The 57,671-nt window shown below is 31.6% G+C and carries 60 protein-coding genes (2 of these 60 cut by a window edge); 15 read left to right on the top strand and 45 right to left on the bottom strand.

The window, feature by feature from the left end; translation table 11 throughout:
• From R6X41_RS09530 to trhO, 6 genes are all read right to left on the bottom strand, one after another.
• On the bottom strand, nucleotides 1-513 hold the start of the coding sequence (locus R6X41_RS09530; protein ID WP_318499653.1) for a penicillin-binding protein 1A. 1,812 nt of this gene lie to the left of the window's left edge; the window shows 513 of its 2,325 coding nt (coding positions 1-513); its start codon is at nucleotides 511-513; the stop codon falls past the left edge of the window.
• Between the two features lie 4 nt (nucleotides 514-517).
• Nucleotides 518-1,012 carry a gliding motility lipoprotein GldH gene (locus R6X41_RS09525; RefSeq protein WP_318499651.1) on the bottom strand — a complete coding sequence of 165 codons (495 nt, stop codon included), beginning with the start codon at nucleotides 1,010-1,012 and terminating at the stop codon, nucleotides 518-520.
• Nucleotides 999-2,450: a PSP1 domain-containing protein gene (locus R6X41_RS09520; RefSeq protein WP_318499649.1), complete on the bottom strand. Its 1,452-nt coding sequence runs from the start codon at nucleotides 2,448-2,450 to the stop codon at nucleotides 999-1,001. Before R6X41_RS09520 ends, R6X41_RS09525 begins: the two co-directional genes overlap by 14 nt.
• Before the next feature lie 201 nt (nucleotides 2,451-2,651).
• The gene (locus R6X41_RS09515; RefSeq protein ID WP_318499648.1) at nucleotides 2,652-2,882 is read right to left on the bottom strand and encodes a ferredoxin; all 231 of its coding nucleotides are present in this window, start codon (nucleotides 2,880-2,882) and stop codon (nucleotides 2,652-2,654) included.
• A complete protein-coding gene (locus R6X41_RS09510) occupies nucleotides 2,882-4,126 on the bottom strand; it encodes a peptidase U32 family protein (RefSeq protein WP_318499646.1) in 1,245 nt (414 codons plus the stop codon). The genes R6X41_RS09515 and R6X41_RS09510 overlap by 1 nt, the downstream gene beginning before the upstream one ends.
• A gap of 3 nt (nucleotides 4,127-4,129) precedes the next feature.
• On the bottom strand, nucleotides 4,130-5,209 hold the full coding sequence (gene trhO, locus R6X41_RS09505; protein WP_318499644.1) for an oxygen-dependent tRNA uridine(34) hydroxylase TrhO: 1,080 nt from the start codon (nucleotides 5,207-5,209) through the stop codon (nucleotides 4,130-4,132).
• Between the two features lie 282 nt (nucleotides 5,210-5,491).
• On the opposite strand from trhO, the gene recA reads away from it, so the two are divergent.
• The 5 genes from recA (at nucleotide 5,492) to R6X41_RS09480 (ending at nucleotide 9,731) form a co-directional block, all read left to right on the top strand.
• On the top strand, nucleotides 5,492-6,499 hold the full coding sequence (recA, locus tag R6X41_RS09500; RefSeq protein ID WP_318499642.1) for a recombinase RecA: 1,008 nt from the start codon (nucleotides 5,492-5,494) through the stop codon (nucleotides 6,497-6,499).
• Nucleotides 6,500-6,623: 124 nt separating this feature from the next.
• Entirely contained in the window at nucleotides 6,624-7,094 is a 471-nt protein-coding gene (locus R6X41_RS09495; RefSeq protein WP_318499640.1) for a hypothetical protein, read from the top strand.
• Between the two features lie 151 nt (nucleotides 7,095-7,245).
• The gene (locus R6X41_RS09490) at nucleotides 7,246-7,701 is read left to right on the top strand and encodes a hypothetical protein (protein ID WP_318499639.1); all 456 of its coding nucleotides are present in this window, start codon (nucleotides 7,246-7,248) and stop codon (nucleotides 7,699-7,701) included.
• 21 nt (nucleotides 7,702-7,722) lie between these two features.
• A complete protein-coding gene (locus tag R6X41_RS09485; protein ID WP_318499637.1) occupies nucleotides 7,723-8,265 on the top strand; it encodes an RNA polymerase sigma factor in 543 nt (180 codons plus the stop codon).
• Entirely contained in the window at nucleotides 8,265-9,731 is a 1,467-nt protein-coding gene (locus R6X41_RS09480) for a hypothetical protein (RefSeq protein WP_318499635.1), read from the top strand. Before R6X41_RS09485 ends, R6X41_RS09480 begins: the two co-directional genes overlap by 1 nt.
• Before the next feature lie 15 nt (nucleotides 9,732-9,746).
• Here the strand turns inward: R6X41_RS09480 and R6X41_RS09475 are convergent, their stop codons facing one another.
• Entirely contained in the window at nucleotides 9,747-10,508 is a 762-nt protein-coding gene (locus R6X41_RS09475) for a lysophospholipid acyltransferase family protein (protein ID WP_318499633.1), read from the bottom strand.
• Between the two features lie 77 nt (nucleotides 10,509-10,585).
• Here R6X41_RS09475 and trpS point away from each other — a divergent pair, with 77 nt between their 5' ends.
• Nucleotides 10,586-11,554 carry a tryptophan--tRNA ligase gene (trpS, locus tag R6X41_RS09470; RefSeq protein WP_318499631.1) on the top strand — a complete coding sequence of 323 codons (969 nt, stop codon included), beginning with the start codon at nucleotides 10,586-10,588 and terminating at the stop codon, nucleotides 11,552-11,554.
• 55 nt (nucleotides 11,555-11,609) lie between these two features.
• Nucleotides 11,610-13,067, top strand: coding sequence for a hypothetical protein (locus R6X41_RS09465; RefSeq protein WP_318499629.1), 1,458 nt, complete (start codon nucleotides 11,610-11,612; stop codon nucleotides 13,065-13,067).
• Between the two features lie 4 nt (nucleotides 13,068-13,071).
• On the opposite strand, the gene dprA is transcribed toward R6X41_RS09465, so the two are convergent.
• A complete protein-coding gene (gene dprA, locus R6X41_RS09460) occupies nucleotides 13,072-14,172 on the bottom strand; it encodes a DNA-processing protein DprA (RefSeq protein ID WP_318499627.1) in 1,101 nt (366 codons plus the stop codon).
• Between the two features lie 159 nt (nucleotides 14,173-14,331).
• Between dprA and R6X41_RS09455 the strand changes: the two genes are divergently transcribed.
• Complete coding sequence (locus tag R6X41_RS09455) at nucleotides 14,332-15,270, top strand: HU domain-containing protein (RefSeq protein WP_318499625.1); 939 nt, start codon at nucleotides 14,332-14,334, stop codon at nucleotides 15,268-15,270.
• Between the two features lie 124 nt (nucleotides 15,271-15,394).
• Nucleotides 15,395-15,913, top strand: coding sequence for an acyl-CoA thioesterase (locus R6X41_RS09450; protein WP_318499623.1), 519 nt, complete (start codon nucleotides 15,395-15,397; stop codon nucleotides 15,911-15,913).
• Between the two features lie 6 nt (nucleotides 15,914-15,919).
• Here R6X41_RS09450 and R6X41_RS09445 read toward each other — a convergent pair whose 3' ends face one another.
• The 21 genes from R6X41_RS09445 to R6X41_RS09345 all read right to left on the bottom strand — a co-directional run bounded on the left by R6X41_RS09445 (nucleotide 15,920) and on the right by R6X41_RS09345 (nucleotide 35,213).
• Nucleotides 15,920-17,149: a murein hydrolase activator EnvC family protein gene (locus tag R6X41_RS09445; protein WP_318499621.1), complete on the bottom strand. Its 1,230-nt coding sequence runs from the start codon at nucleotides 17,147-17,149 to the stop codon at nucleotides 15,920-15,922.
• On the bottom strand, nucleotides 17,146-17,916 hold the full coding sequence (gene lolB1, locus R6X41_RS09440) for a lipoprotein insertase outer membrane protein LolB1 (protein WP_318499619.1): 771 nt from the start codon (nucleotides 17,914-17,916) through the stop codon (nucleotides 17,146-17,148). Before lolB1 ends, R6X41_RS09445 begins: the two co-directional genes overlap by 4 nt.
• A complete protein-coding gene (locus tag R6X41_RS09435) occupies nucleotides 17,916-19,277 on the bottom strand; it encodes a tetratricopeptide repeat protein (RefSeq protein ID WP_318499617.1) in 1,362 nt (453 codons plus the stop codon). Before R6X41_RS09435 ends, lolB1 begins: the two co-directional genes overlap by 1 nt.
• Before the next feature lie 18 nt (nucleotides 19,278-19,295).
• Complete coding sequence (locus R6X41_RS09430) at nucleotides 19,296-20,315, bottom strand: sugar phosphate nucleotidyltransferase (protein ID WP_318499615.1); 1,020 nt, start codon at nucleotides 20,313-20,315, stop codon at nucleotides 19,296-19,298.
• Nucleotides 20,316-20,414: 99 nt separating this feature from the next.
• Complete coding sequence (gene dut, locus R6X41_RS09425) at nucleotides 20,415-20,849, bottom strand: dUTP diphosphatase (protein WP_318499613.1); 435 nt, start codon at nucleotides 20,847-20,849, stop codon at nucleotides 20,415-20,417.
• A 1-nt stretch (nucleotide 20,850) separates the two neighbouring features.
• The gene (locus R6X41_RS09420; protein WP_318499611.1) at nucleotides 20,851-22,311 is read right to left on the bottom strand and encodes a lipopolysaccharide biosynthesis protein; all 1,461 of its coding nucleotides are present in this window, start codon (nucleotides 22,309-22,311) and stop codon (nucleotides 20,851-20,853) included.
• A gap of 68 nt (nucleotides 22,312-22,379) precedes the next feature.
• The gene (locus R6X41_RS09415; RefSeq protein WP_318499609.1) at nucleotides 22,380-22,877 is read right to left on the bottom strand and encodes a hypothetical protein; all 498 of its coding nucleotides are present in this window, start codon (nucleotides 22,875-22,877) and stop codon (nucleotides 22,380-22,382) included.
• 152 nt (nucleotides 22,878-23,029) lie between these two features.
• On the bottom strand, nucleotides 23,030-23,890 hold the full coding sequence (atpG, locus tag R6X41_RS09410; RefSeq protein ID WP_318499607.1) for an ATP synthase F1 subunit gamma: 861 nt from the start codon (nucleotides 23,888-23,890) through the stop codon (nucleotides 23,030-23,032).
• A gap of 99 nt (nucleotides 23,891-23,989) precedes the next feature.
• Nucleotides 23,990-25,570: a F0F1 ATP synthase subunit alpha gene (gene atpA / locus R6X41_RS09405; RefSeq protein WP_318499605.1), complete on the bottom strand. Its 1,581-nt coding sequence runs from the start codon at nucleotides 25,568-25,570 to the stop codon at nucleotides 23,990-23,992.
• A gap of 55 nt (nucleotides 25,571-25,625) precedes the next feature.
• A complete protein-coding gene (gene atpH / locus R6X41_RS09400) occupies nucleotides 25,626-26,162 on the bottom strand; it encodes an ATP synthase F1 subunit delta (protein WP_318499604.1) in 537 nt (178 codons plus the stop codon).
• 5 nt (nucleotides 26,163-26,167) lie between these two features.
• Nucleotides 26,168-26,668 (bottom strand): F0F1 ATP synthase subunit B, encoded by a 501-nt coding sequence (locus R6X41_RS09395; protein ID WP_318499602.1) that lies wholly within the window; start codon nucleotides 26,666-26,668, stop codon nucleotides 26,168-26,170.
• A 104-nt stretch (nucleotides 26,669-26,772) separates the two neighbouring features.
• On the bottom strand, nucleotides 26,773-26,961 hold the full coding sequence (gene atpE / locus R6X41_RS09390; protein WP_057782517.1) for an ATP synthase F0 subunit C: 189 nt from the start codon (nucleotides 26,959-26,961) through the stop codon (nucleotides 26,773-26,775).
• Nucleotides 26,962-27,000: 39 nt separating this feature from the next.
• Complete coding sequence (gene atpB, locus R6X41_RS09385; RefSeq protein WP_318499597.1) at nucleotides 27,001-28,125, bottom strand: F0F1 ATP synthase subunit A; 1,125 nt, start codon at nucleotides 28,123-28,125, stop codon at nucleotides 27,001-27,003.
• A gap of 135 nt (nucleotides 28,126-28,260) precedes the next feature.
• On the bottom strand, nucleotides 28,261-28,632 hold the full coding sequence (locus R6X41_RS09380; protein ID WP_318499595.1) for a DUF6168 family protein: 372 nt from the start codon (nucleotides 28,630-28,632) through the stop codon (nucleotides 28,261-28,263).
• Nucleotides 28,625-28,858 (bottom strand): AtpZ/AtpI family protein, encoded by a 234-nt coding sequence (locus tag R6X41_RS09375; protein ID WP_318499594.1) that lies wholly within the window; start codon nucleotides 28,856-28,858, stop codon nucleotides 28,625-28,627. Before R6X41_RS09375 ends, R6X41_RS09380 begins: the two co-directional genes overlap by 8 nt.
• Nucleotides 28,830-29,237: a bactofilin family protein gene (locus R6X41_RS09370; protein ID WP_318499593.1), complete on the bottom strand. Its 408-nt coding sequence runs from the start codon at nucleotides 29,235-29,237 to the stop codon at nucleotides 28,830-28,832. Before R6X41_RS09370 ends, R6X41_RS09375 begins: the two co-directional genes overlap by 29 nt.
• Nucleotides 29,238-29,260: 23 nt before the next feature.
• Entirely contained in the window at nucleotides 29,261-31,828 is a 2,568-nt protein-coding gene (gene porW, locus R6X41_RS09365) for a type IX secretion system periplasmic lipoprotein PorW/SprE (protein ID WP_318499591.1), read from the bottom strand.
• Between the two features lie 106 nt (nucleotides 31,829-31,934).
• Nucleotides 31,935-32,642, bottom strand: a complete 708-nt coding sequence (locus tag R6X41_RS09360) for an ABC transporter ATP-binding protein (RefSeq protein WP_318499589.1) — start codon at nucleotides 32,640-32,642, stop codon at nucleotides 31,935-31,937.
• Nucleotides 32,643-32,662: 20 nt separating this feature from the next.
• On the bottom strand, nucleotides 32,663-34,135 hold the full coding sequence (locus tag R6X41_RS09355) for a DUF5687 family protein (protein WP_318499588.1): 1,473 nt from the start codon (nucleotides 34,133-34,135) through the stop codon (nucleotides 32,663-32,665).
• Between the two features lie 50 nt (nucleotides 34,136-34,185).
• Entirely contained in the window at nucleotides 34,186-34,878 is a 693-nt protein-coding gene (locus R6X41_RS09350; RefSeq protein ID WP_318499587.1) for a hypothetical protein, read from the bottom strand.
• Nucleotides 34,879-34,880: 2 nt separating this feature from the next.
• On the bottom strand, nucleotides 34,881-35,213 hold the full coding sequence (locus R6X41_RS09345) for a PadR family transcriptional regulator (RefSeq protein WP_318499585.1): 333 nt from the start codon (nucleotides 35,211-35,213) through the stop codon (nucleotides 34,881-34,883).
• A 117-nt stretch (nucleotides 35,214-35,330) separates the two neighbouring features.
• Here R6X41_RS09345 and R6X41_RS09340 point away from each other — a divergent pair, with 117 nt between their 5' ends.
• Nucleotides 35,331-36,389, top strand: a complete 1,059-nt coding sequence (locus R6X41_RS09340; protein ID WP_318499583.1) for a 2Fe-2S iron-sulfur cluster-binding protein — start codon at nucleotides 35,331-35,333, stop codon at nucleotides 36,387-36,389.
• A gap of 67 nt (nucleotides 36,390-36,456) precedes the next feature.
• Here the strand turns inward: R6X41_RS09340 and R6X41_RS09335 are convergent, their stop codons facing one another.
• Together R6X41_RS09335 and R6X41_RS09330 are read right to left on the bottom strand one after the other, a co-directional pair.
• Nucleotides 36,457-37,476 (bottom strand): glycosyltransferase family 9 protein, encoded by a 1,020-nt coding sequence (locus R6X41_RS09335; protein ID WP_318499581.1) that lies wholly within the window; start codon nucleotides 37,474-37,476, stop codon nucleotides 36,457-36,459.
• A gap of 20 nt (nucleotides 37,477-37,496) precedes the next feature.
• The gene (locus R6X41_RS09330; protein ID WP_318499580.1) at nucleotides 37,497-38,105 is read right to left on the bottom strand and encodes a DUF4254 domain-containing protein; all 609 of its coding nucleotides are present in this window, start codon (nucleotides 38,103-38,105) and stop codon (nucleotides 37,497-37,499) included.
• 157 nt (nucleotides 38,106-38,262) lie between these two features.
• Between R6X41_RS09330 and upp the strand changes: the two genes are divergently transcribed.
• Nucleotides 38,263-38,922: a uracil phosphoribosyltransferase gene (gene upp / locus R6X41_RS09325; RefSeq protein ID WP_318499579.1), complete on the top strand. Its 660-nt coding sequence runs from the start codon at nucleotides 38,263-38,265 to the stop codon at nucleotides 38,920-38,922.
• On the opposite strand, the gene R6X41_RS09320 is transcribed toward upp, so the two are convergent.
• A complete protein-coding gene (locus R6X41_RS09320) occupies nucleotides 38,911-39,834 on the bottom strand; it encodes a DUF6427 family protein (protein ID WP_318499576.1) in 924 nt (307 codons plus the stop codon). The genes upp and R6X41_RS09320 overlap by 12 nt on opposite strands.
• A gap of 40 nt (nucleotides 39,835-39,874) precedes the next feature.
• On the opposite strand from R6X41_RS09320, the gene R6X41_RS09315 reads away from it, so the two are divergent.
• Nucleotides 39,875-40,102, top strand: coding sequence for a DUF6341 family protein (locus tag R6X41_RS09315; protein ID WP_318499573.1), 228 nt, complete (start codon nucleotides 39,875-39,877; stop codon nucleotides 40,100-40,102).
• 8 nt (nucleotides 40,103-40,110) lie between these two features.
• On the opposite strand, the gene purD is transcribed toward R6X41_RS09315, so the two are convergent.
• The gene (gene purD / locus R6X41_RS09310; RefSeq protein ID WP_318499571.1) at nucleotides 40,111-41,382 is read right to left on the bottom strand and encodes a phosphoribosylamine--glycine ligase; all 1,272 of its coding nucleotides are present in this window, start codon (nucleotides 41,380-41,382) and stop codon (nucleotides 40,111-40,113) included.
• Between the two features lie 82 nt (nucleotides 41,383-41,464).
• Between purD and R6X41_RS09305 the strand changes: the two genes are divergently transcribed.
• From R6X41_RS09305 to R6X41_RS09295, 3 genes are read left to right on the top strand one after another with little or no spacing between them, the layout of a single operon-like run.
• Entirely contained in the window at nucleotides 41,465-42,778 is a 1,314-nt protein-coding gene (locus R6X41_RS09305) for a phenylacetate--CoA ligase family protein (RefSeq protein ID WP_318499569.1), read from the top strand.
• Between the two features lie 5 nt (nucleotides 42,779-42,783).
• Complete coding sequence (gene wecB, locus R6X41_RS09300) at nucleotides 42,784-43,869, top strand: non-hydrolyzing UDP-N-acetylglucosamine 2-epimerase (protein WP_318499568.1); 1,086 nt, start codon at nucleotides 42,784-42,786, stop codon at nucleotides 43,867-43,869.
• Nucleotides 43,870-43,876: 7 nt separating this feature from the next.
• Complete coding sequence (locus R6X41_RS09295) at nucleotides 43,877-45,046, top strand: glycosyltransferase family 4 protein (protein ID WP_318499566.1); 1,170 nt, start codon at nucleotides 43,877-43,879, stop codon at nucleotides 45,044-45,046.
• On the opposite strand, the gene R6X41_RS09290 is transcribed toward R6X41_RS09295, so the two are convergent.
• From R6X41_RS09290 to R6X41_RS09235, 12 genes are all read right to left on the bottom strand, one after another.
• Entirely contained in the window at nucleotides 45,043-46,401 is a 1,359-nt protein-coding gene (locus R6X41_RS09290; RefSeq protein ID WP_318499564.1) for an undecaprenyl-phosphate glucose phosphotransferase, read from the bottom strand. The genes R6X41_RS09295 and R6X41_RS09290 overlap by 4 nt on opposite strands.
• A gap of 157 nt (nucleotides 46,402-46,558) precedes the next feature.
• Nucleotides 46,559-47,131, bottom strand: coding sequence for a hypothetical protein (locus tag R6X41_RS09285; protein WP_318499562.1), 573 nt, complete (start codon nucleotides 47,129-47,131; stop codon nucleotides 46,559-46,561).
• A gap of 621 nt (nucleotides 47,132-47,752) precedes the next feature.
• Nucleotides 47,753-48,526, bottom strand: a complete 774-nt coding sequence (locus R6X41_RS09280; protein ID WP_318499560.1) for a glycosyltransferase family 2 protein — start codon at nucleotides 48,524-48,526, stop codon at nucleotides 47,753-47,755.
• Nucleotides 48,504-49,568 (bottom strand): glycosyltransferase, encoded by a 1,065-nt coding sequence (locus R6X41_RS09275; RefSeq protein ID WP_318499558.1) that lies wholly within the window; start codon nucleotides 49,566-49,568, stop codon nucleotides 48,504-48,506. The genes R6X41_RS09280 and R6X41_RS09275 overlap by 23 nt, the downstream gene beginning before the upstream one ends.
• A 190-nt stretch (nucleotides 49,569-49,758) precedes the next feature.
• Nucleotides 49,759-50,997 (bottom strand): hypothetical protein, encoded by a 1,239-nt coding sequence (locus tag R6X41_RS09270; RefSeq protein WP_318499556.1) that lies wholly within the window; start codon nucleotides 50,995-50,997, stop codon nucleotides 49,759-49,761.
• A gap of 16 nt (nucleotides 50,998-51,013) precedes the next feature.
• Nucleotides 51,014-52,183 (bottom strand): O-antigen ligase family protein, encoded by a 1,170-nt coding sequence (locus tag R6X41_RS09265; RefSeq protein WP_318499554.1) that lies wholly within the window; start codon nucleotides 52,181-52,183, stop codon nucleotides 51,014-51,016.
• A gap of 89 nt (nucleotides 52,184-52,272) precedes the next feature.
• Complete coding sequence (locus R6X41_RS09260; protein WP_318499552.1) at nucleotides 52,273-53,058, bottom strand: hypothetical protein; 786 nt, start codon at nucleotides 53,056-53,058, stop codon at nucleotides 52,273-52,275.
• Nucleotides 53,059-53,570: 512 nt separating this feature from the next.
• Entirely contained in the window at nucleotides 53,571-54,554 is a 984-nt protein-coding gene (locus R6X41_RS09255) for a hypothetical protein (RefSeq protein ID WP_318499550.1), read from the bottom strand.
• Entirely contained in the window at nucleotides 54,551-55,963 is a 1,413-nt protein-coding gene (locus R6X41_RS09250) for a lipopolysaccharide biosynthesis protein (protein ID WP_318499548.1), read from the bottom strand. The genes R6X41_RS09255 and R6X41_RS09250 overlap by 4 nt, the downstream gene beginning before the upstream one ends.
• Before the next feature lie 7 nt (nucleotides 55,964-55,970).
• Nucleotides 55,971-56,588, bottom strand: coding sequence for an HAD family hydrolase (locus R6X41_RS09245; protein WP_318499547.1), 618 nt, complete (start codon nucleotides 56,586-56,588; stop codon nucleotides 55,971-55,973).
• The gene (locus R6X41_RS09240) at nucleotides 56,585-57,265 is read right to left on the bottom strand and encodes an acylneuraminate cytidylyltransferase family protein (protein ID WP_318499545.1); all 681 of its coding nucleotides are present in this window, start codon (nucleotides 57,263-57,265) and stop codon (nucleotides 56,585-56,587) included. The genes R6X41_RS09245 and R6X41_RS09240 overlap by 4 nt, the downstream gene beginning before the upstream one ends.
• Nucleotides 57,265-57,671, bottom strand: the end of a protein-coding gene (locus tag R6X41_RS09235; protein ID WP_318499543.1) for an aldolase catalytic domain-containing protein. Its footprint extends 1,144 nt past the window's final position; only the last 407 of its 1,551 coding nucleotides appear in the window; its start codon lies beyond the right edge, outside the window — the gene reads right to left on this strand; its stop codon occupies nucleotides 57,265-57,267. Before R6X41_RS09235 ends, R6X41_RS09240 begins: the two co-directional genes overlap by 1 nt.

Genomic DNA, 57,671 nt, shown 5'->3' with positions numbered 1-57,671 from the left:
TTCTTCTTTAGTATATTGGCGCTCTAAACGGATGGCAATAATCCATTCTTTTATTTTTTGCCCAATACGTTCCACAATGTTTCTAGAACCTTCACCATGAAATAATTTTTTGGCTAATTGTTGAGAAATGGTACTACCACCACCACTTTGCCCCATATTTACCACAGCTCTTAGTGTCCCACGAGCATCGATACCTGAATGTTCAAAAAATCGAGCATCCTCGGTAGCTATTAAGGCATCGACCAAGTGCTGAGGCAATGCTTCATAAGCAACAGGCGTACGGTTGTCATTAAAATAAAATTTACCTAAAGTCTTCCCGTCTGAAGAAATAATTTCTGTTGCCAGATTTGTTTTAGGGTTTTCTAACACCGTGTGATCGGGTAAATCCCCAAATACTGAAGCTGATAAAAACAGCAAAACAACAGCGATAACGCCTGTAAGGAAAAGAACCCAAAACCAACGAATATATGTACCGTAGCTTTGCTTTTTAACCGGTTGTTTCTTTTTTGCCATAGTTTTAATGTGTTGATGGTTTTTCTATTCTGAATCCAACATCTGTAATGCCGTCTAGGTTTGTTACACCATTTACTTTGCCACTTTCTCTCATGGCCTGTTGTATATTAACAGTATAATTTCCAGATTCATTTAAAATGAAACCTTCTTTATACCACAATTTATTTTCTTTTATACTACCGAATCCTTCACCTAAAAATTCACCATTAGGTTGAGCCATTTTATACTCTAAAGTATCGGTTACTGTTTTCCCATGCGGAAATTCCACATCTACTATTAAAAATAAATTGCTGTATTTATAAGCCTCGTTATTTCTAATATTTAAGAATAAATTATAAGCGTTTGTAGTATCTGGAGGGGTAAAATTAAACTGAACCACATCCTCTTTATTCCAAGCACCAGGAACCGATTTATAAGCATCGAATACCTGGTTAGAATCGCAAGCGGAGAACACCAAAAACATACTTAAAAAAAATAAAATCGAACTATTTTTGGGCATCTGTATCCGGTTTTGGTTTCTGATTAGGATTCTGGTTTGGATTTGGCTTAGCGTTCGGATTTTGATTCTGTTTATTTTGAGGTTTTCTCTTACTTCTGTTTCGGTTATTTCTATTGCTTTTTGGCTTTACTTCTCCCTCTGCAGCATTTGGATTTGGTTTTGGTTTTGCATTAGGGTTAGGATTCGGTTTTGCCTTCGCGTTTGGGTTTTGATTCGGGTTTGCTGGTTTTCTTCTAACAGGTCTTTTTGTTGTAGGCTTAGTTACAACAGCGGTGTCGCTAGTATTAGTATCAGCGTTAGTATTGGTGATATTTGTGTTTTTATTAGTTCTTTTTCTCTTAGACTTTTTAGGCTGATCGAAACGTGTTAAACTATCTTGCCCTACAACGTTCTCGAACTCTACTTTAGTATCTTCTAATAAATCTACTGCATACTCTTCTAAACTCGCAACAGGTTCATTTTTCTTATTTAATGCAATAATTTCTTTGGCTTGTTCTATAGTAATTTTGTGCCAATTCATCCATTCACCTTCGTAAGCATACCACATATGACCTTTAAAAATATCTGTTTTCTGACAAACAGCAGTACCTTTTTCAGTCTTAAGTTTAACTTCGGTTTTAGGAAATTCTTTTAACGCATCTAAATATGTGTCTAGTTCGTAATTTAAACAACATTTTAGCTTCCCACATTGTCCTGCTAATTTCTGTGGATTTAATGATAATTGCTGATATCTGGCAGCAGATGTACTTACCGATCTAAAATCTGTTAACCATGTAGAACAACACAACTCACGCCCACAAGATCCTATACCTCCTAAACGAGATGCTTCCTGACGGAAACCAACTTGTTTCATTTCGATACGGGTTCTAAATTCGCGTGCAAAAACTTTAATTAATTCTCTGAAATCTACACGTTCTTCGGCAGTATAATAAAAGGTGGCTTTACTAGCATCTCCTTGGTATTCGATATCCGAAATCTTCATATGAAGTTTTAAATCGATTGCGAATTGTCGCGCTCTAACTTTCATAGGCTCTTCTTTATCTCGAGCTTCAGACCAAATATCTATATCGCGTTGCGATGCTTTTCTGTATATTTTTAAAATCTCTCCATCTTGAGGGATTTTTTTTCGTTTCATTTGTACTCTCACCAATTCTCCGGTAAGGGTAACCATACCAATATCGTGGCCATTTGCTGCTTGAGTAGCGACAATATCACCAATACTTAGCGTTAAATTTTCGATATTTTTATAGTATTCTTTTCGTCCGTTTTTAAAACGCACTTCAATCCAATCAAAAGGCGCTTCACCATTTGGAAGCGACATATTGGCTAGCCAATCGAATACCGTTAGTTTATTACAACTATCCGTTCCGCATGTTCCATTACTCTTGCAGCCTTTAGGTTGGCCGTCTTTCCCTGTTGAACAACTTTCACAAGCCATAAATTTATGTATATATAGATTCTGATAATCAAGGATTAACAGAAGAAAATTAGTAAAATGAAGTTTCAATTTTTAAAACCTCAACCAAAGGCAAGAAGGATAAACCTAACACTCACTTTGGATTGTAAAGATATGATTATTCTAAAGACTTGAAAAAAAGAAATTTTAATTCAATTTAACTTCATAATTTAATCTACTTTATCAATTATTTTTAACATTTATAATGTTTACCGGACATGCTTTTGAAGCATTTTCACAGGCCTCTAAAATTGAGTAATCATTACTTTTTAATGTAAAAAAACCTTTCTTTTCCTGACCGTGTAACAACACCGTTTTTCCGTCTTTTTTAGACATCTGGAATTGCAGAGGCGCCATTTCTACACAATAATTACAACCAATGCATTTATTGCGTTGCAACGAGATTATAACCATTATGCTTCGACTTTATTTTCAACAATTTTATATAACTTATCGGATGGTCGAATTCTAAATTTTAAAGGCATGGTTACCAGATCTCCTTTGGTTCCTTTATCAGATTTTAAATCATTCACCATAAGGTCTTCCACTTGCATTTCTTGAGCTCCAGTTGTTGGACCTGTAATTAAAATGGTATCACCTACAGCAACATCGAAGGCTTCAATTTTAAATTCACCTATTTGTGCTTGCGGATAAAAATGTGTGCCTTTTCCTAAATACACTTTCTTTTGTGTAGCGTGCGAACCAGAACCTGTACTCCATTCTCCTAACTTCTGACCTAAATAATACCCACTCCAGAATCCGCGATTATAAACTTTTTCAAGCTCTTGCATCCAACCAATCACTTTTTCCTTATCGTAAGTGCCTTCTGAAATACTATCGATAGCATCGCGATAACATTTTATAACTTTCGCAACATATTCTGGCGCTCTACCACGACCTTCAATTTTTAAAACTTTGATTCCTGCATCTACAATTTCATCTAAGAAATCTATAGTACATAAATCTTTCGGAGACATGATGTATTCGTTATCCAATTCCATTTCGAAACCAGTTTCCTGATCTACAACCGTATATTTTTTTCTGCAATTTTGTTTACAAGCACCACGATTGGCCGAAGAGTTCGCCGAATGTAAACTCAAATAACATTTTCCAGAAACGGCCATACAAAGTGCACCATGACCAAAAATTTCAACCTCAACTAAATTCCCAGAAGGGCCTTTAATTTGTTCCTTCTTAATAGCTTCTGTAATGTTCTTAACCTGACGTAAACTCAGCTCGCGACTTAACACCATAGTATCTGCAAACAATGCATAAAATTTAACCGTCTCTATATTAGTGACGTTAATTTGAGTAGAAATATGAACTTCAATCTCCAACTCTCTCGCCATAGCTATAACGGCCTGATCCATAGCAATAACTGCAGTTATATTTGCAGCTTTAGCTTGTTTTAGAAGTGTTTTTACTATAGATAAATCGTGATCGTAAATAATGGTATTTAACGTTAAATACGTTCTTACGTTTTTAGATTCGCAACGTTTCGCTATTTCAGGAAGATCGTCTAGCGTAAAATTCACCGTAGCACGCGCTCTCATATTTAATTGTTCTACACCAAAATACACCGAGTTTGCACCATTGTCTAATGCGGCCTGAAGGGATTCGAAATTTCCCGCCGGAGCCATTAATTCTATATGTTGCATCGGTTAATCTTTTGTAGAATCCGTGTTGAAGTTTTCGGTAATATTTCTGAGATCTTTTTTAAACGGCAAATGATCTGCACGTCCTTTTTTAAAGATATCGTTACTATTTCCTTGTCCTTTACGTAATGCTTTTTGTTCTTCGAAAGGCAAACTATGGATCTCTTTACAGGTTGTTGAACAACAGTTGTCCATTTCTATCTTACATTTTTCACATTGAATGAATAACAAATGACACGCATCGTTCGCACAATTCTCATGCATATCTGCGGGTTCTCCACATTGGTGACAACATGCTATAACATCATCTGTAATACGTTCTGAACGCCGTTCGTCGAATACGAAATTTTTTCCTATGAATTTATTTTCAAGTTGGCCATCATTCACCTGTCTGGTGTATTCAATAATACCGCCTTCTAACTGAAACACATTTTTAAAGCCTTTGTGTTTAAAGTAAGCACTTGCTTTTTCACATCGAATTCCACCAGTACAATACATCACCAGTTTTTTATCGTCTTTAAAATCTTTTAAATCATGCTCTATTATAGGTAACGATTCTCTAAAGGTATCTACATCTGGACGACGTGCATTTTTAAAATGCCCAATTTCACTCTCGTAATGATTTCTCATATCTACAAGAATGGTGTTTTCGTCGTCTATTAATTCATTGAATTGAATAGCATCTACGTGCATCCCTTTATTGGTAACATCAAAAGTATCGTCGTTTAAACCATCGGCAACAATTTTATCACGTACTTTAACTTTCAATTTTAAAAACGACATATTATCTTGCTCTACAGCAATATTTAGTCGGATATCTTTTAAAAATGAAATAGTATCTAAATGGGTTTTGAACGCATTAAAGCGATCTGCTGGCAAGGACAGTTGTCCGTTTATACCTTCGTGAGCCACGTAAGTTCTACCTAAAACGTCTAAGTCGTTCCAGGCAATAAATAATTGGTCTCTAAATGTTTGAGGATTTTCAATTTTTGCGTACTGATAGAATGAAAGTGTTAATCGATCTTTTCCTGCTTTTTCGATTAACTCCGCACGTTCTTTAGCACTTAATTTATTGTACAGTTGCATGCTATACTAATGTTTTAAGGTTAAAAAATATTTTTGCAAAGGTACTGATTTTAGATAAAACACTACTTTTTAAACAAAAAAAAGCACATTGTAATTCCTTTAGATCTAAATTACCGAAATCTACTATTACTTTTTAACTTAAACTTCTCTTTTAATTTTCAATAATTTTGCTTACTTTATTAGTAGATAGAAAAACTAAAAAAAGGTTAGGTGATAAAATTGTTAGATGACCAAAGAAATAGTATTTTAGCAACTCTTATTTCAGTAAAAAAACACAATTAAATGAGCAAGGAAAAGGAAGCAAAATTAAAAGCACTACAACTAACTTTAGATAAATTAGACAAGACTTACGGTAAAGGTACCGTAATGAGATTGAGTGATAAAGCAGTGGTAGATATTGAAGCTATATCAAGCGGATCTTTAGGTTTAGATTTAGCTTTAGGCGTTGGAGGATACCCAAGAGGACGTGTTATAGAAATATACGGACCAGAATCTTCTGGTAAAACCACATTAACATTGCATGCGATTGCCGAGGCACAAAAAGCTGGAGGTATTGCTGCGTTTATTGATGCAGAGCATGCATTCGATAGATTTTATGCCGCTAAATTAGGTGTAGACATAGATAATTTAATTATTTCTCAACCAGACCACGGTGAACAAGCATTAGAAATTGCAGAAAACTTAGTACGTTCTGGAGCTATAGACATTGTAGTTATTGACTCGGTTGCTGCATTAACGCCAAAAAGTGAAATTGAAGGCGAAATGGGAGATTCTAAAATGGGTTTACACGCCCGTTTAATGTCCCAAGCTCTTCGTAAACTTACAGGTACAATTAGCAAGACCAACTGTACAATGTTTTTCATTAACCAATTACGTGAAAAAATTGGAGTAATGTTTGGAAACCCAGAAACAACAACTGGTGGTAATGCTCTAAAATTCTACGCTTCTGTGCGTTTAGACATTCGTAGATCTACTCAAATTAAAGATTCGGATGGAAATGTAATGGGTAACAAAACCAAAGTAAAAGTGGTTAAAAACAAAGTTGCTCCACCATTTAAAATAGCAGAATTCGACATTATGTACGGACAAGGAATTTCTAAAGTTGGGGAAATTTTAGATTTAGCTGTAGAATTAGAAATTGTTAAGAAAAGCGGATCTTGGTTTAGCTATCAAGATACTAAATTGGGACAAGGTCGTGATGCTGTAAAAATCATTATAAAAGATAATCCAGAATTATTTGAAGAGCTTGAACTTAAAATAAAAGCTGCTATTAAAGAAATGAAAGAATAAGTTATAACATTTATATTTCAACTTAAAATCAAATAATCCCGAATTTAATCGGGATTATTTGATTTCCCACGCAACCTTTCTAAAACTTTTACATCTAAAAAGAAATACTTATACTCATAAACTCATGAAAAAATTACTTTTATTATTCGTAGCAGCATTAACTTTAGCATCTTGCGATAATGACGACGACAACCTTAGTTACACTGACCAGTTTTTACCAACAGCATCGGCAATCGTTCCTGCAGAAATAAAGTTTGACACAAAAACCTTAATAACTATAACATACGAAGAGCCATCATCTTGTTATACTTATGATAGTCTTTCTTTTCTTAAAAGCACTGAAGTCATAGATAATGAAAATGGTGAGCCTATTTTAACTCAAATTAGAACAATTTCTGTAATTAACAGAGTGAACCAAGATAATGAATGTGCTGACTATGAAAGTGAAAATTACCCAAAACTAACAACTGCAGAATTCAATTTTTCTGAAACTGAATCAGGTCCATATCTTTTTAAATTCTGGGCTGGATTTGACGAAAACGGTAAGGATACATATTTAGAATACGAAACAATAGTTTTAGCAGAAGGAGAATAAGTTTTAACTTATTTATTCTTAGGTATACCTCAAAACTAAGGCTTTGAGAAAAAATAACACAAGTTAAAATCCCGATTTATTTCGGGATTTTTCGTTTTTAGACGCAACCTTTTGAAACGATCTGCATCTATAAATAAAAACATAGATACTCATGAAACAATTTCTTTTATTATTTGTAGCCGTATTAACACTTACTTCTTGTATTAATGACGACGATTACTCAAATTATGTATACGAATTTTTACCTACCGTATCAGCAGATGTTCCGGAACAAGTAGTTCTTGGAGAAACCTACAGAATAACAATAGATTATATTAAACCAACATCTTGTTATATTTTTGACGACATTTATTATGTTGCAACCAATGAAGATATAGATGACGTAGATGGTGAACCTATTTCAACTGAAATTAGAACAGTTGCTGTAATTAACGTTGTAAACGAAGATATTGACTGTACTGATCTTAGTGATGAAGAAGGACAAGCTACAGCACAATTTAATTTTGCGCCACAAAAAGTAGGTCCTTATCTTTTTAAATTTTGGATTGGTGAAGACGAAGACGGAGAGGATCTGTTTATAGAATACGAAACATTAGTTGTAGAATAATAATTCAAAATTAAAACTCCTTTGAGTTTAGAACAACTCATATATAATTGTAAACGAAATAAACTAAAAGCACAAAGTGAATTATATACGCTGTATGCAAGCAAATTATATTCGGTGTCTTTAAAATATTCTCGTAATACTGCAGAAGCCGAGGACAATCTGCAAGATGCCTTTATGACTATATTTAGCAAAATTTCTCAATATAAAAATAAAGGCTCTTTTGAAGGTTGGCTAAAACGAATTACAGTAAATACAGCATTGCAACGCTATCGCGAAAAAGGAGTTTTTGATATTATTAATGAAGATATTATAGATGAAACAGTAGAAGTTAACGACCAAGAAGATATCTCTTTAGATTATCTTTTAAAGTTAATTCAAACCTTACCAAATAGGTATCGCTTGGTCTTTAACCTTTATGTTTTAGATGGCTATTCTCATAAAGACATTGCAGATATGTTAGAAATTTCTGTAGGAACATCGAAATCCAATTTAGCACGTGCTAGATTATTCTTACAGGAGAAAATCGAAAAAGACAACTCAAATCTTGAATCACAATCTATTTAATGAGTGATAAAAAACACATAGACCGATTATTTCAAGAACGATTAAAAGATCTTGATGTAACACCAAACCCGAGAGTTTGGAGTGGTATTGAGACGAAATTAAAAGAACAAAAGAAAACTAAACGTGTAATCCCTATTTGGTGGCGCGCATCTGGTATAGCCGCATTATTACTGTTATTCTTAGCTTTAGGTAATTTCGTTTTTAACGAAACAATTACGCAGTATAATATACCAAATACTATTGTAGATACACCTAGTTCTGAGAGTACAAATCCTAAATCCGAAACTACTATCGGTTCAACTAAAAATACGGATACAACTGTTTCAGAAACACAATATCAAAAAGAAGACAGTACACATATAATTACTAAAAATGAAACACAAATTGCAAATCAGACAAAAAAAGAATCTGTTTCTAATCCAAGTAAAAAAGCAACTCAGTATAATGTGAATGACTCAGGATTAGTATCCAACAAAACAAATAAATCATCTAAAACAGAAGCAACATTACCTTATAATACTGTTGCGGCAAAAGAACATGAAACTTCAGAAACGCCTCAAAAAGCAAAGTCTTCTGAAATCCTTTTAAATGAATCTGAATTTCTTCAGAAGAACTCTAGAAGCGCTTCAAACGACAAGGAGAAATCAACAGGAGTTATACCAAACAAAAATTCGCCTTTAGATTCGTTAAGCATTGAAGCGGCCATAGCAGCTACTAAAGTGGTTCCTAAAACAGATCAGAAAACAAAAAAATGGGCTGTTCAACCAAATATTGCGCCTGTTTATTACAGTAGTACGGGTAAAGGCTCGCATTTAGACGACCAATTTGTAAATAACTCCAAATCTGGAGAGATTAACACAAGTTATGGTGTTGCCGTTGGGTATGCTCTTAACAATAAATTTAAAATAAGATCTGGTGTAAATAACTTAAAATTAAGCTTTAACACCAACGACGTTATTCTATTGGAAACGTTAGGATACGCAAACACAGGTATGCCAAGTTTAAAAAATATAGCAGCTACAAATCAGACCGAAAATTTATCTTTTTTTAGCTCTAGTAAAGTAGAGAATTTACAAAGTAGTTCCTTCATAAATTCTAACGAGAATAGTAGCGATATTAATCAGAATATAAGTTATTTTGAAGTGCCTTTAGAACTGGAATACTCCATTTTAAACAAGCGTATTGGTATTAATTTAATTGGTGGATTTAGTACTTTTATTTTAGAAGGCAACCGTATTTATTCTGAAGGGAATAACAGCAGAACGTATATTGGTGAAGCTACAAATATAAACGATGTAAGCTTTAGTACCAATTTTGGAATTGGTTTCGATTACAACTTTTCAGATCGGTTTAACATCAATTTAGAGCCTACTTTTAAATATCAGTTAAATGCATTCAACAATATCTCAGGAAGCTTTAATCCTTATATTATTGGTGTTTACACAGGTTTTAGCTATAAATTTTAGATTGTTCGCCTAAGATTATCTTGCGACTTGTATTTCTCTTTTTTCTTGAAATTGATACAATTGATTCAACATAATTTCTCGTGATTCTAATTTTAAGGCTTTAACATCCTTAAGAATTAAGCCTTTTGTAGGCAAGAATTCATGAACATGAGCACGCATTATCCCTGGACTTCCGCTAAAAAAATCGAACGAAAAACGGGCTTTATTATCGGCAAATGTAATAGGCACGATAGGAATTTGATGATTAATCGCTAAACGAAAAGCACCATCTTTAAATTGATCTAAAAGGATATCTTCATCGGAGACTCCTCCTTCTGGAAAAATACAAATACTTAAACCGGATTGTAATCGTTTTTCTGCACTTTGAAACACGGCATGTCTGCTTCGTAAATTATCACGATCGACTAAAATACATGTGCGTTTATAAAAAAAACCGAATAAGGGAATTTTGGCCAATTCCTTTTTTCCGACAAACACAAATGGATTTTTTATGGTAACCAACATCATCATAATATCTGTCATAGAAGTATGGTTGGCAATAAACATATAACTTTTGTTTTTTTTAGGCGCTTCTTCGCGTTCAATTTTCCAACGAAAACCCATTCCTATTAAAATAAACTTAGACCACAATCTGGCCATTTTATAATAGTATGGATACCAAGACTCCTTAGAAATAGAGATCAAGAGAAAAGGAAAGAGTATAAGTATAGGAATAGCAACCAAAATATAGAACCATATTCGATACAAAACCCAAAATATATATTTAAAAATTGTCATACACTTCAAAAATACACAATTGTATTGAGCTATTTTACTAAAAAAATTACCTTTGTCATTTAATAAGCACAATTATCATGGCAAGAATTTTAACGGGTGTTCAAAGCACTGGAACACCACATTTAGGAAATATATTAGGAGCAATTATTCCTGCAATAGAAATGTCTCAAGTAAAAACTAACGATTCGTATTTATTTATTGCAGATATGCACTCGTTAACTCAAATTAAAGATGCGGAAACCCTTAGACACAACACCTATTGCGTTGCAGCAACTTGGCTTGCCTTTGGTTTAGATGTTGAAAAAGTAGTGTTTTACAGACAAAGTGATATTCCTGAAACAACAGAGTTAAGCTGGTATTTAAGCTGCTTTTTTCCATACCAACGCTTAACTTTAGCTCATGGTTTTAAAGATAAAGCCGACCGCTTAGAAGATGTAAATGCTGGATTATTTACATATCCTATGCTTATGGCGGCAGATATTCTGTTATATGATGCCGAAATTATCCCTGTAGGTAAAGACCAGTTACAACATATTGAAATGACTCGTGATGTCGCGTCTCGTTTTCATGCAAAAATGGGAGAGACGTTTGTACTTCCAGAAGGTAAGATTCTAGAAGACGGTGTCTTAATCCCTGGTACAGATGGTGCTAAAATGAGCAAGAGTAAGGATAACTTGATTAATATTTTTCAAACCGATAAAAAATTACGCAAGCAAGTTATGAGCATCCAAACGGATAGCACACCACTTGAAGAACCAAAAGATTGGAGTACGTGTAACTGTTTTGCTATTTATAGTTTGTTAGGATCTGACGAGCAAATTGCAACAATGAAAGCTAATTATGAAAATGGTAATTATGGTTACGGACATGCTAAACAAGCCCTTTTTGAATTGATTGTTGAGCGCTTTGCTACCGAACGCGAACGTTTCGATTATTACATTAATAACCTTGAAGAAATAGATAAAACATTAGCTATTGGTGCCGAAAAAGCAAGACAAGTAGCAAAAAATACTTTAAGTCGAGTACGCGCTAAAGTAGGCTATTAATACCTCGTACAAATTTGTATCTTTAGAGTATATATTGCCCCTAAATTCTAAAAATATGCCTCCCTTAAAACTCCTACTATTTTTATTCCTTCTTTTGCGTATTTATTTTGGATACGCACAAGAAGGTTTACGTTTTTCTGTAAACCAACAATTATATCTAAAAGGTAATTCGGCATTAATAGGAAATAATATTGTTAGCGAAGATGCTACAAAACCGTTTGATGACCGATCTATATTTAACGATAAAATTAAAATGGAATATATAGATGTCGATGATGATAACGCCACTTTTAGTTCTAGCCAAGCGGTATTAACTCTTCCCGAAAATTCAAAAAAAATAGCTTATGCTGCTTTATATTGGAGCGCTATTTACAAATACGACAAAGGTGTAACACGCACATTAAACGACCAAATTATATATAAAGGAAACGATGATCGCTCGTTAGATGTTAATAAAATTCTCTTTAAAACACCACAAGGCGAATACACCGAAATTAAAGGTTTAATAGTTTACGACAGTTATTTAAATTCGTCATTTAACGACTCTAAACCTTATGTGTGTTATTCAGACGTTACAGAGTTACTTCAGGAAACCGAAACTGTAAACGGCAATTATACGGTTGCCAATATTAGAGCTACCGAAGGTTATGTTTCTGGTGGTTGTTCTGGCGGTTGGTTATTATATGTTGTTTATGAAAACCCGGACGATAAACCCAAATATTTCACCTCCTATAATGGATTTTTAGAAGTAGATAAAGAAGTTATAGACATTACCTTTGCAGATTTTAAAACCAACGAGGTAGGAAATATAAAAACATCGCTTTCTATTGGAGCATTGGAAGGTGATCAGAAATTTAAAACAGATGTTTGTAATGTTTACGATAAAAACATAAACGCATATGTGCCGTTGTCTAACACGTTAAGAGCCAAGGATAATTTCTTTAATAGCACGATTACAATAGACAATTTGTATTTTAAAGATCGTACCCCAAATAGTATGAATACTTTAGGTTTCGATTTGGTAAAAATGGATATCCCAAACAAGGACAACAATATTCTTTCTAATAACAGTTCGGAATTAACGATTGAATTTAAAACCAAAGCTGATAGATTTTATTTATTTTTTGTGGCTTTCGAAACAGAAATCAGTCCAATTTATCTAGAAAATAAAAATGACGATTATTATATGACAGTGGATATAGAGACCTACGCTTTACCACAAGAAGATGATATTACAAAAATAGAACGTTTAAAATCTATTTCTATTCCCAATGTAGAACCGGGATACTACCTAGTTACCAATGTATTTTCTGTTGAAAGTAACACTAAAAAATGGAAAAAATTCTTAACTGAAAAAGGTCACATACCCAAATCCTATAAAAATCCAATTAACAATTGGGATTATATTTATTTAGAAATGAGCGAAGACCCGAATGTGGTGTATTTAAAACAACGTGAATTATCTAGAATCGATTATTTTGAAGATATCTGGATTTTAAAAATCAATATGTAAGTTTTCAAATTAATTCGAACAATTTCCCCGGTAACGGACGAATTACACCTTTCAATTCCATATTTAACAGCGACCCAGCAACCTTAAATATAGGTAGTTTACATGCTATTGCAATGGTGTCTAGTAATTGTTTGTCTGACGTTTTTAAAAAATTGAATATCATCGTTTCCTGTTCATCTAATTCTACAAACAATTGTTTTTGAATCACTTTAGCTTCATTCTCCAATTGCCAATTTAAAATATAAGCGACATCTAAAGGCGTGGACAACAACTGTGCTTTTTGCTGTTTAATTAAATTATTACACCCCATACTTAAACTATCTGTAGGCCTTCCAGGAACAGCAAACACATCGCGATTATAGGAGTTTGCAATATCTGCTGTAACCAAACTTCCGCCACGTACAGCAGATTCGATTACAATAGTCGCCGTACTTAATCCTGCAATTATACGATTTCGTTTTAAAAAATTATTCCGATCAAAAACAGCAGAACTCCAAAAATCGGTTAGGAAACCACCATGTTTTTCAACTTCGGCAACATATCTTTTATGCACTTTAGGGTATATCTGATTTAAACCATGTGCCAAACATCCTACCGTTTGTAATCCGTTTTTAACTGCAGCTTTATGTGCTGTAATATCTGTTCCGTAAGCAAAACCAGATACAATAACTGGATTAAAAGGTGTTAACTCTTCAACAAGATTTTCGCAAAATGCAATACCAGCAGTTGTTATTTTTCGTGTTCCTACAATGCTAATAATACGTTGCGATTGCAATTGTATATTACCAGACTGAAATAATAAAATAGGACCATCTATACAATGTTTCAATTTTTCAGGATAATCCGAATTTTCAAAGTACAGGCAATTAACAGCGTGTTCATTAATATATTCCAGTTCCGTTTCTGCAGCTTTTAAATGTGTATTTAAATTTAAATCATTCAGTCTTACTGTTCCAATACCATCTATTTTGGCAAGGATGTGTTTTTTCTCTTTAAAGACAGCTTCAGCCGAACCACAATGAGCAATCAACTTCTTAGCACCCACGTCTCCAATGTTAGAAACGTGTTGCAAAGCCAAAATATATAAAATTTCATCTTCAGTCATAAGTACATAGAGCCCAATTCAATTAAAAAAGGGAAAATTTTAATCATCTACGTAAATTAATCATTTGATTTTTAACACACAAGAAACTATTTACTTTGCTGTTAATAAAAAGTGAAGCGCCGTCTTTGTACACATTGAAATTTGATTAACTTTGCAATTATGCAATTAGAGACCTACATAAGCGACTTATTATACAGATACGAGTGTGTTATCGTTCCTCAGTTTGGAGCGTTTTTAACACAACGTGTTTCGGCTAAGATTAATGCTGACACCAATACATTTTTTCCGCCTAAAAAAGCCATTTCATTTAATGAACAAATTCAACAAAATGATGGTCTTTTAGCACATTACATTGCCGATGTAGAGAAAATCCCTTTCGAAATCGCGTTAGAAAAAATCAAAACACGTGTTGTTTCAATTAAATCTCAATTGGTTGAAAAAGAAAAGATTTCATTAGATAATATTGGTGAGTTAGCTTTAAATGAAGAAGGTAATATCACGTTCGAACCTTTTAATCATTTAAATTATTTAACTGATGCTTTTGGATTAAACCAAATGGTTTCTCCTGCTATCTCTAGAGAAGAATATAAGCGTGAAGTAGAATCTATAGAGAAAATAATCCCTCTTCATATTACTCCAGAAAGTCGAAAAACACGACCTTATTTCCGCTATGCAGCTGTAGCTATTTTAGCATTGGGAATTAGTGGTTTTATGGGCTCTAAGTATTATGTAAATCAAGTTGAGAATCATAATCAAATTGCACAAGAAACAGCAAATTCTCAGTTAGAGCATAAAATTCAGGAAGCGACATTTGTTATCGAAAATCCGTTACCAGCTGTGAGTTTAACAGTCACAAAACCTGTTGGTATGTATCATATTATTGCAGGTGCTTTTCGTGTAGAAGAGAATTGCGATAAAGTTATATTAAACTTAAAATCTGAAGGCTTTAACGCTAGAAAAATTGGTGTTAACAAATACGGTTTACATCAAGTGGTTTACGATAGTTACGAAAACAGGACAGAAGCTTTAAATGCTTTAAACCAAATTAGAAGAAATAATAATTCTGATGCATGGTTACTAGTAAAAGAGTTAAAATAAAACAAACTTTAAAAAGATATAAAGCGTTATAGGAAACATCCTCTAACGCTTTTTTTATGCGCTATATTGAATTTAAATTTGGAAGTCATCCTCCTCTTTGTACCTTTGAACTAAATACCTATTTATGGAATCAAAAACAGCTGAAGCTACTAAAACAACATTAACAGATCTTGTATTACCAAGCGAGACAAATCCTTTAAATAATATGTTTGGGGGAGAATTACTAGCGCGTATGGATCGTGCCGCAAGTATTGCAGCGCGTCGTCACTCAAGACGGATTGTAGTTACAGCATCTGTAAATCATGTTGCTTTTAACCACGCCATACCATTAGGAAGTGTCGTAATCGTTGAAGCTAAAGTTTCTAGAGCCTTTAAGAGCTCTATGGAAGTCTATATAGATGTTTGGACAGAAGATCGCGAATCTGGGCTTAAAACAAAGGCTAATATTGCCATTTACACCTTTGTTGCGGTTAACGAAAGTGGACGACCAATTCCTGTTCCTGAACTTATTCCTGAAACTAAATTAGAAAAAGAACGCTACGAAGCTGCTTTACGTCGCAAGCAATTAAGCTTAGTGCTAGCAGGTAGAATGAAACCTCATGAAGCTACAGAATTAAAAGCACTCTTTTTAAAAGACGAATAGAACGCCTTACATTTTATAAAGCCACAACGACGGATCCTGTGTTGTACTTTCTTTAAATATACTAAAACTTAAGGTGGTATCTCCAGAAGCGCTATTGGTAAAGACTTGTCCGATAGCCTGATTCGTGGTAACTTTATCACCTTTTTTTACATATACTTTCGATAAATTTTTGTAAGCTGTAAAGTAATTTCCATGCTGAACTAAAATAGTTGGATTTCCTTTTTTCTGAACAATAATCGCATAGACTTCCCCATTAAAAACAGATCGCACTTCTGCTCCTGGACTGGTTGAAATTCGTACACCATTACTATGTATCGTAGCTGATTTTACAATTGGATGTGGTTGATCGCCATAACGTAATTTAACAATACCTTCTTGTACTGGCCAAGGTAATTTACCTTTGTTAGCCACAAAACTAGCTGCTAAATTTTTAGCTTCTGGAGTTAAAGTAAATCCTTTAGAACTTGAACTTTTACCCGCTTTTGTATTCGATTTGGCAATAGCTTCGCGAATTAAATTCTCAATTTCACGATCTATCCTATCAGCTTCTTGTTGCTTTTGTTTGATTTGAGAAGAATATGTTTTTAAATCTTTCTGGATAGATGCCATCAAATCGCGTTGTTGTCTTCGTTCTATTTCTAACTGATTTTGAGCGGCACTGTTTTCCTTTATTAGGATTTGCTTATCTTCTTTTTGCTTTAATAACTTGGTATTCGCAACTTTTAAATCTTCTGTTTTAATCTTAATCGTTTCGCCTTGCTCCTTTTGGTAATCGGTATATTGTTTAATGTATTGTAATCGCTTATAAGCTTGTTGAAAGTTACTAGACGACAATAAAAACATAACCCGACTTTGTTCACTCCTACTTTTATAAGAATGCACAATCATTTCGGCATAATCCGTTTTTAAGGTTTCTAAATCGTTACGAAGTTGAGTAATATTTCGCTGATTAACACCTATTTCCCGCGTTAACAAATTGGCTTGCTGGTTTGTAACTTTAATTAAATTACTTCGCACATTTATTTTGTGATTTAAATCTTCAATTGTCGATAATTGCGATTTCTCTTTCGTTTTGTTTTTGAACAACATACTGTTTATTTGCTCAATTTCTTTACGCAATTCTTGTCGGCGATCTTCTAGCTCCTGTTGTTTTTTACTTTGAGAAAACGCAGAGATGCTGCTTAATAAACAGATAAAAAAGACAATTAATATATATGGGGACCGTGCTTTAATCATTTAAGTTCTATAGCTTCAAAACCTGATGGAATTTTAAAAGGAAAATTCAAATTTTCGTTCAAAGATACAGATTTCAATTCCAATTCTATAATAGTTTCGCTTCTAGCTTCAACAGCATTTATTTTTATATGTTCCGGAATAATCTGCCCTGCAACTTCTTGATATTTTAAGTAATTTATTTCTAGAATACGCTCTTCTTGTGGTTGCGATAATTGCTGAGATACAATTTTAAAATACGTTGGATTTATAATATAAAACAATTCGAATAATGCCTTTTGATTTTCTGGCTGAACTAAATATGCTTCATCATATATTGAAGACACATATTTAGTTTCTTTTAAGTTGAAAAGTGCCTCACCCAATAACAAACTCTGAACTTTATTAAAATCTAAATCTGTTCCTAAAAAATCGCTTAACAATTTATAATCGCCTTCAAAAAACGTATTATCTAATTTGTTATAGAAACTTACTTTATCTGGTGTAATTAATAATCTTGCGGCAGAAAATGGACCGTTTAACCAAATGGCTTTATCTTTTTCTATTCGTAAATTTATAGATATAGATTTAGAACTGTTACCCTCAGAATATACCGCTTTAACTTTAGCAGAAAGTGTCTTAAATTGGGCTACTTGTTTCGCGTTTTCTTTAATTAATTGCTTAGTATTTAATTTTAAGTTCGCGTCTGTTGCTGTTAATGTTTTAGTAGATTTACATCCAACGGTAACCATTAAAATCATGACTGTTATAATACGAAGTAGGTGTTTCATTACTTAGGAATTTCTATTTTATTTGCTTTTTCTAAAAAGCGTTTTGCTTCGTTAGACTGATTTAAGCCCAAATGAGATTTTGAGATTTGGTAGTAAAAATCACTCTCTAATTTATTGTTATCAATAATATAATCCAATCCCATATTTAATTGTTCTAAGGCATCTTTAAAACGATTTAATTTATTTAAAGATAAGCCAGCCATTAAGTATAGCTCGGGCTGTGACGGATATTTAACTAAAGCTTCTGCTGTTTTTTTATAGGCCAAATCGAATTGTTCTAAATCGATATGAAGTACTATTATATTTCTTGTAATACCGTAATTATCGCCTTCTAACTGAAGCGCTTCAGTATAATATTTTATAGCTTTTTCTTTCTCGCCTTTTGTAAGATAATATTGTGCTAGCTCTACAAGTGTTTTACCATCGTTAGAATCGCCAACCATAGCCGAAACTTCTACTAAATCTTGTTCGTATTCTGGATTTTCGCCAACAAATCTTACAAAATCTGAAAGTACTAACACTTTTGCTTCTGCTTTTATTTGCGGACTTTTCATCGAAATTTTCATAGATTCAATGGCATTCTCAGGCTCGTTATTATCTAAGTAAAATTTATATAATGCCAAATGAACTAATTGTGAATTCGGGTTAATTTCTAGTAATTTTTTAGCTGTTTCGAATGCTTTTTCAGCATCTCCACTTTCGCTATAACGATAAATTAAAGCGAGATAATTAGATTCTTCATCAGGATTATTCACTACACGTTCTTCAAGATTTTCAATTTGTTCTTTCTTCTGTCCTGTAGCATCATAAATCTGATTTCTTAAAAAGTCGCGATTTAAAGACAGTCCAAATTCTTTATCCAACTCGTCTAAAACTTTAATCGCTTCGTTATAATCCTTAGTTCTCACGTATAAAGCAGCTAAATCTTCTTTATAATCGGGATGGTATTGAACCAGTTGCTTTAGCGTTTTTATGGCTTTATCATACTCATTTTGTTGCGCGTATACATCGTAAAGTTCGTCTAAATACCATTCGTTATCCGGTTCTAACTTTACGGCTTTTTTTAAAGCTTCTTCTGCTGCACCAAAATTTTTGAGTTTGTTGTAATTCTTGCCCATTTCAAAATAGAGTACAGATTGCGTATCGTCTATAGCTATACATTTCTGAAGTGCTTCTACCGAGCGGTTGTAATTTTCTATTCCTTTTTGCTTTAATGCTTCAAAGAATAATTCTTGAAATTGATCGTTTACTACGCCTAAATCGTCTGAAGGTTTAACCGTAGGTATAACTTGAGCATGAGATTGCATGGAAACCAAGAAAAGTCCCAAAAAACCAAACTGAATAATGGTCCTAAATCTCATGCTCATATTGTAATTCACTTATTTTAAGACTGAATAATCGCCAATACTAATGGTTTTAAAATGTCCATCAAATTCTACATAATTACCAATCATTGCTTCATCTAAATTAGCATTTTTAATAGTTGAATGATTACTAATTATACTATTTTTAACGGTTGTATTTTCTAATACACACCCATTTCCAATTGACACATCTGGTCCTACTGTTGTATTAGTCAAGACTACATCTTTACCTATATAGCAGGGCTTGATAATGGTCGAATTATTTAAGGTAACAGAATCGTCAACTAATTGTTCTTCTCCATCGGCTTGTAAAAAACCTAACATTTTACCATTAGTCTCTACAGTTACAGCTTTGTTTCCGCAATCCATCCACTCATCAACCTGACCTGTTTTAAACACTTTCCCTTTAGCCATCATGCCTTTTATACCATCATTTATTTGGTATTCTCCACCATTAATAATGTTATGATCTAACACATACTGAAGTTCGTCTTTAAGAACGGCTATATCTTTAAAATAGTATATCCCGATTACAGCTAAATCGCTTACAAAAGTTTCAGGTTTTTCAACTAATTCAACTATTTCGTCGCGCTCGTTTAATTTAACAACTCCAAAAGCTTCGGGCTTATCGACTTGCTTCACCCAAATAACGGCATCGGCATCTTCATCTAAATTAAAATCGGCACGAATTAAAGTATCGGCATAAGCCACAACTGCTGGTCCTGATAAAGAATCTTTTGCACTCATTATCGCATGACCAGTACCTAACGGTTGGTCCTGACGATAGATAGATGCTTTTGCTCCAAGATCGTTAGCAAGTTTAGTTAGACTTTCTACCACATCGTCTCCAAAAAATGCTGGGTCGCCCAAAATAAAGGCTATTTCTTCAATAGGTTCATCAATTACTTTTGCAATATCTTTTACCAAACGATGAACTATAGGTTGTCCTGCAACAGGAATTAATGGTTTCGGTACTGTTAATGTGTGTGGACGTAATCGCGAACCGCGACCTGCCATTGGTACTATGATTTTCATTCCTCTCCCTAACCCTCTCCTAAAGAGAGGGAATTTTTATTTAAGTTAATAATGTTTGTTTCGTTATCGTTTTCCCCTTTGGGGAATTAAAGGGGATGTTTACTTCTTCCCAGTACTTCCAAATCCACCTTCTCCTCTTACGGTTTCCGATAGGGTTTCAACTTCTAAAAATTGCGCTTGTTCGTGTCTTGCAAATACCAATTGAGCAATACGTTCGCCGTTTTCGATAGTAAAATTTTCATTAGACAAATTAACTAAAATTACACCAATTTCTCCTCTATAATCCGCATCTATGGTTCCTGGTGCATTTAGTACTGTAATACCATGTTTCGCTGCCAAACCGCTACGAGGGCGAACTTGAGCTTCGAAACCAACTGGTAATTCTATAAATAACCCTGTTTTTACTATGGTACGCTCTAAAGGTTTTAATGTAATCGCTTCGGTAGTAACAGCACGTAAGTCCATCCCAGCTGAAGCTTCAGTTTCGTAATGTGGTAAAGCGTTACTCGATTTGTTTATAATTTTTACTTTCATATTATCTTTTTAATAAACTTTGAATGTCTTGTTTTTCAAACTTGTATATTATCAGTATAAATACAGAAAGTAACCCGACTCCAACCACATAATTTTCTCTAAAAAAATAGAATGAAACGATAGAAAAGGTTACTGATATTAATATATAAGCACTAATTTTTTTGATGTTATACGGAATGGGGTAATATTTTCTTCCGAAGTAATACGATAGCAAAACCATGCTACCATATGCTGCTAAAGTAGCGATTGCGGAACCTTTATAACTGATGATTGGAATAAGCCAGAAGTTTAAAACTAAAGTCACTATTGCTCCAAATATTGAAATATAGGCGCCAAATTTTGTGCGGTCTGTAATTTTATACCATACCGATAGGTTATGGTACATCCCTAAAAATAGATATGCTAGAAGAATAATTGGAACTACAGACATGGCCTCCCAATAGTCTTCACTACGTATTACAATTACTTTTAAAATATCGGCAAAAACAATAACACCTAATAGAATTAAAGAGCCAATAGTGACAAAGAATTCCAGAATTTTAGCATAATTCTTTTGCGGATTCTTGGTTTTAGCATGACTAAAAAAGAAGGGTTCAATTCCAAGTCGATATGCAGTTGCAAAAAGCGTCATAAACAGTGCGAGTTTATAACAAGCTGAATACATTCCCACTTGTGTATCTGCAATATTCTCAGGCAGTAGTTTACTAAGTAAGATACGGTCGAAGGTTTCGTTTACTGAAAAAGCTATTCCAGCAATTAAAACAGGAAAGGCATAACGCATCATCCGTTTCCATAAATCGGAGTTGAAGTTATATTTCACTTTCAAATAAAAGGACAACAGTAACACTAAAGTAACCGCACTAGCCACTAAATTGGCAATAAAAATATAATTAATCTGATAGTTTTCTATATATAAACTTTGGAAGGCATTCTGATTTAAAGCCAGTTTAGGAAGCCATAAAAGGAAGAATAAATTCAAGCCTAAATTAATCACGACATTCACGATTTTAATAATGGCGTAGTGCATAGATTTTTCGTTAGCACGTAACCAAGCGAACGGGATAATAACCAAGGCGTCGAAAAGTAAAATCCAAATGACTAATTTGATGTATTCTACTTTAATCTCTGTGATATAAGCAATCTGATTTTGAAATAATAATGCTAATCCAAAAAACGCAAATGATGAAATTGTTAAAGAAATAGTGGATGTTCCAACAACATCATCCTGATTTTTTTCATGGTTAAAAAACCTAAAAAAAGCGGTTTCCATCCCATAAGCAAGAATAACATTAAACATCACAAACCAAGAGAAAATAACAGACACGGTACCATATTCCGCAACCGAATTTAACACTCCTGGAGACGTGTATAACGGCACCAAAAAGAAATTAAGCATACGAGGCAACACTGTTGCTAAACCGTAAATAAATGTCTGTTTAAAAAGGCGTTGTAAAGAGCTCAATATATTAAAATTCTAGGAGGCTAAAAATATAGAAATCAGGAGAACAAAAAAAGGAATAGAACTAATTATTAACCTTTTGGTCGAGCATGTGGGATTAATGGAGCCGATTTTGTTTGTAAAGTGTCATATTTAAAATATTTAACCTTTCCTGAAATTGTATAACGTATTACACATTCATTATTTTCAAGTTGAAATTTAGGTTTTTGTTCCGTAGGTTCAATAGAGGCATCACTTGTAACTACGAAACTTGTTGGAAGCGTATACTTTTTATTTCCAGCATTTACTTTACGTCCTGCAAATAGTAACGCATTATGACTATCTTGTTTTAAAGGCAACTGAAACGTTTCAAAATAGATACTATCAAAAGATATGTCTTTAGGGCGTTCAGATTCTAATTCGACAAAAATATTAGTACCAGAACCACCTCCTTTCACTCCAGAAGTCCAGTGTTGTTTGTAAATCGATACAATATCAACAGGTGCTTCCTTTTCAAATTTTTGTGAAGCACAATTAGTAATTGTACTCATAAAAACACTGCATAATAAAAAGACTTTAAACGATTTCATAGTACAAATTTTACGTTCATTAAAGATACAAAAAGCTAAGTTACAGCATAAAAAAAGCCTTGCTAATTGCAAGGCTTTGATATTGTAATATGACATTAATATTTAGACTATTATCTAAAATATACTTTATAAGCTTTAACAGTTAGCAATTACTAATTATTAAGAGCTTCTGCACCACCAACAATTTCTAAAATTTCGTTAGTAATTGATGCTTGACGTGCTTTGTTGTATGTTAATTTTAATTGATCTCTTAATTCTGTTGCATTATCTGTTGCTTTATGCATAGCAGTCATACGTGCGCCGTGCTCACTTGCAAAAGAATCTCTAAGGCCTTTAAATAATTGATTTTTTAAAGACTTTGGAATTAATTGATTAATGATTTCTAATTTTGATGGCTCGAAAATATAATCCGTATTAACGTCTTCTCCAACTTCAATAGGTTCGATAGGTAAAAACTGTTCAGTAATTACAAATTGAGTAGCTGCATTTTTAAATTGATTGTAAATAATATCAATTCTATCAAATTCACCTTCAACAAATTTCTCCATTAAAGAGTCAGCGATTTCAGCAACATTTTCAAACGTTAAAGCATCGAAAACATCACTTTTATTATCTATGACTTTATTCGTTTTCTTAAACGCATCGTTACCTTTTTTACCAATAGCAAGGAAATAAACATCTTTATCTGCATATTTATTTGCAGCCAGACTATTTGCATGCTTCACGATATTAGAGTTGAATGCTCCGCACAAACCTCTATTAGAAGTTACAACAACAAGAAGTACTTTTTTAACCTCTCTTTGCTCTGAATATTGATTAGTAATACCAGAATCTATAGTTGCGCTTAAAGTTTGTAAAAGTTCTGAAAGCTTATCTGAATAAGGACGCATAGCAGTAATAGCATCTTGTGCTTTCTTTAACTTTGCAGCCGATACCATTTTCATGGCACTGGTAATCTGCATCGTTGAAGATACCGAAGCTATTCTGTTACGTATTTCTTTTAAATTTGCCATTTTTTCCTCTCCTAACCTCTCCTAAAAAGAGGGATTGATTCGTTAAAATATAAAATTCCGATTTTAATTACTCCCGATAAGGGAATTCAAAAAGGGGAATTAAGCTTTAAATTTTAGTGATATTTCTTTTGCTACAGTTGTTAATGTATCTGTAACTTCATCAGTTAATTTTCCTGCCTTTAAAGAACTTAATACATCTGCATGTTTAGCTCTTAAAAACTCAAGATAATCACTTTGAAATTCTTTTACTCTATCAACTGGTACGTCTCTTAATAAGTTTTTAGATCCTGCATAAATAATTGCAACTTGATCTTCTACTTTAAACGGGTCGTTTTGTGCTTGTTTTAATATCTCTACGTTACGTTTACCTTTGTTAATTACATTTAAGGTAACTGCATCTAAATCTGATCCAAACTTAGCGAAAGCTTCTAACTCACGATATTGTGCTTGATCCAGTTTTAAAGTACCAGACACTTTTTTCATAGATTTAATCTGAGCGTTACCACCAACACGAGATACAGAAATACCTACGTTAATTGCTGGACGAACACCAGAGTTAAACAAATCTCCATCTAAGAAAATCTGACCATCTGTAATAGAAATAACGTTTGTTGGAATATATGCCGAAACGTCTCCTGCTTGTGTTTCAATAATAGGTAAAGCTGTTAAAGAACCACCACCTTTTACGATTGGCTTAAGCGAATCTGGTAAGTCATTCATTTCACTAGCAATAGCATCATTATTAATGATTTTTGCAGAACGCTCTAATAAACGAGAGTGTAAGTAAAATACATCTCCAGGATATGCTTCACGTCCCGGTGGGCGACGTAATAATAAAGATACCTCACGGTAAGCAACAGCTTGTTTTGATAAATCATCAAATACAATTAAAGCTGGTCTACCAGTATCTCTAAAATACTCTCCAATAGATGCTCCTGTAAATGGTGCATATACTTGCATTGCAGCAGGATCTGATGCATTAGCAGCTACTATTGTTGTGTAAGCTAAAGCGCCTTTTTCTTCTAAAGTTTTAGCAATTAGTGCAACTGTTGAAGCTTTTTGGCCTATAGCAACATATATACAATATACAGGCTCACCTGCATCGTAAAATTCTTTTTGATTTAAAATAGCGTCAATACAAACAGCAGTTTTACCTGTTTGTCTGTCTCCAATAACCAACTCACGTTGCCCTCTACCTACTGGAATCATAGCATCAATTGCTTTAATTCCTGTTTGTAACGGCTCAGTAACTGGCTCTCTAAAAATTACACCTGGAGCTTTACGCTCTAAAGGCATTTCGTAAGTTTTACCAGAGATTGGTCCTTTACCATCTATAGGGTTTCCTAAAGTATCTACAACACGACCAACAATACCTTCACCTACTTTAATAGATGCGATACGTTCTGTACGTTTTACTGTTGATCCTTCTTTAACGAATTGTGAAGGTCCTAATAATACTACACCTACATTGTCTTCTTCAAGGTTTAATACAATCCCTTCAAGACCGTCTCCGAAATCTACTAATTCACCATATTGTGCATTAGCTAATCCGTAAACACGTGCAATACCATCTCCTACAGTTAATACAGTCCCTACTTCATTTAAAGTTGCTCCTGCTTCAAATCCTTGTAGTTGTTGCTTTAAGATTGCTGTTACTTCAGCTGGTTTTACTTCTGCCATTTTACTTAGATATAAGCTCTAATCGAAATAATTTTCGATTAAAAAATTTATAAAATTAATTTAATGAAAATTCTTGTTTTATTTTACTCAGTTCGTTCGCAACACTTGCATCATATTGCAAATCGCCAACACGTAATATGAAACCACCAATAATGTCTTCATCTATTACGTTTTTAATTTCAACAGTTTTTCCTGTTAACGCTTTTAGTTTAGCTAATACTTTAACCTCTAAATCGCTAGTTAAAGGAACCACTGTAGTTACAGTTGCCATTTCTATACCCGATAATTGATCGAATAACTGGTTGTATTTAATAGCTACATCTTCTAAAATCGATAACCTTCTGTTTGTAATTAAAGTATCGAATAAGTTAACTGTTAATGGAGTGATGAAACTAAAAATTTCTAACAACGCCGATTTCTTAACAGTAGATTTTACTACAGGACTTTCTAGCATATCGCTTAAGTCTTTACTATTAGCAATAGTATTAGCGATTAAAGTCATATCTGTATTTACAGCCTCAGCCGAATTACTACTTTGTGCTAATTCTAAAACTGCTTTTGCGTAACGTATTGCTGCTCTTGCTCCTGCCATGTTTATTAGTTTAAAGTGGATTTACCTAGTAAAGAATCAACCAATTCTAATTGTTTGCCTTTGTTAGATAATTCCCCACGTACTACTTTTTCAGCGATTTGTAAAGATAATTCTGCAACGTGATTTTTAATCTCTAGCATAGCAGATTTCTTTTCACTTTCGATAGCATTTTTTGCAACCTCAATCATATTATTTGCTTGAACTTGCGCTTCTTCTTTAGCATCCGAAATCAATTTATCTTTCATCTCACGTGCTTCTTTAAGCATCAATTCACGTTCTGCTCTAGCATCATTTAATAATTTCGTGTTATCTGCCTGAAGATTAAGCATTTCAATTTTTGCTTTCTCTGCAGCTTCAATTGCATCTTTAATATCATCTTCTCTGGTCTGTAAAGACCCTAAAATTGGTTTCCAAGCAAATTTCCCTAATAATACAATTAAGATTATAAGAATAATGGCTTGCATGATGAACAATCCCGGTGAAAAATCGTTTAATAACGTATCCATGTTTAACTAAATAAAAAGTTTTACTTCTGTTTTTGTTTAATTTAAAACAGCTTCTGCAACCAACCGTTGCAGAATGCTGTAATAGCTTTGTGTATTGTTAGGAATTATTTACCTAAGATTAAAGCACCGAATGCTAAACCTTCTAATAATGCCCCAATAATGATCATCGCAGTTTGGATTTTTCCAGCTGCTTCTGGTTGACGAGCAATAGCTTCCATTGCACTACCACCAATTTTTCCAAGACCTAAACCAGCACCGATTACGATTAATCCTGCTCCAATTAAATTGTACATACTAATTGATTTTTAAAATATTAATTAAACAAATTCTTATTAATGATGGTCATGTTCTTCAACTGCCATTCCTATAAATAACGATGATAACATCGTGAAAATAAATGCTTGTAAAAAGGCTACCAATATTTCGATAACTGTAATAAATAATGCTAATATTAAAGAGACTCCTGTAGAGGCTACTGGTCCAAAAGCATCTTTCATTGTAATAACTAATGCGATTAAGCTCATTACCACAAAGTGACCTGCTGTCATGTTTGCAAACAAACGTACTAATAAAGAGAATGGTTTAATAATTACAAAACCAATTAATTCTATTACCGCTAAAATAGGTCTTAATATATATGGAACTCCTGGCATCCATAATGTATGTGCCCAAAAATCTTTACTTCCGTTAGTTAAATAAATAATCATTGTAAATATTGCCAAACATGCAGTTACAGCTATTTGACCTGTTACATTGAAACCAAGTGGAGTTAATCCTAATAAATTCAAAATCCAGATAAAGAAGAATACAGTTAGAAGAAAAGGCATAAATTTCATATACTTTTTCTCGCCAATATTAGGACGTGCAATTTCGTCACGTACATAAAGTACTAACGGCTCTAAAACTCTACTAAAACCAGTAGGAATTGGACCTTTTTTATAACCTTTAGCTAAAACAATAAATCCTAACAACATTAAAATAGCTGCGATTAACATCCCGAATACACTTTTAGTAATAGAGAAATCTAATACTCTATGTGCATTTTCTGCATGGTGATGATCGTCGAACTTGACTGCCGAAGCACCTGCATCTAATTCGTAAATTTTACTATGAATTTTTGTTAATTTAATTCCTCCCTTATCAACAATAACCTGACCATTATCATCGTGGTGAAATTCTGAAGACATAAATGTTTTCAATCCTGCACTAGTCCATACAATTACAGGTAACGGAAAACTCACATGAGCTCCAGTTTCGTTATTTGTAAATAAATGAAAATCGTGTGCATCTTTTAAGTGATGTGCAATATATTCTCTAATTTCTTCAGGAGTATCCACTTTATTCCCCGTTTCCTGATGCTGAGTATCATGTTCACCTTGAATGGCGAACGATGAGACAGAAGTCATCAATAAAACTAAAATTGCAATAAACTTGATAGATTTTTTTGCTACCATCATATTTTTCTAACTAATGAATTATGCTCCCTAAAATTTTGTGCAAATGTAAACAATAATTTAAAAACCCAAACCCTTTTTTTACATATGTTTAAATTCTAATATTGAATTCGTTATTTTCAACAAAAAAAATAATAACTATTTGCTGTTAAGCAGTTTTGCTACAGCTATCGCTTCGGCCGTTAAAAACAAGAACAAGGGCACTACTAATGCAAAACGTTCCGTTTGGGTTAACTGCTCATTTTCGAAAACTGTATTTTTAAATATTAATACAAATATTCCCAATTTAAGAAACATTAGCACTAGATAAGCATAACCTGTTTGACTCGGAAGCACACTTGATATGTATTCTATACTAACATACACAATAAGCGCTGCCAAAGCCTGATACAAGTATACTTGCCACAACTCGAAAGACATATTATCTGATATAAAATAACTGTGTAGAGAATATCCTATAGCAAAAAGTAAAAGCATGCATAGTGCAAAAACGAGTATTCTTTTAATCATTCTTATCCTTATTGGTAATATTTAACACCTGCCTAATAACTGAAAACATCGCTATTAAGACCGCTAATAATGTTACTATTTTAAAATATAACTGGTTGTCGTTATTAAATTCAACATCCAACCATTGACCTAGAACACTTCCTAAATAAATAGTTAAACCCATTTGAAGTGCAATAGAAGTAAATCTAATATATTTATTAAGCTGTTTTTTCTTTGGATCTTTCATTCTTAATCGCTTTTACACCACTTTTCATAACACATGTTACATCGAAACTCGCTCCCGGATCTACAGATAGTTTACCAACAATAACTTCGCCTTCTATTACTGCCGAAGACTTTAAAGTTAGCGTACCAGACAACTGTAATTTACCAGAAAATTTACCTTCAAAATACGCATCGGTTCCTTCTAAAGTTCCATTTATAAAACCCGTTTTTCCAACAACCACTTTTCCTGGTGTTTTCAAATTTCCTTCTATAGTACCATCAATTCTAAATCCGCCCTCACTACTAATATCACCTACTATTTTAGTGCCTTGGGCAATAATATTTTGGTTCGCTACCGATTCTAAATTTTGCTGTTTCTCTTTTTTGCTATCTTTAAACATAGTCATTAAATTTGGGGGTATTATTACTTTTCTTTATTTAAATACGTATCTAAATTTTTATGTATTTGAATGATCTGATAATTATAAGACGATGTTACAAAGTAAGGTTTTACAATTCTTTCCTTATCTTTCTTTTCAAATAAGTCTTTAAAGCCTTCTGCAATAACTAAATGATCAAAACCATGTACTACAACAAAAGTTATTGAAGGCGAATACACATCTTTTGATGTTGTAAACGTATAATACTTTAATTTTTTGATTTCCTTATTTAATTTTTCCACGAAAGCATCAATATCTATGTCTGAAGCATTATCAAACTGATAAATAACTTGGAAACGATTCCCGTCTGCGTTATCTTGGAAATTATTTTCTTTAAGCTTTGGCAATACGCTTTTGGTTAACTCTTCGGCGCGTTGGCCTTCGGGAAGATTTGGATACGTTAATGCGACATCGTTTAAAGCTTTAGCATATGCTTCAAATCCATATAACCTACCTATAGCTGTCGCTTTTAATAAATCGAATTTAGCGACAATATTATCACCTTCAAAATTACGAATGTTTTGTTCGCAGAGATTAATAACCTCGCCATAAAGCTGGGCTTCAAACTTCTCATGTACTTTTTTATAAACGATCTCTGGGCTATTTAAATCTTCGGCAACTGCTTGATCTGGATTTTTTAAAAGACCAGCATAACGCGAATCTGGATGATTTGTAATAATATCTCTTTTAATAATAACAGCTTCACCGGTTTGCCCTAATAATTCGTAATCTTTATATAAATTATACTTTGCAGGGACTATTAATCGTTCCTCAGGATTGCTATTTAAAAGTTCTTGGAGTTTATTTTTAGATAATTCATAATCGCTAAATTTTTCTTTATAAATCACACCCAACTGAAAATAGGAATAGTTACGTTCTTTAACAATACTATCTATTACCTTTTGATCGGAAGGAATTTGATCTACATAAAATTGCGGTTGATAAATATCTGCTTCTAAATCTAATTCCCCTACTGTAGCTGCCCCCACAAGGGTTGCGTTTGCAGAAAAACTCAGATTAGACCAACGCCAATTATCTTCATTTTTTCTATTTCCCCAAATTTTCATGAATTCATTTTTACCATAAGCCGCCACTGTGGTATTATAAAAATAGAATGTGTTTGCGTTTTTTTCTGCATTTCCGCGATCTTGAAACGCCGAGGGTTTAATATCCACATTAAATCCATTGTTAGAACTTAACATTTCTTGAGTTCTAGCTTCATTTTCTTGGCGCTCCTGTTCTAATTGAGCTTGGGTGATTAATTTTTGCGTGTGTGCTTCAAAATAAGCAAAACGATCGTCTTCGGGCATGTTTACCAAGTGAATAATACTATCGTCTACTTTCGCGATGTCTTCATAATAAATAACATCTACTAAATTATCGCGTTCTCGTTTTACCGTTCTAAATATTTTAGAATCAACAATTAGATTGGTAAGTGTGCTGTCGTAATAAGCTCCAGCTGTTTTATATTCTGCATTATCGAAACTTAAATCACCTAGGGTTTCATAATTTCTAGCATTTAATTCTTTATCGTCATATTGGGCATCTAACGATTTATTGTAATAAACAATCCCTAAAGAATCGTTATTAGTCGACAAATAATATTCCCCGACCTGATGATAGATACGACCTAAATACGGACGATTTTCACGATCTGATTCGAGTTCAGCCAAGGTTTCCGAAAAAATTAATTTATCACCATTTACGTAATCAAAATTTACAGCTTTTTCAACAAAAGCAGCTATATAGTAATCTCTTGGGATTTTTCGGTGCATTTTTATTACACGATCAAAAGTAGCGTTAGCACTATCTTTATAACCTAAAGTATTGTAGAGCTGACCTTTAATAAATAAATAACGACCACGTTCTTCGTCTTTACGAGTAGATTGTGCTGCTATTTCTAAATATGTGATTGCAGTGTCTACAACTTTAATATTAAGATAAGCCTGTGCCAAAGTAGATGTTGCATCTGCTAATACCTGATCGTCTAAAAAATCTAATCTCAGTAAGCGTTTTAAATTTTTAATAGCCAATTCGTCGTTATCTAAACGCATATTGGTTTTTTCTCGCCATACTTTAGCAACATTAATTTTATCGCTAGAAGGGTATTTATAAAGAATATAATTGAAGGCTTCTATAGCGGGCACAAACCGCTGATCGAAATATCTAGATTTCCCTAAAAGCAAATACGCTTCGTCCATTTGAGGGTTTTGTTCTTTCCCTTTAATATTCATGGAATGCTTTTGTATCGCCTTTACTGCCTTCTCTTCAGATACAGAAAATATTTCATTTTTAGACTGTCCAGGAAGCATTGCATCTTCGGCAAAATCTAAACGCTCTACCGGAAGTATATTCCAATAATCATCTCGATATTCTTCATTAAGGCGCGCACGGCCTTCTTCTAAGGCTATGTTACCATTATAAAGTGTATTATATTCTGTGGCCATTGCATGAAAATTTCTACTAATAAATTTGTCCTTTTTCCGAGAACAGTTCACCAATAGAAATGTAGAAATACATGCTATAAAAATAACCTTAAAAGATGTTTTCAACGTTGGGATATTTAATCAACTAAATAACTATTAACTCTTGCTATTATTATGCAAAGCGGTAAAAATAAGCATCTTTTTCGATTAACCTATATATTTGGAATGACTTTTAGACTTCTGCCTCACTTGTAAAATAGGCCTCTAACTCCTTAAGTGTTTCTCCACTAGTTACAATGTCTTTTATAATCTCACCTTTTTCTAGCACCACGATACGTTCGCATACATCTGTAACATGCATTAAATCGTGACTAGAAACAAGCACCGTAACGCCTTTTTGTTCGGCTAAATCTTTTATAATTTTTTTAAGTCTAATTTGGGTTGTAGGATCTAAATTCGCAAAAGGTTCGTCTAAAATAATCACTTCAGGATTCCCGATTAAAGCACCGACAATTCCTGCTTTTTTCTGATTTCCTTTACTTAAATCTCTTAAATATTTTTTCTGATTTAATATTTCTCCGTGGAAGAAATCTTCAAACTGATTTACAAGCTCATCGACTTCAGATTTAGATTGTCCGCGTAATTCTCCAATAAAGTAAAAATACTCTTCGGCAGTTAAATAACCTATTAGAAAACTTTCATCTATAAAAGCAGAAGTAAATGGTTTCCACGCTTCGCTTTCACTCACTAAAACATCGTTATTTTTTATATGCCCGGTAGTTGGCGGAATTAAGTCTAATAGTAAACTAAAATAAGTTGTTTTTCCTGCACCATTATTCCCTACTAAGCCAAAGCTTTGTCCCTTCGGAATGTCTAAATGATTAATATTTAATACGGTAGTGGCGTTATATTTTTTGGTAAGTTGTTCTGTAACAATCATAATACGAATAATTAAATCTGTTAGTTTTTTTCTGAATATGCAGCAATGGTTTTATACTTTCCTTTTTGATATACTTTTTCAATTAAATTCAAAAAGAATCCTTTAAAGGCGACACCTAAAATACCACTTACACCGAGTACGATAATACCCGCATTAAAATTTATTAATTTATAAGGCAAATAAAATAATAGCATTGGTAAGACTAATTTCGGAATTGCAATTAGCATTTGAGTAGGATTAAATCCTTGCATATTACTAAACGCTTTTGCTTTTACGTTTAACTCGACTGGCGTTCTATTTAAGGCACCTCCAAACAAAGTAATATAAGAGTTTAATCCGATATTAAATGAAGCTCCAGCGGCTATCATTCCATAGGTTTTCCAACCAAAATAAAGGTACGGCGTACTTAGCACAAACGAGATTAAAACGGCAACCGATAATAAATACCACTTAGATTCTAAATAGGTTTTATATTGAATATTCTGACTCATTAATAACTTATAATATTCACTATCCCAAGACGGAATAAGCTGACCGAAAGAAATTAAAAATCCACCTGTTACAAACATGGCGGCAAAGGCTAAGATTGCAGGAGTTTCTTCGTAGCTTTTATTGGTGAAGAAAATAACACCATAAAACAAAAACATAAACGCCATCATAAGCACTTGTTTTGGTCTTTTATTTCTCCAAATTAATTTGATATCGTTTTTTAAGAACGGTCCCATGGTTCCAAAACGATCGAACCAGGACAAATCTGTAGTCTGCACTTCTTTAACTTTTTTAGAAACCACATTATCTAAATAAAAACCACTTCTTATATATTTAAAATTTAGGATATAAAGACCTACGCACGCTAAAAAAGGAATTACCACCAAATACATATGTGTATACATGGCATTTAGCGCTAAACCAATAGGTTCTGAAATCCTATAAACACCATAATACTCCAAACCTATTAACACCGCTAAAACACTAACTACAGCATAAAAAACGATGTTATTTTTATTAATTAAGAAGTTTGTAAAATTGATGCTTAAGGTTATACAAATAATCCCCAACAACCATAACAAGACGTGACCAACAGGATAACCGTTTATAATAAGCACCACAACAAATGGTACAAACATTAAAAGTGGCAGAATATTAAAGAAAGACAATACCGTTTTACCCAATAAAAAATGAATGACTTTACTACGCTTAACAGGCAGTAGCATTAACGGTTTCACGTTAATAACAGGAAGTTGCTGCATGAAAAACCTAAAAACAATATCGAAAAGAAACCAGTAAATTAAGAAATTATTGACCACAACCAACGGGTCGGAATCTGGCATTTGCTTTTCTAATATGTAATATATTCCAGCCCCTAAAGCCACTGCTATTACTGAAAAATACAAGACGACTATCGCCAATATAATTTTAATAAATATGCCTTTTTTAAAGTACGCTGCCCTAGAAAATTGTTTCCATTCCAGGCTTAAAAAATGTTTAATCATATGGGGTGGTTTGGTTGATTGTAATATTGGTGTAATGCTATGAAAGAATGTTACACATAATACGCTTTATATTGTTGTTTTAAATATAACGTAATCTTTTTAGGTACAACAAATAAGGTGATATAAATTAGAATACCAACACCAACTATTGTAGCACTTAAAATTATTAATTTATAGCCCTCAAAACTGTTTTGAATATCTAATATTCGAAATAAAAACTGAACAAAAACACCCAGTGCTCCTAACAGTCCACCTAATTGCATAAAGACATCTTCGTACATCCACTTCCGTCCGGTCTTTTTCCGTTGTTGTTTTACAGCCTTATTAAGACGAAATACTTTAACAAAAAACACGACTATAAGCCCACTAAAAATAGCCGCCAATGTATAATTAAAAAAAGGTGTGTATTTAAAAATTAAATAGGTTACACAAAAAAGTGCTGCGGTTGAAATAATTTTTGGAAGCGTAAAAAACTGTTTAAAAATAGTCCAAACAGATGACCAATAATGTTTATTCAGTGCTTTAATACGAGCTTCAACCACATCTTGAAATCCGAAAATTCCGAACTTTTTAAAGGCAATAGTTAAAGCGTCTTCAAAAGTACGATCGGGAGTGTCTTCCCTCTGAAACTCGATATCGTTAGCCAAATGATCTACTAATTCTGTTTGCACATCGAAATACTCCACAAAATGTTGTCGTGTGAACAGAAATAACTCTTGTATTTGAGATTCTGAAACTTTCATAATTAGATTAATTTCGGGTTAACTAATTGTTGCATCGTTTGTATATAACGTTCTAATTCGGAGAGTTTATTCGCTGTTTCTGTAGTTCCAAAATCGGTTAAGCGATAATATTTCCGTAAACGGTTATCTACGGTTATCATTTCTACCTCCAACAAACCATCGGCTTCCAATTTGTGTAATGCAGGATACAAGGCACCTTCGGTAATGGTTAATTCACCATCGGTTAAAACCTTTACTTTTTGCGTAATTTCATAACCATACATTTTGTCTGTTTCTTGCAACAGTTTTAAAATGATAGTCGTTAAACTTCCTTTATATAAATTAGATTTTCCCATAATTACAGATAAATATAGGTCTTATTTTAACATACATAAGAATCTGATGTATTAAATTTTTTATTAATTCTATCTGAAAACCTATTTGCTTCACTAAATTTGCAAAAAAGATTACCAATGGCATTTCATAAACTTACAATTCAAAACATAAATAAAGAAACCGAAGCTGCTGTAACCATTAGCTTTGAAGTTCCTTCAAATTTAAAAGATAAGTTCAGTTTTAAAGCTGGACAATACATCACTTTAAAAACCGAAATTAACGGCAATGAAGTCCGTAGAGATTACTCGTTATGTTCGTCGCCTAAAAGCGGAATATTACAAGTTGCTGTTAAAGCTGTAGAAGATGGTTTGTTCTCTAAATACGCAAACACAACATTAAAAGTAGGCGATACTATTGAAGTTGCAGAACCTAACGGACGCTTTGTATTTACACCAAATGCATCTAAAACAAGAACGGTTGCCGCATTTGCTGCAGGTAGTGGGATTACTCCAATTATGAGTATTGCTAAAACCATTTTAGAAGAAGAACCAAATAGTCATTTTATTCTTATCTACGGAAATAAAACGCCTAAAGACACGATCTTCTTTAAAGAATTACTAGAACTTCATCACGAATTTATCGATCGTTTTTCTATTCAGATGGTGTTTAGCCAGTCGCAAGAAGACAATGCTATGTTTGGAAGAATTGAAAAAAGCACAGTGAATTTCTTATTGAAAAACACTTACAAGCATAAAAAGATAGACACTTTTTATTTATGTGGTCCAGAAGGTATGATCACCACGACAAAAGACGTTTTAAAAGATTTTGGAGTTGCTGAAGCTGATATTCATTTTGAATTATTTTCTGCGCCGGTTACTACTGAAACCAACGACACAACAGCGGCAGTAAGCGATGGATCGACTGCAATAAAAATAATAGTGGATGACGAGGAAATTGAGTTCGTTATGTCACAGAAACAAACTATTCTTGAAGCTGCTATTGCCAAACACATAGACGCTCCTTATTCTTGTCAGGGTGGAATTTGCAGTAGCTGTATCGCTCGTGTAACCGAAGGTTCGGCAACCATGAGACAAAACAATATTTTAACTGATAGTGAACTTGCAGAAGGCTTAGTACTAACCTGTCAAGCACATCCTACAACCCCAAAAATAGTAGTCGATTACGACGATGTTTAAAATAAATACTAGAGTATAGATATTAGACCGCTTTGCTCTTAGACAGAATAAATCCGTTTTTTAAAAATTAGATAACGGATTTTATTTTTTCAATGATAGTTTCTGGAGTAATGGTTCCAGCCGCTTTTTCGTAACCTTCAGGAAATGTATTCCCGTAGATAGAAGTTGGAATACCCGGAAATTTAGAACGATCCGCAGTTAATGTATAATCGTCTGGTTGATTAAAAGGTGCAAAGCCAGCAAACGGATGCGTAACTCCCCAAATGGTAATTACTTTTTTACCTAGCATGGCAGCCAAATGCCCATTACCAGAATCCATAGACAACATCACATCTAGATTAGAAATAATGTCTAATTCTTCATTTAGATTTAGTTGCCCAGCAAGATTGATAACGTTTTTGTATTTAAATTGAAACCCATTTAAAACGTCCACTTCCTTCGCTCCTCCACCAAACAAGAATACTTTATACGATTTAGAAAGGGTTTCAATAACCGTTTCCACTTGATTAAGCGGATACATTTTGCTGTCGTGAGCTGCAAACGGAGCGATTCCAATCCATTTTAAATTGTGAGAACCCGTGATTGTTTCTAATTTTTCTGACAAAACAGTTGGTTTTGGAAACGTAGGTTGAGATAAATCTACAGGAAAACCTAAATTCTTAAACACCTCGGCATAGCGCTCTACCGTAGTTGGTAATTGTCTAAAAACAGTACCGTTAGTTAAGGCTTTCTTTTCGGTCCTTCCTTTGTCTATTTGAACAAAAGGTGTTCCTAAAAAGAATGTTTTCAGAATATTAGAACGCAACACATTATGAATATCTGCCACGGCATTAATATTCAACTTTTTAAGTGATTTCGAAAGTTTATACAATCCGAAAAACCCTTTATGCTCATTTTTTAAATCGGCAGGAAAAATATTGACTTGTTGTAAATCTCTAAAAAACGGTTCGAAAAACGGACGTGTTAAAACCGTTACTTTTAAGTCCGGATATTGTATTGTTAACGCTCGTAACACAGGTATAGACATAGAAACGTCTCCCATTGCCGAGAGACGTATAGCTAATATATGTTGTATTTGTTTGGACACGTTTTAAAGGAAAAGAGTTCCTATTTTAGAGAACGTAACACTGGGTTAAGCTCGTCGTCGTTGTACATTTTCATTTGCTTATACACTTTCATGTATTTATCGCCAGAAGCAATATCTTTTAGCAATGTATCTATCGCTGTAGATAGATCTACACGTTGTTCTAAAAGAATATCTAATTTTGTTTGACATGCTTTTTTATGAGCATCAGAAGCATCTTGACGTGTTGCTTCTTCATTCATATGATACACTTTTAATGCTAAAATAGATAATCTATCTACTCCCCAAGCAGGACTTTCTGTATTGATTGTCGCGTTTTCTTTAGGTGTAACCGTTTTGTTTTGTTCTAAAAAATAGCTATCCACATACTCCACCATATCTGTACGATCTTGGTTAGAAGCATCAATTTTACGCTTCAAAGTTAAAGCTGCAACAGGATCGATTTGTGGGTCACGAATTATATCTTCGTAATGCCACTGCACGGTGTCAATCCAACATTTTCTATATAATAAATGCCCTAATAAATCGTCTTCTTTACTATACGGATTCGAAAAATCCTGATCCACAGTATTTATAACGTGATAGGTATTTATTACCTCCTGAAAAATAGTATTTGCCTTAGTTGTAAACATGATTTTGATTTTAAAGTACAAACCTACATATATTTTAGTTAAACACCTTCATTTCACTTTCAATGTAAGTTCACGTTTAACAAAAATTTAAATAGACATTACAAACGTAAATATACCTCTAATTAATTAACTTTACCAGACACCATAAAAGAGAACCATGCAAATTCATAATTTATCTTCTGAAAACACAATATTAAATGTATTTATGTCAGAATTACGAGATAAAACCATTCAAACCGACAACATGCGATTTAGAAGGAACATAGAACGTATTGGTGAAATTCTGGCTTACGAATTAAGTAAATCGCTTCATTTTAAACCGAAATCTATAGTAACACCTTTAGACACAACCGAAGTTAGTTTACCGGAAAATGACATTGTGATTTGTTCTATTTTACGTGCTGGAATCCCCTTACATAACGGGTTATTAAATTATTTTGATTCAGCTGAAAATGCGTTTATTTCAGCTTATAGACATCATAAATCCTCACCAGAAAGTTTTGAAATTGTAGTGGAATATTTAGCCTGTCCGTCTTTAGAAAACAAGACTCTAATTCTTGCAGATCCTATGCTAGCCACAGGGCAATCTATGGTTGCTACTTTTGAAGCTTTAAAACCTTTTGGAACGCCTAAAGAAATTCATTTAGTTAGTGTTATTGGTGCGCAACAAGGTGTAGATTATGTTTCAAATCATTTTAATAATGACACCCATTTATGGATTTCTACTATAGACGAAAAACTAAATGACAAAGGCTATATTGTTCCTGGACTGGGAGATGCTGGCGATCTTTGTTTCGGCGAAAAATTACAACATTAACAATCCGAAAGGGACAAAAATTAAAAGTCCTAGAAAAATTTCCTTAAACCACTTATCCTGAATAGTTTCTAAATAATTCGTGATGATTATCGCCAAAGGCGCGAATAAAAACAAAAACTCTCCACCTTCTTTTTTAGGAGATAAAACCATGATAATAGACGCAATAAGTGTTGCAACTAAAATAACTTTGTAACCTGGTTTAAAGTTTTTCTGCTTCAGTTTTATAGTACGGATATAAAATACCGAAGACCAAATCCCGAAGGAAATTAACAGCGTTACACCAACTATATATTGCAACGTATTGTAAGTGTCAAACTCCAGACTAACTCTCGGTAAAATGTTTAAAGCTGTAAAAAAATCATCGTACATAATTACGGAATACGACACACCTAAAATAAAAACAGAAGCTAAACTAACAATAGGAATAATCCAATCTTTCAAATTATTGTTAGAATAAAAAAATAAAGCAGCATAAACAAGGAAAATAAATAAGATAGACCAAAAATAAAATAAGGTTGCAATCCCGATCCAAAAAGCAGCATCGAACAATTTCTTTTTGATGTCTAGTTGCGATCGTAAACTTAAAATTCTACGCAACGATAATAGAATAAAAAAGTTAGAATACACGATATTATCACTCAGCATTGTTTGCGGTAAAGCCATTAAAAACAAGGCATATAGAAGAATTTCGTAACTGCTTTTTTGCGTTAATTTATTTTTACTAACCAAAAAATCCAAAACTAAAATAGAGGAAAAAGTCGCACAAAAAACAAAGAAATATTTTATATAATGCTTTATCAAATCTGAGTCTACAGCATACTTTGTGTGTGCAATATAAAATGTAACCAAAGTAATTGTAAAGACAACTAAAAAATTTATTGGCTTAGATTTACTAAAAATACTTGTAATCATTAACTCTTTTTGTATTTTTGTTTGGTAAATATACCACACTATGAAAGATTTTTTTTACGGGATACAGGATTTATTTGTAAACGTATTGTTCGCACCTCTTGATGCTTTAAGAGCATTAGAGCTTAAAAACTGGTTTGCAGCCAACATGTTCTCATGGATTTTTATATTAATCGGAATGGGATTTTTTGTGTATTGGATGCTTCAATTAAAAAAGTTTAGTGACAACAACGAAGAAGACAAAAGTATTTCTTCGCACTCTTTTCTATAATTCGATTTTTATAAATCGAACCCTATATCTTTACGATAATACATCTTATCGAAATGTAGTTTTTCTATATTTTGGTAAGATTTTTTTATGGCCTCTTGATACGTATTTCCGTAAGACGTCATCGCCAACACACGACCACCGGTAGTTAATACTTTTCCATCTTTTAAATCGGCTCCAGCATGAAAAGGAATAGAACCTTCTACATTTTCTAGACCTGTAATCTCCTTCCCTTTCTCGTAAGCTTCAGGATATCCGCCAGAAACTGTCATAACTGTAGTTGCTGCACGTTCGTCTATTTCTAAATCTATTTCATTTAAAGTACCGTTAGCTACTGCTTGAAGTAATTCTACAAAATCGTTTTTAAGTCTTGGTAAAACAACTTCGGTTTCAGGATCTCCCATACGTACGTTATATTCAATAACCATAGGGTCGTCTCCTACTTTTATCAATCCGATAAACACAAAACCTTTGTATGGTAAGTTATCTTTAATTAAACCTTCTATTGTTGGTTTTACAATACGTGTTTCAATCTTTTCTAAAAATTCGTCTGTAGCAAATGGTACTGGAGACACTGCTCCCATTCCACCTGTATTTAAACCCGTATCTCCTTCTCCAATACGTTTATAATCTTTAGCTGTTGGTAATACTTTGTAGTTTTTTCCGTCGGTTAAAACAAAACAACTTAATTCAATTCCATCTAGAAATTCTTCAATCACTACTTTTGTACTTGCTGCTCCAAATTTAGCATCGACTAACATGGCTTTTAGTTCTGCTTTAGCTTCATCTAAATCATTTAAAATTAACACACCTTTTCCGGCAGCTAATCCATCTGCTTTTAAAACATAAGGAGCTTTTAGTGTCTCAAGAAAAGCATAACCGTCTTCAACATTAGATTTATTAAAACATTGGTAAGCGGCAGTTGGAATATTATGTCTGAATAAAAATTCTTTTGCAAATTCTTTACTTCCTTCTAATTCTGCGGCAGCTTTTTCTGGTCCGATAACTGCAACATGCTTTAATTTCTCATCATTTAAGAAGAAATCGTGAACACCTTGCACTAAAGGATCTTCTGGGCCAACGACAACCATATCGATATTATTTTCTAAAACTAGCGTTTTAATAGCTTCAAAATCGGTTACACCAATGGCAACATTTTGTGCTATAGTAGCTGTTCCTGAGTTACCTGGAGCAACAAAAAGCTTTTTACATAATGGACTTTGAGAAATTTTCCAAGCAAAAGTATGTTCTCTTCCGCCAGCACCTAGAATTAAAATTGTCATATTGAGTATAGTTTGGAGCAAAAATAATTGCTTTTACGCTTAAAAAATAATTATTTTACAAAAACATATACCTTATCGTCCTTTGAAGATATTCAACCTTACTTTACAATTAAATGGTTTCCCTTTGAAGGAGGCGACTAACACGCTTTCTGAAATTCAGAAATTAGACGAATCGGAATATGAAAATTATTTAAATTCGAAAAAACAAGATATCTTAGAATATCATTTAAAACACAATTCGTTTTATAAATCGTTTGGGACACATATCGATTTGAAGGATTGGAATTCTGTTCCCGTAATGACCAAACGCGATTTACAACAACCTTTAAAAGATCGGTTATCTGAAGGATTTACGCCTAAAAATGTATATATAAACAAAACATCTGGATCGTCTGGAGACCCGTTTATTTTTGCAAAAGATAAATTATGCCATGCGCTAACTTGGGCCGAGATACAAAACCGTTTTGGCTGGTATGGTATCGATTTTAATAGTTCTTTACAAGCTCGTTTTTATGGAATTCCATTAGATAAAATAGGCTATTATAAAGAACGTTTTAAAGATAAACTGAGTAATCGTTATCGGTTTTCAATTTTCGATTTAAGTGATGTCGCTTTAGACACTTATTTAAATACTATTAAAACCAAACCATTCGATTACATAAATGGTTATACAAGTGCGATTGTACAGTTTGCGAAACATTTAAAAGATAAAAATCTGATATTAAAAACTGTTTGTCCTACTTTAAAATGTTGTGTAGTGACTTCGGAAATGCTTTTTCCTGACGATAAATTACTTTTAGAACAGCAATTTGGAGTTCATGTAATAAACGAATATGGTGCATCGGAATTAGATTTAATTGCATTTCAGAATCCGAATGATATTTGGCAAGTGAATAGTGACACCCTTTTTGTTGAAATTTTAGATGATAAAAATCAAGCTGTAGCAAACGGTAAAGAAGGTCGCCTAGTCATTACATCTTTATATAACAAAGCCCACCCTTTTATTCGGTATGATTTAGGCGATATTGGTATTCTTTCTGAAACAAGTACCTTGCAAAAGCCTGAGTTAAAAAAACTGATTGGGAGAACCAATGACATGGCCATTTTACCGAGCGGAAAACGCGCTGCAGGATTAACTTTTTACTATATTACGAAGGCCATTATTGAAGACGATGGCAACGTGAAAGAATTTATAATTACACAAGAACACAAATCAACATTTAAAATAGAGTACGTTGGTAAATTAGAAATTTCTACAACAAAACAACAGGAAATTATCGCTGAAATGAGACGTTATCTTGAAGATGGATTAACGATACACTTTGAAAGACATAACGCTTTAAAACGCTCTAAAAGCGGAAAACTGAAGCAGTTTACGTCTTTGGTAAAACAATAAAAAATATGAAAATTACTATAGTTGCAGGAGCACGACCAAATTTCATGAAAATAGCACCAATTATTGATGCCATTACATTAAAAAGCAATAGTGGAACTCCAATTAGTTTTAGATTAGTTCATACAGGACAGCATTACGATAAAAGTTTAAGTGATACTTTTTTTGAAGAATTAAACATTCCCTATCCAGATTCTAATCTAAATATAAAAAGCGGTACCCAAGCGGAGCAAACGGCCGGAATTATGATTGGTTTTGAAAGAGAACTTATAGAAAATCCATGCGATTTAGTTTTAGTAGTTGGAGATGTAACCTCAACTATGGCTTGTACAATTGTTGCCAAAAAAGCAGGAATTAAAGTTGCTCATATAGAAGCTGGCATACGTTCTGGAGACATGAATATGCCGGAAGAAATAAACAGAATCGTAACAGACAGTTTAACGGATTATTTTTTCACCACATCTGAATATGCGAACGCAAATTTAAAGAATCTTGGTGTTTCAAAAGATAAAATTTATTATGTTGGAAACGTCATGATTGACACTTTACGAAAACATGAAAACCGACTTAAACAACCAGAGTTTTGGAAAACCATTGGCCTACAAAATAAGTCTTATTTTGTTTTAACATTACACAGACCTAGTAACGTAGACGAGACTCAATATCTAAAAGATTTAATTTCTAGAATTGTTCAATTAAGCAATAAAAAACCTATTATTTTCCCTGTACATCCTAGAACAAAAAAAATGCTCTCAGATTTAAATTTAAATTTCGACAACCTTTATTTTGTTGAACCTTTAGGGTATTTAGAGTTTAATTATTTGGTTAAAAATGCATTTGCAGTACTTACAGATTCTGGAGGAATTACAGAGGAAACAACTGTTATGCATGTGCCGTGTATTACATTAAGAGAAAATACTGAGCGTCCTGAAACTTGCAATATAGGTACAAATTTTCTTGCAGGTAATAATCCTAAAAAATTAGAAGAAGGATTTACAAAACTTTTCTCGAATAATTGGCCAACAGGAGAAATCCCCAAATTATGGGATGGAAATACTGCGAAACGTATCGTAGATCACCTATTAGATATCTAAAGCATTTATGAAAGACATTCTTATAATTACAAGTTATTTTCCACCTGAAATAGGAGCGGCGTCAAATAGAATTTCACACTTAGCAGAAGGCCTTAAAGATCGTCAATACAAAGTTTCTGTAATAACACCCTTACCTAATTATCCCACCGGAAAAATTTTCAACAATTATAAAGGTCACTTTAAATTAACCTCTGAAGAAAATGGAATAACAGTTAATAGGTTGTGGATTTATGCGAGTAACTCCAAAAACAAACTACTACGTTTAATAGCCATGTTTTCCTACAGCCTTAGTTTACTCTGGTTTTTCATTTTTAATAAAATTCCGAAAACGGTTATTGTACAATCTCCACCATTACTTGTTGCATTTACATGCATGCTTTTTCTAAAATCAAAAAAACGTAATCTTATTTTAAATGTGAGTGATTTATGGCCCATTGCAGGTTTGGAATTGGGAGCTCTCAAAAAGAATTTTAGTTATGGTATTTTAGAAAAAATAGAACATTTTAATTATAAAAAAGCAGATTTAATTTTAGGACAGAGTGAAGAAATATTAACTCATGTTACTTCAATATTTCCTAAAAAGAACACTTTTTTATATCGTAATTATCCAGAAATTAAAAACGAAATATTAAAAACAAAAGAAGTTCCAAAAGTTAAAATAAAAATGGTTTATGCCGGACTATTAGGTATTGCTCAAGGTATTTATGAATTGTGTAATCAATTAGAATACAATCACATTGAATTTCATATTTATGGATCTGGATCTGAACAAGATAAAATTGAAAATTACATTAAGAGTAATCCCCAATTACCTATTACTTTTCATGGTCAGGTTTCAAGAAATGAACTTCATGAAATCTTAAAACAATACGACATCACGATTATTCCTTTACTTAATAGAATTTATGGGTCGGTTCCTTCAAAAATCTTTGAATACTCTAAACTAGGGCTTCCAATGGTTTATTTTGGAGGTGGAGAAGGTGAAACAGTTATTCGAAACAACAAATTAGGTTGGGTAGCAAAATCTGCAGATTATAACGATCTAAATCGAGTAATTGGTACCATTGACAAACAGAAACTAACCACAGAATTAAATAACGCTATAAAAGAAACAGCCTATAAAAATTTTGATTTAAAGGATCAGTTAAATAACTTGACAGAAAAACTTTCTAATTAATACGCTTTATCTTCCCCTTTTACAGCGTTTAATAAGGTCTGTAAAATAATTTTAAGGTCGAGAAGTATGGACCAGTTTTCGATATAAAAAATATCATATTTTACACGGTTAATGATGTCCTTATCGGTTTCTACTTCACCTCTAAATCCGCTTACTTGTGCTAAACCTGTAATACCTGGTTTCACAAAATGTCGCACCATAAATTTATCAATTCGTTTGGCGTACATATGTGTGTGACTCACCATGTGTGGTCTTGGACCAACTACAGACATATCGCCAAAAAAAACATTATAAAACTGAGGCAATTCGTCTATACTTGTTTTACGAATAAACTGTCCGACTTTAGTAATTCTCTGATCTCCTTTTGTGGCTTGATACAAATGTGCATCGGTATTAGGCATCATAGAACGGAATTTATAACACTTAAATTCTTTATAATTAAATCCGTTACGCGACTGTTTGAAAAAAACAGGTCCTCTGGATTCAATCTTAATAATAATTGCTAAAATGGGCGTTAACCAGGATAGAATAAAAACAATTATGAATATCGAAAAAACTATATCAAAAAGCCTTTTAAAAAACTGATTGACACTTTCTTCTAGAGGAATATCACGAAGTGATAAGATAGGAATGAAATCGTAATATTCGTATTTCAATTTTTTAGAATAAATTTCCTTATTATCTGGTAAGAACTTTAAAATTTTCAGGTTATTATCAGCAAAATTTACAACTTGAAGAATTTGTGTGTTAGATAATTCTGTGATTGAACAATAAATTTCATCGATTGTGTTTTCTTTTATAAAACGTAAACAATCTACTAATGATTCTTGAGATTTATCTTTTAAATTAAAAACTTTCTTAAGCGAATACCCATATTCTGGATTGTTTTTAAAAAAGCCTTCCAAGGCATTTGTTTGTCTATTTTTACCAATAATTACAGTATTTCTTAAATTCCCACCAAAAGAAGCACGGTATTTTTGAAGCAAATAGTAAACAGCGAATTTTGCTATTCCGATTAGTAAAAATACAAGTCCAATATATTTTAAAACTAAAAAAGTATTTACATTTAAATTATGTCTAAACCCGAAATAAGCAAAAACTATTAAAGTAAATAAAAGCGCCTGTTTAACGAGCAAGGCCATTATAGTAACTTCTCTTGTAAAACGATATACATCGTAGAATTTAGAATATAGTGAAAGAATAACCCAGGTTATAGATACTAGGGAAACGAATAAAATTGGGTTTACATTTTTAAAAAAGAATAACAAGGCTAATCCATTTATTATACCAAAATCTATGGTGTAGGAAATAGGTCTTAAGTACCCAGAATATCTACCTTGTTTATATGAATTCACTTATGCATTTAAGATTTTGATATATAATGTAAAATTAACTTTTAGAATATATAAATGTTTAATCTACAAAAATAGGAAAGTAGCTTGATTTAATAGTATTTACAATATATTAAATATTCTTTATTTTATATATTCTGATACATCTTCATGTACAAACTTAATTCAACTTTAAATTAGTAGTATAAACCATAAAATATAAAGCTATAAAATATGGTATAACAGGCGAATTAGTAAAGAAACTTCCTGCAAGAACAACACAGATTAGAAGAAACGTCATTGGAATTTTTAAATCTTTGTCTTTAAAAAAAAGTTGTAAAAAAATTGAGTAAAAAAAACTTAAGTATAGAAGACTTCCAAATGCCCCAAAAAACCAAAATAAATCTATTAATTCTATCTCTGTTCTTCCCCAATCAAACTGAGCTCCTCCAAAAATATAATTAAAAAACCCCCAGTACTGTTCGATATAAGGTATTAATATTTCTGATATAGATTGGTCCCTATAACTAAATAGCATTGTTAAAAGCCCATTATTTATGTATACATCATATAATACTCTAAAATTAGTTTTAAAAAGATCCATAAAAAAAGGAAAGTAAAAAACTGTCGTACCTAAAAATAAAATGACTGAAAATATTATAATATATGCATTAAAATATCTGAAGGACAAATATAAAACAAACAACAAATTAAACAGATAAATTGTTTTTGTTCCAACTAACATTGAAGTCAATAATGCACTTATTAAAAACAAGCGACTCTTTAAGTCTTTCTTAATGGTAAATTCTTTAAAGAAATAGAGGATTAGAATAATATAGATGTAACTAGAATGACTGGCATGTAAAAACAAACCATTAAATCCAAATCTATCTGAAAATCCTATGTACGTTTTAAAAAAATTAAAATCAAAAATAAGACCTAATAAAATGGCTCCGGTATTTATAAAAAAAATAAGTTTTATTGTTTGACCTAAATAATCTACTTGTCTATTTAGAACATTTATTTGTGTTTTATTTCTTGCTTTTAATGAAAAATATAAGATAAAAGCAAATAAATATCCATTAAGGGCATAGAAGTTTATAAATGTCCTTTGTAAAAAATCACCAGCTGATAAAGAAATTTGACCAAATAAATAAATGCAAAAAACACGCCAATAATATAATATATTTTTTTGGAGGTCTTTTTATTTCTTATTAGATATACTATGATTAAAACCTCAACAATCAGTTTAAAAACACCAGAAATTCTAGTAAAACTAAAATAATTATATTTTAATATTTTACTTAAAAACTCTGTAAAATAAAAAAGTAATAATAAAATTGAAGGAAGTATAAATACTAAATTACTGTGACTTTTACTTTGACTGTAATTTTTTAAAATATTGAACATTCCATTTTATTATAAATTTTATAATACTACTCACATTCCAAATATTATATTTACTAAAAATATTTTTTGCGCTAGTCTCGTTTAAATGATGATAAATATAAGTTTGATTGACTCCAATCACTTTTAAACCCCTGCTGTAAGCTTCAAAACAAATATCTATATCTTCGCAATACAATCTATATCTTTCATCTAATAACGTCTTATTTGTCTTTAAAAATTGGTTACGAATAAGCATACAAGCACCTAAACACCAATCTATATTTGGCCCAACCATTTGTATTTCGTTATTAGATTTTAACAACCCTAATCTTTTTTTTACTACATTAATAAAATTAGGGAATGCTTTCCATGTTTTTTGAATATCCCCATTTGGATATTTTAATATAGGAGTAACAATTCCAATAGTTTTGTCTTTTTCAATGTAATCATAGAGTACTTGAATAAAATTTGTGTCAAAATAAGTATCAGGATTTAATAACATATAATACTTCGTTTCGATATTAAAATATCGTATTAAATCGTTATTATTTTTAGAAAAACCTTCTAATACATCCTTCACTAAAACATTATCTTTGTACGGACTATTTAATAATTTTTCGGCAGTTCCATCTGTAGATTTTGCATCACAAAAAAAAACGTTTTGAATATTAAAATCTACTAAAGATTTTATTAATTTATCTATATAATCTGCATGGTTATGAGTTACTACTAATATGCTAATTTGTTTTTCTTGTGTCATATAATAAAATCTTTTCAAGACTTTTAATAAAATTTTTAAATGAATAATTCTCCAAGTACGTAAATCGTGCTTTTTTCTTTAAAACCTCTAAATTATCTGAACCTTTAAAATTATCATTTAATATATCTACTAAATTTGAAGAATCATTTTTTAATATAAAAGCCACACCCAGTTCATGCAGGTTATTTGTCACAATCTGTTTGGTTGTAATAATGGGTAATCCGCTCATTAATGCCTCAATGTATACTAGTGGATACACTTCATAATTTTCATCGCTTAGAAACAACAAAACATCATTAGCTGCTAAATTAGCAAATTTGGTGGCATCCTCCTTAACTGGTCCAAAATAACTTATGAATTTATATTTAAAATTAAGAGTTTGAATACTAGTTTCATCTTCATCACTTAAAGCACCTCCCAAAATATTAAGCTTACAATTTATTTTTTCGTTTTCTAAAATTTCGGCGATTTTAATTAAACGATTTATTCCCTTTTCTTTAGATAGATTCGATAAAAATATGAAGTTTATTTCTTTGTTAACAGCAACTTTTAAATCATCATTCTGGAAATAATCTGGTAGTGCATTTGGAACCAGAAATGTGTTAGGACAAAATGGACTAATGTTTGCGTATTGCGATTGATTAATTACAATAATTTTAATTTTAGTGAAAAGGAATTTATTATAAAATTTCAAGTTTTCCTCTAAACCATTTGCATGAATATGTGCTGTTATGTTTTTAGTTTTGAAACTACAAACAAGTAGAATTATTAAATCTCTATAAAAAGCAAAACCTTTAGGTGTAAAGTTAAGATAAACTATATCTTGTTTTTTAATTAAAAACAACTTCTTAAAAAGCGAATAAAAACTTGAAACCTTTTCAAGGTTAAATTTTCCAAAATTATTAAAATCCTTTGCTTGCGCTGTATTTAATTCACGAATAGTGATATTAGTATTTGTAAATAATGAATTTTTAATATGATTTGATATTACTTTAACGCCATTGTTTGGCCCTGATATTGGAAATATAAAAAATAACTTCATGTTTATACATTATTTATCGAATCAAACCTTTAATATTTCATATTTAAACTGAGACAAAATTGTGTTGACTTTTAGATAAAAATCAACAAATTTAAACCTATTAAATCTTACAAGCCAATAAATATGAATAATTAAATTTATGCTGAACATCACTTTATGTTCAAAAACTTTAACATAAATAATCTTATACTTAAAGGCGCTCCTTTTTTGAATTAAGACTATTCATAATCGGAACTATTAAAAAGAAAAGCAAATTAACACTAGGCTCATAAAGTAATCCACTAGAAAAAAAGGATACAGAAAAAATAATAAAAATAAAGAATGCATTAAAATAATCCTTGAAATTGAGTTTTATGAAATTAAAATAAATTTTTGTAAAAAAGAATATACCAACAACTCCTAGAAAAAAATATAAATCTATAAAATCCATTCCCGAAAGGAACCTATAGTCTCGAAAATTACCTCCACCACATATATAATTTAAAAAACTCCAATGTGGTCTTATAAAGTTCTCTAATGTATCTACTAATTTATCTATTCGAAAAGAAGTTAAACTCGACAAAAAACCATCTCTTTTGTAATAAAAATAAAAAAGGTTAAAAACTTGTTCGAAATATCCAATGATTTTTCGATAAAATATAACAAATATCAACACCGCTAAACTGCCGATTAATACTAAATATTTTGACTTTTTATTTTCAAAAAATAAATGATAAATTAAAATAATTGGAAAAAATAAAAAAACTTTTTTAGTTCCCACTAATAAAGACGCTAAAATTACTATGAATAATTTTAATGCAATTAATAATTCAAACTTAATTATTAAACTTCTATAATAAACTAAAATTAGAATTATGAAATAATAACTAACCTGTCCACTTTTACTAAAGAAGCCATTAAAACCAATTCTATCTCCATAAAAATAAGTTCTAAATAAGGGGAAATCTGTAAAAAACCCATAAAAAATTAAAATAATATTAAGTAGAAATATAATTTCAAATAGCTTAAATAACCGTTTAATTAAATCTATGTTTTTTAATAACGGATTAAAAACAATCAGAATAATTGGGAAAAATAAATATTTCACTAAAAATTCTAAATTCACTATCACATTTTCTATTATATCAATCCCTTGTAATGCAAACTGCCCAACGAAAAAAGAAATCACTAGTATTACTAAATAATTTAATAATTTTCGAACTTCATTTTGATTCAAGTAATCTTTAATGTTAAATACAAAAAAGACAAAAAAAAGAATCAGACATAAAATTTTTGATAGTGTTGTATATTTCGAGAATTCCCAATTAAAATAAAAAGCTAATTTTCTAAACGCATCACCTATATAAAACAATACTATTGTTAGAATAAACAAATAGTAATTCTTATACTCTAATGTAGTATATTGTTTCTGCTCTAATTTAACTTGCATAAATAATAATTACAATTTAATTTTTTAACAAACTTAGGCTTACTTTTAAATTCCAAACTAGAGGTAAGAAAAAAGAAAAAAACACTATACCTTTATTAAGTTCTAATATTGTTTCTGTTGCCGAAACTCCCAATAAAATAAAAATTAAATAAACACCATAAAAATTCTTTGAGGCTAAAAAAGTAAATAAAGATAGAATTAATAAAAAAGGAAAATAAAGACCTAAAATAACTCCAAATTTCAGTAACTCTTCTAAATATTGATTATGTGGATTAAAAACCTTATTATATTTGGCCATCATATATAATAACGGTCCATAGTCTTTTTCACTATAAACCTCACTAAGCTTAAATTGAACCTCTTTTGATGAGCCATATCCTATATATGGTTTATCTATAATAAGCTCTTTACAACTATTCCAAATTAAAATTCTAACACCTCTACCGCCCCATACTTTTTCTATATTATAATTATTATTATAATTAATTGTTTCTAGCAGTCTTTTCTTAATAGGAGGTGCTTGCAATATAATAATTGTAAACAAAACAAAACCACCAAAAAGAGATATAGCGACACTCCTTAAATGTGGATAATTATAAATAGAATATATAAATAAAAATATTATAGTTAAAAAAGCCAATATCCAAACAATTCTAGCCGATAATAATAAAATATAAAACAAAATAATCACAGTAGTTACTACAGTAATTAGCTTTTGTTTATACCCTTTAATTGAGTTAAAATAGAAGATAGCATAACCAATAGAAAATAGTAAATACATACTTAAATAAGTAGCGTGCATATTTACATGCATGGAAAATTTATGGTTAATTAACTCTGATAAATTGTTTGTGATAATAAACTCGTAAAGGCTTGATAAAAAGCAATACGAAGCTATAATAAAACCAAAATAAAAGAAAACCTTAAATATCTTCCTAACAGAAATCCCATACTGCTTAATCATAAATATCGCAGATGGAATTATTAGAAAAGATAATTTTTTTTCTAAATCATTAGTAACTCCTTTTACAGGAATATCATATAAAAAACCGATAAAAATCATAAGGTAAAAAACAAAGAATAACCTCACATTCCTTTCTTGTAAAATTCTATTCCAGTTAGCTTTATTGCTGTTAAGACCTACAAATAACACCATTAAAATGGTTAAAATATTTGTAAAAATCATTGGAAGATAAATTACTATAGGAAATAAATAAAATAAATATTCACCACTTAATAGCGTCTTCTTATTTAAATATTTTAGAATCAATGTGTTCATTTTATCGATGTATCTGGAATAACTTGCTTTTTATCAAAAATATCCTTTAAGGTTAGTAACTCAAAAATTATGATCACTGAAAAATATTCATACCAATAATCTAACACAAAATAACCTAGAAGTATTACTAGCATAAACTTTGAATAGGTTAAACTATTTCTGTTTTTTACAAAAAAATTAATATACAAAAAGACGTAAAGACATAAACCAATTAAACCATATTCACCAATAATTTTATTATAAAAAGAAAATGGTTGATTCGCTGTATTATTAATATTATCCCAAGGATTACCGAAATCATGATTCCAGATCCCTAAATGATATTTAACAAATTCTGGAGATGCATAACTCCAATTTTTTGGATACCAATTTACATAATCCCCCGATGTTATAAAGGCGGCCCTTGAAGAAAAATTACCTCCACCAGATCCTAATATGAAAGATTTAACAGAACTGCTCCAATAGTTTCCCGTTTGCCAAAAAGATTTTATTTTATACGGAGTATTATCATCATTTTCAATAATTCTATTAATATACCTTGAAGCATAGGTAACATTTGTTGGAGAGATTTCTTTAAATAAAAACAAAAAACCAAATCCAAATAATAGCAGTAGAACTTTATATTTAATTTTAATTTTTGAAAAGAAATAAACACTTACGAGAAGGAGTCCTAAAAAAATAACTAAACCACTCATATAAGTTGTCATTAAAAGAGTAATGATAGCCATAAATGCTTTTTTCCATTCCTTGCGCATAAAATACATTAATGAAAAAAAAGACATTATTAACATATTTACAGAAGAATTACTATAAATAGATTTAATAAAATCTCCTGCAGAATTAGTTACTCCGTAAGGGTTTATACTTTGAAACTGAAAAACAATTTCAAAATATTGAATAATAACAACGATAATATTAAAGTAAAAAAAAACATCTATTGTTTTATCGACCTTTAAAGCAGTATTCCTCTTAAAAAAGAAACCTATTTGTGCTAAACAAAGAAAACTAATTATCCAAAAACACAAAACCAAAATATAACTTGGTAAATAAGAAAAAGTATTAAATATTAAATTAAAAAAACCATAAATTAGATGAAACAATATAATAAAGAAATAAAATAAATTTAAATGGTTTATTCTTAAAACTGATTTAAATCTTAATATGAAAATAAAAACTAAACCTATAATTTTAAGCGGAAGATTACCTTGAACAATTAAAATTAAAAATATTAAAAAAGGAAAATCTATTGATTTTATATTGATTTTCTTGACTATTCCAATCATTATTAATCTTCTTATTGATTACACTCAAAAGGATAAACTGGTAAAGTTTTAGATAGAGTTGATTTATTACTTCCAATAAATAATTTACAGTCTGTATTATCTATAAAAACTTTTGAATATACTTTAAAATAATCATGCATAGTAACTCCTCCTCTACTATTCATTAAATTTTTATCAACTGTAGGATGTACCTTATTAGTAAATTCCTTAACATTATTAAAATGTAATGTTCTTAATTTATTTATTTTGTCATAGCTATCTGTATGTCCGTAAAGACTGTTCTTAATCTTGGAATCTGTAAAATAATCTCCATTATTTAAATCAATTCCCAACATTACAATATTTTTATATCCTAGAGCTTGAGCAAACATTACAGCACAACCAATATGGCTATTATGATGAACAAGATCGTTCAATTTTAAATTATTTTTTGAAAATAAATGTTCAAAATAAGACTCTAAGACTTCAGGATATATCGTTGGAAGTAAATGTGGTGTATGAACATATAACCTTTTTTTATGATTATATTTTTTTAAATTAAATCTACTTTTAATTACATGTTTATATTGAAAAAACATATCTACACCTTCATACCTTTCTCCTGTTTGTTCACAAAAAAATTCTTGCATCTCTTTCAGAGGAATCATTTCCATTAAATGATAATCTGGAATTATTGGATGAACGAAGGAATAATTTAATCCAATAATATTATTACTTTCTATTTCTTTCCAATCACCATCTGTCAATTCATTAATGGATTCTCCACTCCCTAAGATGAATACAGTATCCGATTTTTTCTTTTTATCGACATAGCCACTTACATCTTTAAATCCTTTTAACTTTGAATGAAACTGAAAAAATTTTGATTTTATTTCAGATTCAGCATACATAGACAAGTATTCTTTCCCTTTAATAGTTGTAAAAATTTCAGGATTTTTCTTCTCAAAACGACTAGAGAAAAGCTGACCTATATATTTAAAAATAGTTTCTATCATTTCATTCTTTTTATTATTACTGTACTTCGTTTCACTGTAAACACTAAAAACATCACCGTTAATAACATTTTTATTAGATAATGAGCATCTTTCGCAAAATAGCATAAAACCAATAGAAAACAGGTGTACAAAACCCATCTTTCAGGATAAAATTCATGATTATATAATTTCTTAAATTTAGTGATATAAAAACCCGAATATCCAATAAACAAAAAAGCAAAAAAGGTTGTAATTACTGCTATTTCAAATCCATAAATTGGAATTAAGATAATATTTAAAACAATATTTAATAAGCCTGCAATAAAAGAAATTTTCCAAAACTCTTTAGTTTTTTCAAAATAATAGAAAACTGTAGCCATAGCTGTATACATAGGTTTGTATGCGTAAGACATTGTTAGAATTACACCTATTTTATAAGAACTTCTCAGACCTTCATTTTTAACCATTATTTCAAAAACCTCTTTAAGCCAAAGAGCAAGTACAAAAGAAACAAAAATCACAACATAACTTTCTAAAAAAATTATATTTCTGAGGTAATCTGTATTTGAATTTTTCTTAAAATCCTTAATCAAAAGTGGTGTTGAAGCCTGATGAATACTTTCAGAAAATACTCTAGCATAACCTGCAAATTTATATGAAAAATCATAAAGACCAATATTAGAAGTACTTACCCCGAGATTTAACATTACCAATCGATCAGAAAAATCTAACAAAAAAAAAGCGCTTGTATGCGGAACTAATGGCAATGATATTTTTAAATATTTCTTCATTACCTTCCACCTAAATAAAAAATTTGGTACTAGTTTTAATTTTATCCAAATAGGATAAATAAAAGAAAGAAACATTAATGTTTCTGAAATAAAAAAACTCCAAATCCAACCTAAATAACCAAGCCTTAAAAAAACTATTAAGTAATAACTTATACTTAGGTTGATTATACCTGAAATCAGAGCTCTTAAACCTATCTGAATAGGTTTCTCGGCCAATTGATAATACTTTTGTGAAATAATCTGAAGGGAAGAATAGAAAAAAATAGGGATTGTAGTTAATAAAATTATAGTCCAAATGTTATTATCAGCCTCATCGGGTAGAATTGCAAGCAATAATAAAATGGTAATTACACCTAATATAATAGACCAACAAAAGATAAATCCCTGAACTTCATTCCAAATAATTTTATAACCTCGACCATGTGAATGATGAATAAAACAATTCATTAAAACCACATCTAATCCCAATGTTTTAATTACCGTAATCCCTGTAACTAATGAAAGAATAATTCCATATATTCCATAGTCAACTTTCGTTAGGTACGGCGTAATAAATGGCAATAAAAAAAAACCCATCAATATTGGCAGCTTTGGTAATACAGCATAAATGATAGAATGATTGACTATTTTTTTTATCAAACCTAAATTATAAATTAAATTCTTTGAATGTGTTTATATAAGAATGATCTTCTTTTAACAAGTCATTATTATAACCGTAAAACTCAATCTTATTATCCATTGCTGCCTCATAATCGTTTACAGAATCACCGATTAAACACGTCTCTTCTATTGCATAATTATATTTAGCTAATAAATGTTCTACTAATAACTTTTTTGGTGTAGGAGAACCGTGAATAGTTTGAAAATATTTTGAAATCCCCAATTCATCACATAAGAATCTTAATTCATTTTGGTCTGAACCTGAAACGATATGAAAATTATAATTTTGATATTGACTTTTGATATAATTTAAACTATCTGAAATCAGATTATTTGGGTTAGTCAATTCTTTACGCATTATCTCTGAGAATTTGTTTGCATAAAATGTAACCACATCATCAGATATATTTTGATTTAAAATCTCTTCATAAAAATATCGAATTTTAACATAGCGAGACAGACCTCCGTTTATTCTATGATAGGTAATTAAACGCTCAACATCTGTGTCACTAAAGGGTTTAAAAATCTCTTTAAAACCAAAATCCCGCACTTCCATAGAGTCTAAAATAACACCATCGAAATCCCAAAGTATATTTTTAATCATAATCCATTTAGGGTTTTATAAATCATTTCACCTAACTTAAAATCATGTGGCCAATCAATATCGAACGACGCATAACCTTCACTTTTAAACATAAAGGGGTTTTGCCCTATTCTATCTCCATATTTATTATAATTGTCGACAGAGTTTAAAAATATACCACTATTTATTTCATACAATTCTGATATGGTTTGTGTTCTTGGCCATTTTTCGACTTCCCGATCATAATTTACACTCCCTTTATCATTCCATAAAAAAGATTGAATTTTATTAACCGTCATTAAACTATCAAACGTACCAATTTCAATCTCTTCTAAATATTTTAATATTGCTTTTTCGTACACATCATTAGTTAAGAAAGGCGAAGTTACATGCGTCCATAATACATGACCTTCTTTTATAATATCAGGGACATAGTTTATTAACTCATCTGTGCTTGTTGCAGATGTAGCAAGATGTTCCGGCCGTCTGTCTATAATAATATTACTATCTATATTTTTCGCAATATCAATAACTTCTTGATCATTTGTAGAAACGACAATACGATTTATTAATGGTGTTTGTAAAAGTTGATTTAATTTTACGGCAAGTAGACCACCTTTAATACCGGAAAACAATTTTGTGTTTTTTTCTGGAACTCTTTCACTTCCAGCTCTACATGGTAAAAATGCTGTAATCATTATATTATACTATAAATTGATGTTACTTTTAAATTCTTATATTTTGTTGGTGTAATTGACGAGATATTAACGCCTTCAAGTTTTATTGCATCATTAATAATATTTTGATTTTCTTGAGCCAAACCAAACTGAGTGCTATCTAAAGCGGTATCGTAGCCATCGAAACCAGCTAAAAATATGTTTTTAATACCCAAATCTAAAGCGATTTGAATTCCGATTACTAAAGGAGAATCAGACGATGCGTTAGTAAAGCTAATAGATTCTAATTCAACCGAAACAGATTCTATTTCCTTAGGAATAATAGTCCCCATATATCTAGGAAAAGGAGGATAGACACAAGTCTCTTCTAATTTTGAAAAATCATCTCCTATACTCTTTAAAAGTTTTTCACTTTCGAAACCAGCCA

It is taken from the genome of Formosa sejongensis, assembly GCF_033447105.1.
In the GTDB taxonomy this organism is placed as follows: Bacteria; Bacteroidota; Bacteroidia; order Flavobacteriales; family Flavobacteriaceae; genus Formosa.
This window is presented reverse-complemented; position numbering and strand designations above follow the sequence as displayed.

Bases quoted from the DNA above. Each gene is read 5' to 3' on its own strand.
- R6X41_RS09525 (WP_318499651.1), bottom strand. From the start codon at position 1,012: ATGCCCAAAAATAGTTCGATTTTATTTTTTTTAAGTATGTTTTTGGTG.
- R6X41_RS09520 (WP_318499649.1), bottom strand. From the start codon at position 2,450: ATGGCTTGTGAAAGTTGTTCAACAGGGAAAGACGGCCAACCTAAAGGC.
- R6X41_RS09515 (WP_318499648.1), bottom strand. From the start codon at position 2,882: ATGGTTATAATCTCGTTGCAACGCAATAAATGCATTGGTTGTAATTAT.
- R6X41_RS09510 (WP_318499646.1), bottom strand. From the start codon at position 4,126: ATGCAACATATAGAATTAATGGCTCCGGCGGGAAATTTCGAATCCCTT.
- trhO (WP_318499644.1), bottom strand. From the start codon at position 5,209: ATGCAACTGTACAATAAATTAAGTGCTAAAGAACGTGCGGAGTTAATC.
- recA (WP_318499642.1), top strand. From the start codon at position 5,492: ATGAGCAAGGAAAAGGAAGCAAAATTAAAAGCACTACAACTAACTTTA.
- R6X41_RS09495 (WP_318499640.1), top strand. From the start codon at position 6,624: ATGAAAAAATTACTTTTATTATTCGTAGCAGCATTAACTTTAGCATCT.
- R6X41_RS09490 (WP_318499639.1), top strand. From the start codon at position 7,246: ATGAAACAATTTCTTTTATTATTTGTAGCCGTATTAACACTTACTTCT.
- R6X41_RS09480 (WP_318499635.1), top strand. From the start codon at position 8,265: ATGAGTGATAAAAAACACATAGACCGATTATTTCAAGAACGATTAAAA.
- R6X41_RS09475 (WP_318499633.1), bottom strand. From the start codon at position 10,508: ATGACAATTTTTAAATATATATTTTGGGTTTTGTATCGAATATGGTTC.
- trpS (WP_318499631.1), top strand. From the start codon at position 10,586: ATGGCAAGAATTTTAACGGGTGTTCAAAGCACTGGAACACCACATTTA.
- R6X41_RS09465 (WP_318499629.1), top strand. From the start codon at position 11,610: ATGCCTCCCTTAAAACTCCTACTATTTTTATTCCTTCTTTTGCGTATT.
- dprA (WP_318499627.1), bottom strand. From the start codon at position 14,172: ATGACTGAAGATGAAATTTTATATATTTTGGCTTTGCAACACGTTTCT.
- R6X41_RS09455 (WP_318499625.1), top strand. From the start codon at position 14,332: ATGCAATTAGAGACCTACATAAGCGACTTATTATACAGATACGAGTGT.
- R6X41_RS09450 (WP_318499623.1), top strand. From the start codon at position 15,395: ATGGAATCAAAAACAGCTGAAGCTACTAAAACAACATTAACAGATCTT.
- R6X41_RS09445 (WP_318499621.1), bottom strand. From the start codon at position 17,149: ATGATTAAAGCACGGTCCCCATATATATTAATTGTCTTTTTTATCTGT.
- lolB1 (WP_318499619.1), bottom strand. From the start codon at position 17,916: ATGAAACACCTACTTCGTATTATAACAGTCATGATTTTAATGGTTACC.
- R6X41_RS09435 (WP_318499617.1), bottom strand. From the start codon at position 19,277: ATGAGATTTAGGACCATTATTCAGTTTGGTTTTTTGGGACTTTTCTTG.
- R6X41_RS09430 (WP_318499615.1), bottom strand. From the start codon at position 20,315: ATGAAAATCATAGTACCAATGGCAGGTCGCGGTTCGCGATTACGTCCA.
- dut (WP_318499613.1), bottom strand. From the start codon at position 20,849: ATGAAAGTAAAAATTATAAACAAATCGAGTAACGCTTTACCACATTAC.
- R6X41_RS09415 (WP_318499609.1), bottom strand. From the start codon at position 22,877: ATGAAATCGTTTAAAGTCTTTTTATTATGCAGTGTTTTTATGAGTACA.
- atpG (WP_318499607.1), bottom strand. From the start codon at position 23,890: ATGGCAAATTTAAAAGAAATACGTAACAGAATAGCTTCGGTATCTTCA.
- atpA (WP_318499605.1), bottom strand. From the start codon at position 25,570: ATGGCAGAAGTAAAACCAGCTGAAGTAACAGCAATCTTAAAGCAACAA.
- atpH (WP_318499604.1), bottom strand. From the start codon at position 26,162: ATGGCAGGAGCAAGAGCAGCAATACGTTACGCAAAAGCAGTTTTAGAA.
- R6X41_RS09395 (WP_318499602.1), bottom strand. From the start codon at position 26,668: ATGGATACGTTATTAAACGATTTTTCACCGGGATTGTTCATCATGCAA.
- atpE (WP_057782517.1), bottom strand. From the start codon at position 26,961: ATGTACAATTTAATTGGAGCAGGATTAATCGTAATCGGTGCTGGTTTA.
- atpB (WP_318499597.1), bottom strand. From the start codon at position 28,125: ATGATGGTAGCAAAAAAATCTATCAAGTTTATTGCAATTTTAGTTTTA.
- R6X41_RS09380 (WP_318499595.1), bottom strand. From the start codon at position 28,632: ATGATTAAAAGAATACTCGTTTTTGCACTATGCATGCTTTTACTTTTT.
- R6X41_RS09375 (WP_318499594.1), bottom strand. From the start codon at position 28,858: ATGAAAGATCCAAAGAAAAAACAGCTTAATAAATATATTAGATTTACT.
- R6X41_RS09370 (WP_318499593.1), bottom strand. From the start codon at position 29,237: ATGTTTAAAGATAGCAAAAAAGAGAAACAGCAAAATTTAGAATCGGTA.
- R6X41_RS09360 (WP_318499589.1), bottom strand. From the start codon at position 32,642: ATGATTGTTACAGAACAACTTACCAAAAAATATAACGCCACTACCGTA.
- R6X41_RS09355 (WP_318499588.1), bottom strand. From the start codon at position 34,135: ATGATTAAACATTTTTTAAGCCTGGAATGGAAACAATTTTCTAGGGCA.
- R6X41_RS09350 (WP_318499587.1), bottom strand. From the start codon at position 34,878: ATGAAAGTTTCAGAATCTCAAATACAAGAGTTATTTCTGTTCACACGA.
- R6X41_RS09345 (WP_318499585.1), bottom strand. From the start codon at position 35,213: ATGGGAAAATCTAATTTATATAAAGGAAGTTTAACGACTATCATTTTA.
- R6X41_RS09340 (WP_318499583.1), top strand. From the start codon at position 35,331: ATGGCATTTCATAAACTTACAATTCAAAACATAAATAAAGAAACCGAA.
- R6X41_RS09330 (WP_318499580.1), bottom strand. From the start codon at position 38,105: ATGTTTACAACTAAGGCAAATACTATTTTTCAGGAGGTAATAAATACC.
- upp (WP_318499579.1), top strand. From the start codon at position 38,263: ATGCAAATTCATAATTTATCTTCTGAAAACACAATATTAAATGTATTT.
- R6X41_RS09320 (WP_318499576.1), bottom strand. From the start codon at position 39,834: ATGATTACAAGTATTTTTAGTAAATCTAAGCCAATAAATTTTTTAGTT.
- R6X41_RS09315 (WP_318499573.1), top strand. From the start codon at position 39,875: ATGAAAGATTTTTTTTACGGGATACAGGATTTATTTGTAAACGTATTG.
- purD (WP_318499571.1), bottom strand. From the start codon at position 41,382: ATGACAATTTTAATTCTAGGTGCTGGCGGAAGAGAACATACTTTTGCT.
- wecB (WP_318499568.1), top strand. From the start codon at position 42,784: ATGAAAATTACTATAGTTGCAGGAGCACGACCAAATTTCATGAAAATA.
- R6X41_RS09295 (WP_318499566.1), top strand. From the start codon at position 43,877: ATGAAAGACATTCTTATAATTACAAGTTATTTTCCACCTGAAATAGGA.
- R6X41_RS09280 (WP_318499560.1), bottom strand. From the start codon at position 48,526: ATGACACAAGAAAAACAAATTAGCATATTAGTAGTAACTCATAACCAT.
- R6X41_RS09275 (WP_318499558.1), bottom strand. From the start codon at position 49,568: ATGAAGTTATTTTTTATATTTCCAATATCAGGGCCAAACAATGGCGTT.
- R6X41_RS09270 (WP_318499556.1), bottom strand. From the start codon at position 50,997: ATGCAAGTTAAATTAGAGCAGAAACAATATACTACATTAGAGTATAAG.
- R6X41_RS09265 (WP_318499554.1), bottom strand. From the start codon at position 52,183: ATGATTTTTACAAATATTTTAACCATTTTAATGGTGTTATTTGTAGGT.
- R6X41_RS09260 (WP_318499552.1), bottom strand. From the start codon at position 53,058: ATGTCTTTTTTTTCATTAATGTATTTTATGCGCAAGGAATGGAAAAAA.
- R6X41_RS09255 (WP_318499550.1), bottom strand. From the start codon at position 54,554: ATGATAGAAACTATTTTTAAATATATAGGTCAGCTTTTCTCTAGTCGT.
- R6X41_RS09245 (WP_318499547.1), bottom strand. From the start codon at position 56,588: ATGATTAAAAATATACTTTGGGATTTCGATGGTGTTATTTTAGACTCT.
- R6X41_RS09240 (WP_318499545.1), bottom strand. From the start codon at position 57,265: ATGATTACAGCATTTTTACCATGTAGAGCTGGAAGTGAAAGAGTTCCA.